The organism is Vibrio phycocola (assembly GCF_053850235.1).
Genome location: NZ_JBSQDJ010000002.1, coordinates 403,701 through 461,371, shown reverse-complemented (window position 1 = coordinate 461,371; position 57,671 = coordinate 403,701). Strand labels below are relative to the sequence as shown.

47 protein-coding genes (2 of these 47 cut by a window edge) are annotated in these 57,671 nt (G+C 42.3%); 8 read left to right on the top strand and 39 right to left on the bottom strand.

Annotated features, from left to right (window positions below):
- The 7 genes from ACWU4D_RS05395 to ACWU4D_RS05365 all read right to left on the bottom strand — a co-directional run.
- Window positions 1-774, bottom strand: partial view of a DMT family transporter gene (locus ACWU4D_RS05395; RefSeq protein WP_456050371.1) — the 5' portion only. 87 nt of this gene lie to the left of the window's left edge; 774 of the gene's 861 nt are visible here — the first part of the coding sequence; it begins with the start codon at window positions 772-774; the stop codon falls past the left edge of the window.
- Between the two features lie 136 nt (window positions 775-910).
- Window positions 911-2,503: a putative bifunctional diguanylate cyclase/phosphodiesterase gene (locus ACWU4D_RS05390; protein ID WP_456050370.1), complete on the bottom strand. Its 1,593-nt coding sequence runs from the start codon at window positions 2,501-2,503 to the stop codon at window positions 911-913.
- A 121-nt stretch (window positions 2,504-2,624) separates the two neighbouring features.
- Window positions 2,625-4,667: a hybrid sensor histidine kinase/response regulator gene (locus ACWU4D_RS05385; RefSeq protein WP_456050369.1), complete on the bottom strand. Its 2,043-nt coding sequence runs from the start codon at window positions 4,665-4,667 to the stop codon at window positions 2,625-2,627.
- 117 nt (window positions 4,668-4,784) lie between these two features.
- Complete coding sequence (locus tag ACWU4D_RS05380) at window positions 4,785-7,829, bottom strand: AAA family ATPase (protein WP_456050368.1); 3,045 nt, start codon at window positions 7,827-7,829, stop codon at window positions 4,785-4,787.
- On the bottom strand, window positions 7,829-8,974 hold the full coding sequence (locus ACWU4D_RS05375; RefSeq protein ID WP_456050367.1) for an exonuclease SbcCD subunit D: 1,146 nt from the start codon (window positions 8,972-8,974) through the stop codon (window positions 7,829-7,831). Before ACWU4D_RS05375 ends, ACWU4D_RS05380 begins: the two co-directional genes overlap by 1 nt.
- An 82-nt stretch (window positions 8,975-9,056) precedes the next feature.
- Entirely contained in the window at window positions 9,057-10,040 is a 984-nt protein-coding gene (cra, locus tag ACWU4D_RS05370; protein WP_456050366.1) for a catabolite repressor/activator, read from the bottom strand.
- Between the two features lie 290 nt (window positions 10,041-10,330).
- Entirely contained in the window at window positions 10,331-10,801 is a 471-nt protein-coding gene (locus tag ACWU4D_RS05365) for a YcxB family protein (protein WP_456050365.1), read from the bottom strand.
- A 225-nt stretch (window positions 10,802-11,026) separates the two neighbouring features.
- Between ACWU4D_RS05365 and ACWU4D_RS05360 the strand changes: the two genes are divergently transcribed.
- Window positions 11,027-12,649 carry a methyl-accepting chemotaxis protein gene (locus ACWU4D_RS05360; RefSeq protein WP_456050364.1) on the top strand — a complete coding sequence of 541 codons (1,623 nt, stop codon included), beginning with the start codon at window positions 11,027-11,029 and terminating at the stop codon, window positions 12,647-12,649.
- Between the two features lie 127 nt (window positions 12,650-12,776).
- Here the strand turns inward: ACWU4D_RS05360 and nrdG are convergent, their stop codons facing one another.
- Both nrdG and nrdD read right to left on the bottom strand, forming a co-directional pair.
- Window positions 12,777-13,253, bottom strand: a complete 477-nt coding sequence (nrdG, locus tag ACWU4D_RS05355) for an anaerobic ribonucleoside-triphosphate reductase-activating protein (RefSeq protein ID WP_456050363.1) — start codon at window positions 13,251-13,253, stop codon at window positions 12,777-12,779.
- A 9-nt stretch (window positions 13,254-13,262) separates the two neighbouring features.
- Window positions 13,263-15,383: an anaerobic ribonucleoside-triphosphate reductase gene (nrdD, locus tag ACWU4D_RS05350; protein ID WP_456050361.1), complete on the bottom strand. Its 2,121-nt coding sequence runs from the start codon at window positions 15,381-15,383 to the stop codon at window positions 13,263-13,265.
- 324 nt (window positions 15,384-15,707) lie between these two features.
- Here nrdD and ACWU4D_RS05345 point away from each other — a divergent pair, with 324 nt between their 5' ends.
- Window positions 15,708-16,577, top strand: coding sequence for an endonuclease/exonuclease/phosphatase family protein (locus ACWU4D_RS05345; RefSeq protein ID WP_456050360.1), 870 nt, complete (start codon window positions 15,708-15,710; stop codon window positions 16,575-16,577).
- 52 nt (window positions 16,578-16,629) lie between these two features.
- Here ACWU4D_RS05345 and ACWU4D_RS05340 read toward each other — a convergent pair whose 3' ends face one another.
- Window positions 16,630-17,136, bottom strand: coding sequence for a paraquat-inducible protein A (locus ACWU4D_RS05340; protein ID WP_456050359.1), 507 nt, complete (start codon window positions 17,134-17,136; stop codon window positions 16,630-16,632).
- Between the two features lie 311 nt (window positions 17,137-17,447).
- On the opposite strand from ACWU4D_RS05340, the gene ACWU4D_RS05335 reads away from it, so the two are divergent.
- A complete protein-coding gene (locus tag ACWU4D_RS05335; RefSeq protein WP_456050358.1) occupies window positions 17,448-18,401 on the top strand; it encodes a P1 family peptidase in 954 nt (317 codons plus the stop codon).
- Here the strand turns inward: ACWU4D_RS05335 and ACWU4D_RS05330 are convergent.
- From ACWU4D_RS05330 to ACWU4D_RS05300, 7 genes are all read right to left on the bottom strand, one after another.
- On the bottom strand, window positions 18,382-19,764 hold the full coding sequence (locus tag ACWU4D_RS05330; protein WP_456050357.1) for an amidase: 1,383 nt from the start codon (window positions 19,762-19,764) through the stop codon (window positions 18,382-18,384). The genes ACWU4D_RS05335 and ACWU4D_RS05330 overlap by 20 nt on opposite strands.
- A gap of 15 nt (window positions 19,765-19,779) precedes the next feature.
- Complete coding sequence (locus ACWU4D_RS05325; RefSeq protein WP_456050356.1) at window positions 19,780-20,583, bottom strand: ATP-binding cassette domain-containing protein; 804 nt, start codon at window positions 20,581-20,583, stop codon at window positions 19,780-19,782.
- Window positions 20,580-21,407, bottom strand: coding sequence for an ATP-binding cassette domain-containing protein (locus ACWU4D_RS05320; protein WP_456050355.1), 828 nt, complete (start codon window positions 21,405-21,407; stop codon window positions 20,580-20,582). The genes ACWU4D_RS05325 and ACWU4D_RS05320 overlap by 4 nt, the downstream gene beginning before the upstream one ends.
- Window positions 21,404-22,222: an ABC transporter permease gene (locus tag ACWU4D_RS05315; protein ID WP_456050354.1), complete on the bottom strand. Its 819-nt coding sequence runs from the start codon at window positions 22,220-22,222 to the stop codon at window positions 21,404-21,406. Before ACWU4D_RS05315 ends, ACWU4D_RS05320 begins: the two co-directional genes overlap by 4 nt.
- Window positions 22,219-23,163 (bottom strand): ABC transporter permease, encoded by a 945-nt coding sequence (locus ACWU4D_RS05310; protein ID WP_456050353.1) that lies wholly within the window; start codon window positions 23,161-23,163, stop codon window positions 22,219-22,221. The genes ACWU4D_RS05315 and ACWU4D_RS05310 overlap by 4 nt, the downstream gene beginning before the upstream one ends.
- 66 nt (window positions 23,164-23,229) lie before the next feature.
- On the bottom strand, window positions 23,230-24,720 hold the full coding sequence (locus ACWU4D_RS05305; RefSeq protein ID WP_456050352.1) for an ABC transporter substrate-binding protein: 1,491 nt from the start codon (window positions 24,718-24,720) through the stop codon (window positions 23,230-23,232).
- A 215-nt stretch (window positions 24,721-24,935) separates the two neighbouring features.
- Window positions 24,936-25,862: a LysR family transcriptional regulator gene (locus ACWU4D_RS05300; RefSeq protein ID WP_456050351.1), complete on the bottom strand. Its 927-nt coding sequence runs from the start codon at window positions 25,860-25,862 to the stop codon at window positions 24,936-24,938.
- Between the two features lie 210 nt (window positions 25,863-26,072).
- Here ACWU4D_RS05300 and ACWU4D_RS05295 point away from each other — a divergent pair, with 210 nt between their 5' ends.
- The gene (locus ACWU4D_RS05295) at window positions 26,073-26,948 is read left to right on the top strand and encodes an aspartoacylase (RefSeq protein WP_456050350.1); all 876 of its coding nucleotides are present in this window, start codon (window positions 26,073-26,075) and stop codon (window positions 26,946-26,948) included.
- A gap of 68 nt (window positions 26,949-27,016) precedes the next feature.
- Here the strand turns inward: ACWU4D_RS05295 and ACWU4D_RS05290 are convergent, their stop codons facing one another.
- The 7 genes from ACWU4D_RS05290 to ACWU4D_RS05260 form a co-directional block, all read right to left on the bottom strand.
- The gene (locus ACWU4D_RS05290) at window positions 27,017-28,108 is read right to left on the bottom strand and encodes a nickel/cobalt transporter (protein ID WP_456050544.1); all 1,092 of its coding nucleotides are present in this window, start codon (window positions 28,106-28,108) and stop codon (window positions 27,017-27,019) included.
- A gap of 19 nt (window positions 28,109-28,127) precedes the next feature.
- The gene (locus ACWU4D_RS05285; protein WP_456050543.1) at window positions 28,128-28,742 is read right to left on the bottom strand and encodes a DUF1007 family protein; all 615 of its coding nucleotides are present in this window, start codon (window positions 28,740-28,742) and stop codon (window positions 28,128-28,130) included.
- A gap of 22 nt (window positions 28,743-28,764) precedes the next feature.
- Entirely contained in the window at window positions 28,765-29,325 is a 561-nt protein-coding gene (locus tag ACWU4D_RS05280; protein ID WP_456050349.1) for a carbonate dehydratase, read from the bottom strand.
- A gap of 35 nt (window positions 29,326-29,360) precedes the next feature.
- Window positions 29,361-30,695: a dihydroorotase gene (locus ACWU4D_RS05275; RefSeq protein ID WP_456050348.1), complete on the bottom strand. Its 1,335-nt coding sequence runs from the start codon at window positions 30,693-30,695 to the stop codon at window positions 29,361-29,363.
- A gap of 59 nt (window positions 30,696-30,754) precedes the next feature.
- On the bottom strand, window positions 30,755-31,420 hold the full coding sequence (locus tag ACWU4D_RS05270; protein WP_456050347.1) for a DUF1826 domain-containing protein: 666 nt from the start codon (window positions 31,418-31,420) through the stop codon (window positions 30,755-30,757).
- Window positions 31,421-31,512: 92 nt separating this feature from the next.
- Complete coding sequence (locus ACWU4D_RS05265) at window positions 31,513-32,322, bottom strand: metal ABC transporter permease (protein WP_456050346.1); 810 nt, start codon at window positions 32,320-32,322, stop codon at window positions 31,513-31,515.
- On the bottom strand, window positions 32,316-33,041 hold the full coding sequence (locus ACWU4D_RS05260) for a metal ABC transporter ATP-binding protein (protein ID WP_456050345.1): 726 nt from the start codon (window positions 33,039-33,041) through the stop codon (window positions 32,316-32,318). The genes ACWU4D_RS05265 and ACWU4D_RS05260 overlap by 7 nt, the downstream gene beginning before the upstream one ends.
- Window positions 33,042-33,205: 164 nt before the next feature.
- On the opposite strand from ACWU4D_RS05260, the gene ACWU4D_RS05255 reads away from it, so the two are divergent.
- Window positions 33,206-34,261 carry a zinc ABC transporter substrate-binding protein gene (locus ACWU4D_RS05255; protein ID WP_456050344.1) on the top strand — a complete coding sequence of 352 codons (1,056 nt, stop codon included), beginning with the start codon at window positions 33,206-33,208 and terminating at the stop codon, window positions 34,259-34,261.
- 79 nt (window positions 34,262-34,340) lie between these two features.
- Here the strand turns inward: ACWU4D_RS05255 and ACWU4D_RS05250 are convergent, their stop codons facing one another.
- Genes ACWU4D_RS05250 through ACWU4D_RS05240 form a run of 3 tightly spaced genes read right to left on the bottom strand, consistent with a single transcriptional unit; the run spans window position 34,341 to window position 38,875 of the window.
- Entirely contained in the window at window positions 34,341-37,505 is a 3,165-nt protein-coding gene (locus ACWU4D_RS05250) for an efflux RND transporter permease subunit (RefSeq protein WP_456050343.1), read from the bottom strand.
- 1 nt (window position 37,506) lies between these two features.
- On the bottom strand, window positions 37,507-38,511 hold the full coding sequence (locus ACWU4D_RS05245) for an efflux RND transporter periplasmic adaptor subunit (RefSeq protein ID WP_456050342.1): 1,005 nt from the start codon (window positions 38,509-38,511) through the stop codon (window positions 37,507-37,509).
- A 55-nt stretch (window positions 38,512-38,566) separates the two neighbouring features.
- Window positions 38,567-38,875: an ArsR/SmtB family transcription factor gene (locus ACWU4D_RS05240; protein ID WP_456050341.1), complete on the bottom strand. Its 309-nt coding sequence runs from the start codon at window positions 38,873-38,875 to the stop codon at window positions 38,567-38,569.
- Window positions 38,876-39,032: 157 nt separating this feature from the next.
- Here ACWU4D_RS05240 and ACWU4D_RS05235 point away from each other — a divergent pair, with 157 nt between their 5' ends.
- Window positions 39,033-39,218, top strand: coding sequence for a YgaP family membrane protein (locus tag ACWU4D_RS05235; RefSeq protein WP_456050340.1), 186 nt, complete (start codon window positions 39,033-39,035; stop codon window positions 39,216-39,218).
- Between the two features lie 112 nt (window positions 39,219-39,330).
- Here ACWU4D_RS05235 and ACWU4D_RS05230 read toward each other — a convergent pair whose 3' ends face one another.
- From ACWU4D_RS05230 to ACWU4D_RS05205, 6 genes are all read right to left on the bottom strand, one after another.
- Entirely contained in the window at window positions 39,331-40,818 is a 1,488-nt protein-coding gene (locus ACWU4D_RS05230) for an aldehyde dehydrogenase (RefSeq protein WP_456050339.1), read from the bottom strand.
- A 175-nt stretch (window positions 40,819-40,993) separates the two neighbouring features.
- Window positions 40,994-42,385: an aminotransferase gene (locus ACWU4D_RS05225; RefSeq protein ID WP_456050338.1), complete on the bottom strand. Its 1,392-nt coding sequence runs from the start codon at window positions 42,383-42,385 to the stop codon at window positions 40,994-40,996.
- A gap of 144 nt (window positions 42,386-42,529) precedes the next feature.
- Window positions 42,530-43,957 carry an APC family permease gene (locus ACWU4D_RS05220; RefSeq protein ID WP_456050337.1) on the bottom strand — a complete coding sequence of 476 codons (1,428 nt, stop codon included), beginning with the start codon at window positions 43,955-43,957 and terminating at the stop codon, window positions 42,530-42,532.
- A gap of 59 nt (window positions 43,958-44,016) precedes the next feature.
- Window positions 44,017-45,198 (bottom strand): acetylornithine deacetylase, encoded by a 1,182-nt coding sequence (gene argE, locus ACWU4D_RS05215; protein WP_456050336.1) that lies wholly within the window; start codon window positions 45,196-45,198, stop codon window positions 44,017-44,019.
- A gap of 464 nt (window positions 45,199-45,662) precedes the next feature.
- Complete coding sequence (ald, locus tag ACWU4D_RS05210; protein WP_456050335.1) at window positions 45,663-46,784, bottom strand: alanine dehydrogenase; 1,122 nt, start codon at window positions 46,782-46,784, stop codon at window positions 45,663-45,665.
- Window positions 46,785-47,097: 313 nt separating this feature from the next.
- Entirely contained in the window at window positions 47,098-48,633 is a 1,536-nt protein-coding gene (locus ACWU4D_RS05205) for a 4-hydroxyphenylacetate 3-hydroxylase family protein (protein ID WP_456050334.1), read from the bottom strand.
- Between the two features lie 405 nt (window positions 48,634-49,038).
- Here ACWU4D_RS05205 and ACWU4D_RS05200 point away from each other — a divergent pair, with 405 nt between their 5' ends.
- On the top strand, window positions 49,039-50,298 hold the full coding sequence (locus tag ACWU4D_RS05200; protein ID WP_456050333.1) for a flavin-containing monooxygenase: 1,260 nt from the start codon (window positions 49,039-49,041) through the stop codon (window positions 50,296-50,298).
- Window positions 50,299-50,433: 135 nt separating this feature from the next.
- Here the strand turns inward: ACWU4D_RS05200 and aspA are convergent, their stop codons facing one another.
- Window positions 50,434-51,876, bottom strand: a complete 1,443-nt coding sequence (gene aspA / locus ACWU4D_RS05195) for an aspartate ammonia-lyase (protein ID WP_456050332.1) — start codon at window positions 51,874-51,876, stop codon at window positions 50,434-50,436.
- 376 nt (window positions 51,877-52,252) lie between these two features.
- On the opposite strand from aspA, the gene ACWU4D_RS05190 reads away from it, so the two are divergent.
- Window positions 52,253-53,164 (top strand): LysR family transcriptional regulator, encoded by a 912-nt coding sequence (locus ACWU4D_RS05190; RefSeq protein ID WP_456050331.1) that lies wholly within the window; start codon window positions 52,253-52,255, stop codon window positions 53,162-53,164.
- 94 nt (window positions 53,165-53,258) lie between these two features.
- Here the strand turns inward: ACWU4D_RS05190 and ACWU4D_RS05185 are convergent, their stop codons facing one another.
- The 5 genes in view from ACWU4D_RS05185 to ACWU4D_RS05165 are tightly spaced (at most 42 nt apart) and all read right to left on the bottom strand, a layout consistent with a single transcriptional unit that may run on beyond the window.
- A complete protein-coding gene (locus tag ACWU4D_RS05185; protein ID WP_456050330.1) occupies window positions 53,259-55,010 on the bottom strand; it encodes a lysophospholipid acyltransferase family protein in 1,752 nt (583 codons plus the stop codon).
- A 23-nt stretch (window positions 55,011-55,033) separates the two neighbouring features.
- Window positions 55,034-55,471 carry a YHS domain-containing (seleno)protein gene (locus ACWU4D_RS05180; RefSeq protein ID WP_456050329.1) on the bottom strand — a complete coding sequence of 146 codons (438 nt, stop codon included), beginning with the start codon at window positions 55,469-55,471 and terminating at the stop codon, window positions 55,034-55,036.
- A gap of 10 nt (window positions 55,472-55,481) precedes the next feature.
- Window positions 55,482-56,237: a hypothetical protein gene (locus ACWU4D_RS05175; RefSeq protein ID WP_456050328.1), complete on the bottom strand. Its 756-nt coding sequence runs from the start codon at window positions 56,235-56,237 to the stop codon at window positions 55,482-55,484.
- A 2-nt stretch (window positions 56,238-56,239) separates the two neighbouring features.
- Complete coding sequence (locus tag ACWU4D_RS05170) at window positions 56,240-56,815, bottom strand: DinB family protein (RefSeq protein WP_456050327.1); 576 nt, start codon at window positions 56,813-56,815, stop codon at window positions 56,240-56,242.
- 42 nt (window positions 56,816-56,857) lie between these two features.
- Window positions 56,858-57,671 carry the 3' portion of a D-alanine--D-alanine ligase gene (locus tag ACWU4D_RS05165; RefSeq protein ID WP_456050326.1) on the bottom strand. The gene runs 320 nt beyond the window's last position, so only the last 814 of its 1,134 coding nucleotides appear in the window; its start codon lies off the right edge, out of view; the stop codon is at window positions 56,858-56,860.

Sequence of the window (57,671 nt, the reverse complement as noted above, 5' to 3'; positions counted from 1 at the left end):
TTCATTACTGAATAAAACGCCCCCAATAGACGCTATGATTGGAACTAATAATTGAACAACCCCCGCACGTAATGTGGTTAGCCCCTTAAGAGCATGGTACCAAATTGCGTATCCAATTCCCGAAGCTAATGCTCCAGACATAATCGCGTAACTGACTCCTTTCACACTATAGTGACGCTCACCAGTATCAATCAGCATCCACAACACGATCAAAATAGAGGCTGCTCCAAAGTTGAGTGCGGTATCATTCAATGGCGCTGTAGACTTACGTCCAATGAGTGTATAACCACCCCATGCGATACCCGATAACGTCATTAAACTTGCACCAAATGCAGATGGCGTACTAAGAGTGGGTAACACAAGATACACAAGCCCAACAAATGAAAGCACGACACCGCCTAACTCTATAGGTGTCAATCGATGACCAGACTTCCAACTGATTCCAATTAACGTTAATTGCACCGCACCAAATAAAATCAGTGCTCCTGCACCAGTGTCGAGCGACAAATAGGCGTACGAAAAACTTAATGCATAGATAAATAATAAAGCTGATGCAACCCAATTCGGGCGCAGATGTTTCGTCCTAGATCTATTTTTTACGAGTACTATCGCTAACAGCACAAATGCTCCCGACAGAATTCGTAACAAGGTGAAACTTCCGGCATCAATATTCCCTTCTGCCAACGCAATCCGGCATAACACCGAATTTCCCGCGAACGCCAATAGCGCAATAATAGTGGTTATCACCGTAGTTCGATCTATCTTATCGTGCATTGTGTTCCCTACATTCAGCTAATCTATTGATGAAACAACAATGGTACGCGTTAACACAATTTGTGAAAGACGATTAAGTTATTACATAAAGATAATTTATCTGATGATGTTAATGAGGCATTAATTTTGAAAAGAATCAGTGGAGTGGTTTTTTATATTGTTTAACTGTTAGATCAATATTTGACAACGGTTGCGGTTTAGAAAACAAATACCCCTGTAAATAGCAGCATCCCAAGTCTTGCAGTTTTTGTCGTATTTCAATGGTTTCGACGCCTTCTGCAACCACACTACAGTTAATATCTTGGGCTAAGTTTAAAATTGAATTAATAATTGAACGATTGGTTTCGTCATCGTGATATCCCAAAATAAATGACTTGTCGATTTTGATTTGTTCAATCGGTAGCTCTCGCAGTAATACCAAAGACGAAAACCCTGTACCGAAATCATCGATGCTAAATGTAAAACCTCGGCGGTTCATTGCTGTCATCACATGCTTGGTTTTATCCAAATCTTCGTTCATTGCACTTTCAGTGATTTCAAATGAGACATCACCAAATTTAAGGCTCCCCTCTTCGATTAAATGATCAAGTTGCAATAATAGATCCGATGACAGTAGATCTTTAGCGGATAAGTTAATGTGCACACTGCCATCAAACCCTCTCTGTCGAAAAGTTAAAATATCCTTCGATACTTGTTCAATTACCCGTTTAGTAATCGAACAAATAAGGGCGCTCTTCTCTGCCAGTGGAATAAATTTATCTGGTGGAATAAACTTACCATCATGTTGAGGCCAGCGAATTAAGGCTTCATAGCTTACTATGATGCCACTAGTCGCATCGACAATCGGCTGATAATAAACCTCAAATTCACTATTGCGAATGGCCTCTGACAATTGAATAAGCAGATTAAGTCGCTCGTATGAGGCCTCGCCCATTTCAGAACGGTAATATTCTAAATAGTTTTGTTTGTGTTTCGACTCGTACATTGCGAGATCGGCTTGTTTGAACAACGTCTCAACGTCATTTCCATCTAATGGGTATCGCGTAGCACCAACACTAATAGAGATTTTCATAGGATAATTGTCGACCATGACGGGGTCTTCAATACTGCGATGCATTTTATCGATGACCCGACTGACGCCAAGAGTTTCACTTTCCTCAATAACTAACGCAAATTCATCGCCGCCAATTCGGTATATTTTACTCATATCTAAAAGGCTGGTCGCTAACCGATTGGACACCACTTTTAAAAACTTGTCGCCAAATTGGTGGCCGAGACCATCATTAATATGTTTAAAGTTGTTTAGGTCGATAAATAGTAATACAAACGATGTTTGCTCTGATATTTTTAGCTCTAATGTATCGAAGAGGTATTTACGGTTCGCTAGGCCCGTTAAATTATCATGGAGTGCATAATGGGATTGATTTTCAGCAAACGTATTCGCTTTTAAAATCGTTTGAAAAGAAAGTTTAGACACCAGAGCGACAAAAACTGAACCTCCAAACATAATCATAGAAATAACCTGACGCGTACTATCTACTGTTTCACTCACGAACAAGTCAAAAAAGAAAAAACCATAACCAAATACGAAGAAAACCAAAAGAAAGGTCAGTATCAACCAACCAGAAAGTTTTTCTAGTTTAGAAATACGATAAATCGGCCGGATACTAGAAACAATCAGGAGTAACCCAACAGCAACAAGAACCAAACAAATTAACTGTGCAATCACAAAGTCTCACTCTAGTAATATAATGGCGATAAGTTTACAAACAAGATACCAGTTATAATAGTAGTCACGATTAAACAATGTGCATAATTGAAAGGTTTAAATATGTCGGGATGAGTGGATATCATTTAGAGCACCACTTCTCTAATTGAGTTAGCAGAACCTGTTTATCTGCGGGTTTGACAAGATAGTCATTCATACCAGCTTCACGCAACTGCTCAATCGTCGCTGGACTGTTATCTCCGGTGTAACCAATAATCACGATATTATTAAAATCTTCATGTGAGGAACGAACCAACGAAGTCAGCTCTAATCCATTAAGCTGAGGCATTTCTATATCAAGTAATACCACGTCATATTGATGCGCCCGGATCAATTCTAACGCTTCTCGGCCATTTTGAGCTTGTTCAACGATATAGCCTTCTCTTTCTAAAAGAATCGACGTAATCATTCGTAAAGAGCGATTATCATCAACTATCAGGACCCTACGATTATAAGGCTTAATAGAGAGTTGGTACTTTTGACGTTCAGGCTGATGATTATTGAATATTAATTCATCCAGTAAGTCATTGCCTTCTTCTTTCCAACGCTGTGATGTCACTAAAAGCGCGCCTAAATTGTTAGGCAGTGTATGTACTGAATTACTGTTCTTATCATGTAAATAACAAATTTTAGACTTTGAAAAATGCAAATTATCTTCAAATGCAAGCAAATCAGTTAGCTGAAAGTACGCTTTTTCAATATCAACGATGACCAAGTCAAAGTAGGTACTTTTAGAGTGGCAGGCTCGATGAAGGTGCATCCGGCTATAATTAAAACCTTGGGAGTTCGCCCATGATGCCAGGTTACCACTTATCTCATCTCTTTCTCCAATATATAAGACATGCTTGGTTTTCAGAACATTCGATTTGGTATCCCTAACCTTACTGGACTCATATAAAGGAAAATTAAGTTCGAATTCGGTCCATTGCTCAACCTCAGATTGGCAGGTGATAGTACCACCAAAAGACTCCATTACTTTACGGCAGAATGGTAAACCTAATCCGAAACCATCGTGTTTCCCAGAAGAATAAAAGTCATCAAAAATATGCTCGAGTATATCATTCTCAACACCAACGCCATTATCACGAACTCGAATAACGTTCTTAGCACCATATTGCATCAGCTCTATTTGAATAAAAAACGTTTCAGAATAGTTATAGTAAAAAGCATTCTTAAGTAAGTTATATATCGAGTACTTGAGTAACGTTTGGCTTCCAAAATATTCAAAATCATCGTGGACAATAATATTAACTCGGTTTCTATCTCGACTCTCTTTATATGGAAAGCTAAAAATTGCATCTCGAATAACCTCTGAAGCCTTGCAACGTTTAAAGCTTGTCGAACTAATGCGATTGCTATCGATAGAAGCCAGTAATAGATCAATCGCATCACTCGCAGAATGAAGAACATTGTCTGCATCGTTTAATACCGCATGAATCTGTACAAGATCTTTCTTACTAATATTTAGCGTTGAATCTGACTCATCTGGAACCGGTGTTAGCGCTTTAAGAACATCGACAGACGTCTTAATCGTGCTCATTGGATTTCGCATTTCGTGAGCAATACCGGCTCCAAAAGATTTAGCTATAGAGACTTGAGTCTCATAGGTGCTTTGATTTCGGTGTACAAATACTTCACCCAAAACGTATGCGAAAATAAAAATACAGGCTTGTGGCCAGTCGACCACGGTGAACGGTGCATACCCAATCTCCCAAAATACTGCGAGATAGGCCGCCAAAACTGCAACCACTACCTGACAAAATACAATTTTTGCCCGCGGAACAATGAGTACATGGAGTAAAATCGCCGACATACATGACATACCCCATACGTTGGACCAATTATTCATCACCAACATATAGAAAAAGAAATAGGGTAAGCACATCGTCGTCATGACGATGAAATAATAGGGTAGATATTTCTGAAACCTTACAGGAACAGAGCGACGCTTCACAATAGCAAGCATCATAAAGCCTAGGAACAGGCGAAAAACTAAATTCTCATAAGGCTGAGGAAAGAGTTCGGCCCAGATAAAATAGAATAAAGGGAAACATATAAATCCCCCCCACCCAATCGGCGAAAGGTTAGGCTCGGAATCATGATAAATTTGCTTAATCGAATCCATAAAATATGTGCGATAACCTTTTTTGTGTTTATCAGAACCAAAATGTATAAAAGAAGCCACTATTATAGCAATGACCTACACAAAATCATTATTTCATATGATTTATGATGTCATTCACTATTGTGAGGAAATGAGCGTAATTTTGCTGCCATGCTCACTTCTTCCTATATCAATCCTGCTTTCCATCTGTTCTTTCAATTCATTGACGTGAGAAATAATTCCTATCGTACGTCCTCCTTTCTGCAGCTCGATAAGCGACTCTATTGCAAGATCGAGTGATTCTGTATCTAAACTGCCAAAACCTTCATCAATAAACAATGTGTCTAAACGAACTCCGCCACTGTGAGCTTGGACAACATCCGAAAGGGCTAATGCCAGTGACAATGCCGCGATAAACGACTCTCCTCCTGACAAGGTCGCGACATCACGTGTTTTACTGGTGTAGGAATCTTCGACTAACAAATCGAGCCCTGAACTTGCATTACCTTTATTGCGTTCATTTTTGCGCACAAGATGATAGCGACCAAAACTCATGGCTTGTAAACGAATGGATGCTTGAATTAGAACGTCATCTAGCAGTACTCCTAGCACAAAGCGATGTAAACTCACTCGAAGATGGTTTTTCCCATTGGCCACATCACTTAACGTCCCTAAAATCTTATACTCTTCTTCTAGCACCTGATTTCTCTTCTTAAGTACTTCTAAGCGCGAATGAGCGCTGTGTAGTGCATCGTAACGGGACTGAGTTTTGCTTAACTGCGCAGAACGATTGACGAGCTCCTCGTTTGCACGCTCTATCTTCAGTTGGCTAAGATCTAGATTAGGGAGGTCTTGATCGACCAGTTCCGTTTTAATCTGTTCAAGCTGTGACGACAATTTGACCTGTAATTCATCAAAGGTTTTAATTTCAATACTTAACCTGTCTATGTCTTCTTTTTCTCTAAACGCGTTCTGATACTCCTGAAGATGACTAAATGGGCTATCCGTGAGCCCGCTTTCCCATGATTCACAATTTATATGGTGTTGGGCCGTCGACTGCTGCAGTTCTTTCTCGCCACTCGTCAGTTTGGTTTCGATAACGGTTAATTGCGTATTTAAATCCGTAACATCTTTCTGCGCTTTCTCAAAATGTTGATCGATTAACAATACCTGAGTGCGTAGTTCGCTAAGTTTAATCTCCAGTTGGTTTCGACTCACCGCTTTTATATCCACCAACATTAACGTATCTAATCGTGCTTGATAACTTGCGACTTCAAGAGTGCATTGTTCTCGTTGCTTATCAAGTGTCACAAGTTCTGCATTACCTTGCTCAACCAGAGCACGCCCTTTTTCTAAACGTTGATTAATAATGTCTAAATCGAGATTGGTGAGCTCATTGAGCTCATTATTTGTGACAGTGTAATGGTTTTCGAGTTCTGTTTCTGAACCAGACCAAAGCGCCATAACATCGACATTAAGTCCTTTTATTTGTTGAGAAATGCGCTCAAGCTCTAGACGTAATGATGAGATAGTATTCTCAATCTCCTTGAGTTTTAGCTCCGACTGAGTTGCGTGTTGGCGGGCCTTATCAACTTGCTCTTTAGTGACCGTGTCACCTGAAAATTGCGCAGGTATTGGATGTTCAAGGGAACCACATACTGGACACGGGCTATTTTCACCTAAGGTCTGGGCAATATTAGCGGCTTGATTCAGCAACCACTGGCCTTCCAGTTTTAATGCTTCGGCTCTTGCACTGCGCTCTTGCAGTTGCTGTTTTTCTAATGTGTTCAACCAACCTGTTAACTGACTATTGAGTTTAGCGTCTTGTTGGGTTAAATCTCTGCGTTGAGAAAGCATCTTTTTAACCGATGACAGCTTTTCAAGTTCTAAACGCAACAGCGCAATTTGCTGCTTACTATCACTGGCGACTTTACTATCGCGTTCAAGTTGATCAAGTTTAGTTTGATAACGGACTAATTCTTCCTGTTTCTTAGTAATACTAAGCCCGGTCGCACTAAGCTTTCCATTTGATTGCTCGATACTTTTTTGTAGCTTTTGAATCTCAGAAAGTCGATCTTGTTGCTGCTCAATCTCGAATATATTTTGTTGCAATTTCGGTTTCGCTTCCAAAGCCTTAGTCGCTTTATCAAGCTCAATGGTTGCGGTTTTTATATGTTGATTTAACGTCTGTTCTTGAGCGCGTAACTTCTCTAACGTCAAACTCAAGGTCGTTACTTTTTTATCACTTTCAACTTGAGCAAGATGTAAGTGAGCAATTTTTTGTGCTTCTAACGCTCGGTCTCGCACCACTCTTTGGCCTTCAATCTCAGTGCGCTTCTGCATATTTAGACTTATCTGTTGAGATAATTGATCTCTCAAAGCAAAACGTGAAACAAGATGTTCTTGTTTCTGATGACTACGTTTTGCATCATCCAGCGCTTTCGCTAACACATCACATTCTTGTTTAACATGTGAAAGCTCAGGAGCAAGCTCATCCATCTTGCTCACCAATTCCGGTTCGTTCTCCACGCTAACTAAATCTAAAATACCTTTCAGTTGCTGATCAAATGCGTCTTTTTCCTTTCTAATTCCACTCGCTTGTTCTGCCAATGCACTCTCTAAACGACTGTAAACATTGGTGCTAAATAATTGCCCGAAGATCTGTTCTCGATCTTTAGAACTGGCCAATAATAAATCACGAAACTTACCTTGAGGAATCACCATGACTTGGCGAAATTGATCGGCGCTCAAGCCAATCAGTTCGTTGATTTTGGTGTTCACAGGATTCGGTTTAACCGCGACAGTTTCCCAATCTTCTGACACCCACTGCTCTAGACATGCTCGGTGCACATGTCGAGTTAACCCCGTCCCACGCTGTTTTGGGAGCCACTGCTCTGGCTTACGTTCAATTCTAAATCGCCGCTCCCCCAATTCAAACTCGAAACACACTTGAGTTTCAGTGCCTTCACTGGCGAGATCGCTGCGCATTTGGTCACCAGTGCGCTCATTACCGGTGGTTGAACCATACAAGGCATAACAGATAGCATCTAAAATGGTACTTTTGCCACTCCCCGTCGGGCCATTAATCAAGAAAAAGGGCGTATGACCAAGCTTACCAAAGTCAATATTTTCCTGATGAGGAAAAGGGCCAAACGCAGATAGAGTTAACGTTAGTGGACGCATTATTCACCTTCACCTTGATTAATCTCACCCAAAGTCTGTTTGATCACTTCCAATTGCGAATCGGTGAGCGCTTCACCTTGAATTTCTTGGAAGAAATCACCAAACATATCGAGCTCACCACGTTTTAGCTGACTTGAACTTGGCATATCTGAACCTTCTCGCATTAAGCCCGGTTTTTCGATATGGAGTACGTTGTGATACACTGTTCGCAGTTTCTCCATAGGATCGAGCATCGCATGTTTGTCTAGCAGGCGTACTAATAGATAATCCTCTGAATGAGCATCTCTGCTCGCACTTTCGATAATAGCGGAAAGCTCACCTTCAATAACCCGAACATCACGCATCGGACTAAATTTCAACGGAGTCGTGGAAAACTCTCCATCTTCATTCAGCTCAACAATCGTCATTGACTTATTCTGCTGATGCTCTGAAAAACTGTATTTCAACAACGAACCCGAATAACGAATCGATTCTTTAATTCTCTTTTGAGGTTGATGTAAATGACCGAGGGCGACGTAATCAAAAGCTTCAAATTGACTCGGACGAACTTTATCTAATCCACCTAACGATAAAGGGCGCTCTGAATCAGATTCATCGGCACCATCCACAAAACAATGGGCAAGAAGCACATTAGGAATATTCGAATTAATGTCACGGGTAATTTCCCCAATCAAAAACTGATACATCTCATCATGGGTTTTTATTTGTACTGAAAAGTCGTTACGAATGAATTCTGGATCCACGTATGGAATACCGTAAAATGCCACCTGTTGACCTTTATTGTCTTCTAAAATTACCGGTGTTGTGATCGATTTGATGTCGGATAAGATATGCAGCCCTGAGCCACTCATATGAGAAGCAGCAAACCCCAGACGCACGGCACTATCATGGTTTCCTGGAATTAGGATAATCGGCACGTTAAGCTTTTGACAGACTTGATCAATAACCTGTTCTAACAATTCAATTGCGACAGTTGGTGGCACTGAGCGGTCATAAATATCGCCGGCAATCAGTAGTGCATCGATATCAGAATGCTCACCGAGATAACGAGTCAATTGACGCAATATATAAGCTTGATCATCGATAAGAGAGCGATTGTGAAAGCTTCGCCCTAGATGCCAATCAGAGGTATGGATAAATTTCATGAATTAGAATGTGTTAGCCACGAATGACTTAATCATACAGCAATCAACAGCCGTTAACACAGGATGAAATGGGAGATAAATCTTATTTCTTACGCACTTTCAAGATACGTGGGATGAGTTCAACACCGGATTGGTAATTATGATCTGCAGCATCTAAAGCAAACGCTAGAGCGCTTTTCGCAAACAAGTCATATTGCTGAGGTACAGAGTTGATCCGAAATGGCAAAAAGTCTAGCAAGTTACTATCTCCAAAAGTTGCCAAACGAACCATACTCAGCAGTTCATCGTGCTGATTTAGCACATCTAATACGCCTTCAAGAAGGCTATGTGATGTACACACAATAGAATCAGGCACACACCCTTGCTCAACCCATTCTGAAAACAAGCGTGCGCCTTCTTCACGACTAAACGATTGGCCATGTGCGACAACAGAGCGGATCCCCTTCTTTTTCACCGCAAATTCAAAGCCTAGTTGTCGCTCGCGTGATACGCTTAATTCAGGCAGTGCTCCAATCAACCCAATTGACGTGATACTTGGAGAAATGATAGAGGCAGACAAATCAAATGCAGCGCCAAAATCTTCACTAATAACACACGAAAAAAATTCATCATCTAACGAACGGTCTATCGCAATAACAGGCGTTCCGGTGTCTTGAATCGCTTTGTAAAAGCCCGTCCCATCACCAAGAGACGTTTCAACAATTAGTGCATCGACCCGACGAGTAACGAGTGCTTGTGCAATCGACTTTTCTATTTCCGGATCATCTTCAGTACTTGAGACCAATACCGTAAATCCTGCTTCACGAGCCAGCTTTTCGAATCGTTTGATAAATCGAGCGTTACTCGTATTTTCAATATCCGTAATAATCAAACCAAAACAACGGCTTTCATCGTCAGATAGTACCGAGTCAGGGCGAGTTGGCTGAGAGTTGTATTGCTTAACAATGGTCATAATTCGTTTTTGCGTCTCTTTACTGATGCGATTTTGGGCTGCTTGGCCATTGATAACACAGCTCACTGTTGTTTTTGAAACACCAGCTAGCTTTGCTACTTCACCTATAGTCATATCAATGGCTCTCATCGTATATATTCTCAGTTCGTTTTACTCGCATACATTTAAGTATAAAAATAAAACGTAGTACTACACGGCTATTTTTAATAAATGGCATCTACATCTACATTTTCCCTTGGTCTAGTAGACAATAATGAGATTTTACTTTTCATTTATGATGACTTAATTGGAGTTTAGTTTAAGATTTCTCAAGGTTCTACTTCTCCCGAAACATAATTAGTCTCAATCCCCTGCTTGATTTCACAGGTGATGAACTGCAACAACATCTAAAAACTCGCTAATGATCAAAATTGGCGTAACCGCAGCAGTAATTCATCAATGTTGAATCCCGTTTCAGCTATTTGCTTCGGCACAATATAGAACTGTTTCGCTGAAAGAAAAATAATCACATTATGTTGATCCTCACGCCAACTGTGAATGGTATTCCACCGAAGGCGTGAACGACCTCGTGTCGATGCAATCACGACAGACTCCGGAAATAACTCAATACTATAAGGCTCTCGTACCGCTTTATGTCGTCGGTAATAGCGCCGAGCAATATATGGCGAACCTAACCTAGCAACAACCAAGATCCCAAACCCCACGACCACGATACTCACAATGACGGGTTTTAAAGCCAATGGAAGCCATACATACGCCGCGATAAACACGCATACAACGAACCCGCGAATAAACCAGCTCGATCTACTCAGGCGTCGAGAAAGCATATAAGCGAATACATAATCTGATTCATTGATCTGGTAAATGGTTTTCATCGTCAATCATTCATTGAAATATAGTTAAATAATAACAGAATCTTAGATGTGACACTGTCGTCCTAAACAAACACAAAAACACGTAGAAAAAATTTGTCACATTTCCGACAAAACTCAAAAGTAGCAACTAGTATATACAGGATGGTGTTAGGTAACTACTTTCACATCATACTAAAATTCTACTCATTTTATTTCTTATTTGCCCATTTTAAAGAGAACATCAGCATGAAAAACATCAAGATCAGTAAGCTATTATTGGGTGGGTTTTGCATCCCAATTATTGCATTAATTGGCTTAGTGCTTTTATCCATTTACGAAATGCAAATTATCAACCACCAATCAACGGTGATTTCAACAAATTGGTTACCTTCCGTTCAACTTGTAGAACGGATTAATACACAAACAGCTGATCTTCGTAACCAAGAAGCCGTGCATATTATTTCTACTGACTCTTCTCAAATACGCAGTGCAACAACCTCGATCAATAGTGTTAAAAACGACGTCAATGATTCAGTTAATACCTACAGCAAACTGGTGTCGAGCAGCGAAGAACGCGAGTTACTGTCGCAATTTAAGCGTCAATATCAAGATTACCTAACTATACAAGGCAACCTCCTGAGGTTATCTGAGCAAAATAAAAATGATGAAGCAAAAACGTTATTTTTGGGCGCGTCATTAACTGCCTACAATAATTATTCCAATACACTTTTAAAACTATCAGACATTAACGAAGCCGGAGCTGAAGAAGCCAGTCAATACGGTGATATCATCTATGACCAATCCGTCATGATGATGGTTGGATTAATGATTGCGGTATCTGTTGGTGTCATTTTCATCGCTCTTGTCATCGCAAGAAACTTAGTGACATCGATTAATACAGTGCAAAATGCAATGACCACGATGTCGGAAGGAAACCTCACGGTAAGAGTTCCCGACCAAGGAAACAATGAATTAGGAATGCTTGCAGAAGGCTATAACAAAACTGCTGAAAAGCTCTCGACAATGGTAGGTCAACTCACGTCGGTTGCCGACAACGTTTCCTCTTCCTCTGAAACGTTAGCGTCGACGATGACACAGGCTGATTCCAATTCACAACAAATGCTTTGTCAGGTTGAACAGGTAGCCGCGGCCGTAAATGAAATGTCTAGTACAGCCCTAGAAATGAGTCAAAATGCCACTCAAGCTCACGAATCAGCGACCGAAGCAATGAAAAACGTTGATGGCGGTAACTGCTCGCTTGGCGATTCAGATACGATTTCACAAAAAATTGGCGATTCGGTGCGTGAATCGGCTGAAATTGTCGACCAACTCAAGTCATACTCGACTGAAATCGGAGCGGTGATCGATGTTATCAACAGCATCTCAGAACAAACAAACTTACTCGCGCTCAATGCCGCTATTGAAGCCGCTCGTGCAGGTGAACATGGACGAGGATTCGCAGTCGTGGCAGATGAAGTCCGTTCGTTAGCCGCGAAAACTCAGCAATCAACCGTCGATATTCAAGAGATCATTACCAAGCTTCAAGACCAAGCGGGTAAAGCCGATGATTATATGAAATCAAACTCAAAATTAATTGATGAATCACAGACTGTCGCCCAACAACTGCAACAAGCTTTTAGTGGGATATCTGAGTCAGTTAACTCTATCTCTGACATCAATACACTTGTCGCAACAGCTTCAAATGAGCAATCGAGTGTAACAGAAGATATTTCAAGCAACATTTCTGCCACCGTTGAGATGGTCAACGAAAATGTAATCGGTATCGGTGAAAGCACTAAGTTCAGCCAAGTGTTGTCTGAAGAGGCAGAGAAACAGAAACGACTCCTCGCTTTCTTCCGTAACCACTAAACCAAATTATCAATACGTATTGTGCAAAATTGACAATCTAAAATAGAAAACGGCTCATATCAAAGTATGAGCCGTTTTTAATTGTTGCTAATAAGTGATTAGTAGCTTAAGAATAAGCTTAATTTCACTACTGAGATGACTGCGTTAGATAGTGAACAACCTGATTACTGCTGCCTCGCCACTCTAATGATGGGTCAGCCAAATCTTGCTCAAACTTCCCATCAATCACAACATCTAGGTAAGGCACAAGTTGACGTTGGTGCTCAGATAATTCGCCGAGTAAGTACCCTGTCCACAGCCAAATATCCTTATCGGGGCATTCTTGCTTTACACGCTTGACCAAATTCAAAACATCTGCAACATTTTCTGGATGCATTGGATCGCCGCCGGATAGCGACAACCCTCGTCGGTAAATACGCTTATCGTTCAAGTCAGCAATGATTCGATCTTCCATTGCTGAATCAAACGAGTGCCCTGAGCGCAATGACCACGTACTCTGGTTATAACACCCACGACATGCATGTTCGCAGCCAGAAACAAAAAGCGTTGCACGAGTTCCAGGCCCGTTCACCACGTCGATAGGATAATAGTTATGGTAGTTCATACCTTGTCCTTACAAATGCTTCACTCGACGCTGCACTTCTTCTTGTTTGCCGAAGTTAAAAGGTCTCGCATCAGGACTGCCCAAATAGCCACACACTCGGCGAGTCACCGATACTTTCGTAGAGTCATGGTTTCCACACTTAGGGCAAACAAAGCCTTTGCTCGAACAGGAAAATTCGCCAGTGAAACCACACTCGTAGCACTCATCTATTGGTGTGTTAGTTCCATAGTAAGGGACACGTGAGTAACTGTAATCCCACACATTCTCTAACGCTTCGACATTGCGTTGCATGTTTGGAAATTCGCCGTAGCAAATAAAGCCACCGGTTGATAAGTTTGGATATGGCATTTCAAAATCAATCTTATCGTACGGGTTTACTTTTTTCTCAACGTCAAGGTGGAAACTGTTGGTGTAGTATCCCTTGTCAGTTACACCTTCAATAACACCAAACTGTTTTGCATCAAGACTACAGAAACGGTTACATAGGTTTTCACTAGGTGTGCCGTAAAGACTAAATGCGTAACCAGTCTCTTCTGCCCATTGCTCGGTTGCTCTTTTTAAGTACTGAATCACTTTGATCGCTTCTTCACGACGCATTTGATCATCAAAAACGTGGCTATCATTATCAAACAAGGCATTAATGGTTTCGTGAACCCCAATATAACCGAGTGAAATAGACGCTCGACCATTTTTAAATAGGTCTGCAATCGAGTCATCCGCTTTCAAACGGATTCCACATGCCCCTTCCATATAGAGAATAGGAGCGACACGCGCTTTGACTTTTTCTAAGCGACTAATACGAGTTTCTAGTGCTCGACGAGCGGTTAGTAAACGCTGATCAAGCAGTTCGTAAAATGCTTTGATATCGCCTTTAGCTTGAATCGCCACGCGAGGTAAATTTAAACTGACAACCCCTAAATTATTACGTCCATCATGAACTAACTCGCCATTTTCTTCATAAGGATTTAGGAAGCTACGGCACCCCATTGGCGTCTTAAACGAGCCAGTTACTTCGACTACTCGGTCGTAGTTCAAGATGTCGGGATACATACGTTTAGAAGCACATTCCAGCGCCAATTGCTTGATATCGTAGTTTTGATCTGACTTCTTGTGATTTAACCCATCTTTGATTGCAAAAACCAATTTCGGGAATACCGGTGTTTTGTGATTCTTGCCAAGACCGGCAATACGATTCTTCAAAATCGACTCTTGAATTAAACGAGACTGCCAACTTGTTCCCAAACCAAAACCAAAGGTAACAAACGGTGTTTGACCATTCGCGGTATGCAATGTATTAACTTCATACTCTAACGACTGAAATGCGTCATAACACTCTTTCTCAGTTCGCTCTGTCGCAAACTTTTCTGGGTTATGAATGTCCCACTCCATCGCGATTTCGAGGTTCTTCTCGTAGCTTGCAGTAACATAAGGCGCGAGAATTTCGTCGATACGGTTAATCGTCGTACCACCGTATATGTGGCTCGCAACTTGAGCAATAATTTGTGCGGTAACCGCTGTCGCGGTAGCAATAGATTTAGGCGTATCAATCTCAGCATTGCCCATTTTGAAACCGTGGGTAAGCATACCTTTTAGGTCAATCAGCATGCAGTTAAACATTGGGAAGAATGGCGCGTAATCTAAATCATGATAATGCAGCTCACCTTCTTCGTGCGCTTGCACAATATCTCGCGGTAAGATGCGAGTTTTCGCGTAATGTTTTGCCACGATACCAGCAAGTAAGTCACGCTGAGTTGGAATCACTTTACCGTCTTTGTTCGCATTTTCATTGAGTAGGTCAGCGTTGCTTTCTTCGATCAACCCCTCAATTTCTCTCGTCAATGCACTTTGCTTCTCACGGGAAACATCTCTATCATGACGATATTCGATGTAAGAACGCGCTAATGTTTTGTACGGTCCTTGCATCAATTCGTTTTCAACCAGAGTTTGGATGTCAGCGATGTGAACCTGCTGTTTGCCTTCGAGTTGTAGTTCGACAGCCAACGCTACATTGAGTGCGTAAATGGCAATCTCTTTGTTTCCGTGGTCTGCAGCCGCTTCGACAGCAGCTTGGATACGATCTCGGTTAAATACAGCGCTTGATCCATCACGCTTAATCACTACTGGTTTCATTATATTCTCCTTCCCTTGATTTTTTTGTTGCATCGGCAGATACACTATATAGGGATTTATATTTACTGTCTGACACTATATGTTGTGGTGTATTAAACTCTAATCACCTAGACATGTATTGATTTAGATCAAGAAAATTTAGCTCTTGGATAAGATAGCTACGATCTTTTATCACAGGTCTCATTTAGTGAAAATTTATAATGAAACTCTATTTTTGTGAGAGATAGCGAAGTATTTTCGTCAGGCTTTCTGCATAAGGCTTTGCACAAGATCAACCGGTTTTAGCAAAATTTAAGTTCTACAATCAACCAAAGGAGTCTGCCATTGTCGATACAAAACCCTCTTGTATTATTCGCTTTACTTAGCACAGCATTTAACGTTAACGCGCAGTCGCTAAATATAATGAGTTGGAATTTTGAATGGCTTAGTTCAACACAGGCAACCCAGGTTAAAGAATCGAAACGTTCTCAAGCCGATTTAAATGCATACCGAACCATTATTGAAAAACGCAAGCCGAATGTTATTGCCTTTCAAGAAGTAAACGATTTAGGAGTATTAAACAAAGTTCTCGGGAAAAACTTTAATATCATCATGTCTGACCGAGCAAAGTCATCAAATCAATCTCTCCAATATCGCGATATCAATCAATATACTGGTGTCGCCATCAACAAATCGCTCACTTACAGTGATCCAAAAGATATTGTTCTCTCTCCCAACAGAAAACTGAGATTCGCAAGCTACGTTGTACTTGAACCCCAAAATTCGTCTCCGATACATCTGCTCTCAGTGCATTTAAAAGCTGGGTGTATTGGAAAATACCTATCAAAAGAAGAAAGTTGTGTGACCCTCAAACAACAAAGCAAGCAGTTACATGAATGGATTGACCAGAGGAATGCGAAAAATCAGTCTTTCTTAATCCTTGGTGATTTTAATCACGATCTCACCTATCGTGGGGATTGGATGTGGAGAGAAATCTCTGCGGATACCAAGCCATCACCTAACCTGTTATCAAGTAAGCTAGAATCCGAATGTGTTCCGAGTGGTAAGACGAAACGTCATCGCTATCTGGTCGATCACATGATTGCCAGCTCAGATATAAGCGCAAAATCGATCTCTCAAATTCTGTATTCACTAGAAGACCAGAGATATCAATTGAGTGATCACTGCCCTCTTGCGGCAACGCTTAATTATTGAAATGAGAATGTCAGCATATGTCGGACTTAGCAGAGTACGATTGCTCTTCCGTTTACACTAACTCGCTTTCAATTTTGGTGAAATGAACAATTTTGTTGGTGATAAGCATAATTAACAACACACTAGCACCAAAGACAAATAAGCCAAAATGAATTTGAATGCTGGCTATCGCTCCCAATTTGACGGAAACAATCAAGACCGCAACCACCATGACATCAAGCATGGCCCATCGACCATACTCATGCATAAGGTTTAAGAATTGTTTTGTCTTTCGTGATGATCTGTTACGGGGTAATAAGAGATTATAAAGTACGTAAATCTTGAGTAGTGGCAGTAGAATACTAAACCCAGCGACAACCAGAAACAAAACGAAATGACCGCCAAGCAGCAACTCAAGCGCGCCGAAAAGCACCGAAAAGGAATTTTCAAAGACAAAAAACTTAGTAACGGTCATCATCGGTGTCACAATACCAATGGCAAAGAAGATGGTAGCCGTAAGTAATAACCAACGTAACTTTTTAGCTTCAACAGCAGGAATTAGAACTGATTCATCTTTCATTGGTTGCGTTTTAATCGGGGATCTCCTCTGCCATAAAATGCTAACAGCCCGTAGTAAATCTACTTAGTTTACATCACTTTTCTGGCGGTTAACTCGCTCTAAAGCTGTTCGATAATAGACTTCCAGCTAACGTTAGGCAACCGGTGTTCAAGACTCAAGCTCAAAAAATAGTGAACAGTGAATTCGAGGCAAAAAATTCATGGGTTTTAGGCTTAAATAACTGGCTTAAATTATTTCTCATTGTTAGGTTAGGAAATCAAATCGTGAATGACCCATTAAGCGATCAACTATAATGCGCAAGGAGTTGGAGTATGTTGGATTCTATCTGTGATGTCCCTGGAATTAAGGTAGGGCATGCTCAAGATGACCAAGGCGGAACTGGATGTACGGTGATATTACCCAATTTAGATGCGGTCTGTGGTGTCGACGTTGCAGGTGGTGGTCCCGGAACTCGTGAAACCGATGCACTCAATCCTGTCAACCTAATCCAAGGAGTCCATGCCGTCTATTTAGGTGGTGGCAGTGCTTATGGACTTGCCGGCGCAGATGGCGTAATGAGTTGGTGTGAAGAGCATGGCAGAGGGTATGACGTCGGTGTGGGGGTTGTTCCAATTGTTCCAAGTGCTGTTCTGTTTGATTTACCTGTTGCTGATTATCATGCTCGTCCCGATAAAGCGATGGGATACCAAGCGTGTGTTAACGCCACCGATGACGAAGCTCGCTGCGGTAACGTCGGTGCAGGCACAGGTGCATCAGTCGGTAAAACTAAAGGAATAGAGTTTGCAATGAAAGGCGGACTCGGTACTGCGAGTCTAAGATGTAACGATATCGTAATTGGGGCAATTGTAGCGGTAAATAGCTTAGGTGACGTTATCGATCCCTCTTCTGGAAAAGTGATTGCTGGAATGTTAACGGAAGATAAAACTCATTTTGCCGGCACGATCAATGTATATAAAGAGATAATATCAACTGGGATTAACCCAAAGATGTCAAATACCACCATTGGCACGATTGCAACCAATGCGAAATTGACAAAAGCGCAAGCCCAAAAAGTATCAATGATGGCGCATGATGGTTTTGCTCGAGTAATTAACCCAATACACACTCTTCATGATGGGGACACCATATTTACGCTTTCCACGGGTGAATATGAAGCAGACGTGTCTGTTATCGGTGCTCTTGCTGCAGAAGTCATGGCTACCGCCGTACTGAAAGCAGTCCAATCAGCCGAAACTCGCTATGGTATTAAAGGGATGGCCAATTAATCGCTCCACGCCACTGTTCATAGGCTTTTGCTAACGCAATCACTTTAAGATCATCAAATCTTGGAGCGACGATCTGCAATCCAATAGGCATTCCTGATTTGGAGAACCCACAATTAATTGATGCCGCTGGCTGCTCTCCCATATTCCAAGGAACAGTGAATGCTATGTGTTCAAAAGGCTTTTGTGGATCATTCGTCGGTGAAGCCCAATCGGCCGGATATGAAACATTAGGATTCACAGGTGAAAGGACGATATCAACTCGATTAAACACCTCAGCGCATGCATCGCGCATCGCCATTGTGCCGTCGAAACCTTTAACTACATCAAGTGGGTTTGCATCTCCGCCCGTTTTTGCCCATTCGTAAATATAAGGCAAAATAGTCGCTCTTTTCTCAGGCGTGAGTTTTAGCATCGTGTCCCAAAAGCGAGCTCGCCAAAACACATCTAAACCATCTAGGTGTTCACGTGTTAATACCGGTGCTAACTCGATAATCTCCGCCCCTTCAGCTTCAAATCGCTTTGCTGCTTCAATCACTGCTGCCTTGACTTCTGGCTCAGCGTCAATGCCGCAACCAGCATCCAACATTAACCCAATTTTCATTCCTCGAATCGATGCCGCAGAAACATCCCAGTCCAACTTCTGGTAATTCACAGAAGTGGTATCACGGCGATCTGGTCGTGAAATCGTTGGCATCACCATTACCGCATCGTCAACAGTACGCGTCATTGGTCCAGCTGCACGCCCGGTATAATAGGGATAAATAGGAATACGCCCAAGTGTTGGCTTAAAACCAAACAGCCCAGTCCACCCTGCGGGAAGGCGTACTGACCCACCAATATCTGTACCGATATGCAATGGCCCTAACCCTGCCGCTGCTGCTGCCGCGGCTCCAGCTGATGAGCCACCAGGATTCTTAGTCAAATCCCACGGATTGCGACTTAAATGATGAAAGGTAGAGAGTCCGGAAGAGAGCATCCCATAATCTGGGCATGTTGTTTTCGCAAAGATAATCGCACCGTCCTCTTTTAAACGTGCAGAGGTTGGAGCATTTTCTTCAGCAGGTGTTTTATCACTGGCAGCGGTCCCCATGGGAATCGGATCACCTTTGGTCGCGATCAACTCTTTCACCGTTACAGGAACTCCGTCAAGCTTGCTCAGAGGTTCTCCTTTTAACCAGCGAGTCGTCGATTGTGTGGCAAGTTTCAATGCTTGTTCAGGTTTAAATGCATAGAGAGAGCAAATTTTAGGTTCTACCCTTTCAACTTTCTCTATTAACCAATTCATATACTCAGTCGGACTGGTATCACCACTCGCATACGCTTGCACGAGGGTTCGAGTATTGAGCTTTGAAAAATCCGTCATTGTTTAATATCCCTATCAAATATCCCTATGGCCTTTACGACCAATATTATCCAACGTCAACTCGGCAGAAAGAAGGCGTTTGGTGTAGGCTTCTTTCGGGTTATCAAGCACTTGCCTAACAGGTCCCGCTTCAACGACTTTCCCCGATTGCATCACCGCGACACTGTCACAAATCGCATCAACCACCCCAATGTTATGAGTGATAAAAAGTACAGAGATACCATGCGTGTCACGCATTTTAAGAATCAATTTTAGAATCTGAGCTTGAACGGTAAGATCGAGTGCAGACGTAGCTTCATCAGCAACGAGCAACTTTGGCTTGGTAATCAGCGCTCGTGCAATCGCAATGCGCTGACGTTGTCCACCGGAAAACTCATGGGGGTATTTATCCATATCAGAAGCCGATAGCCCAACCTCTTCAAGAAGCGTTGTAACTCGCTCACGCAATGCTTTCCCTTTAGGTGGGTTCTCTTCCAAGTGCAGAGGTTCAGCGACGATTCGACTCACTTTATGACGCGGATTTAATGAGCCATATGGGTCCTGAAATACCATCTGAAAGTTAACCCTCATGGTTTGTAATCGAGCCGCTCGTTGCTTGAAAAGATCCCACGTTTCAAACAATATGTTTCCTTCTGTGGGTCTATCGAGTGCCATCACCATACGGGCCAACGTCGATTTCCCAGAACCACTTTCACCGACAACGCCGAGAATTTCACCCTTTTTAAGCGTTAAAGTGACATCATTAACGGCTTTAATCGTGGTATCTGCAAGCTTGAACTCGCGCGAGACACCGATGACTTCCAAAAGTGTTTCACTCATACCACTTCTCCCTGATTCACTTGCGTCAAGGTCGCATTTTCACGAACTCGCCGGGGTTGAGCATCGATCAGTTGTCGAGTGTATTCTGAGCGAGGGTGGCGCAATATCTGTGCGGTTTCCCCCTGCTCCATTTCATTTCCTTGGTACATCACTAACGTACGGTCTGCAATGCGAGCAATCACCCCTAAATCATGTGATATCAATATCAGAGCAATCCCCAATTGACTCACTAAATCGTCAAGAATATCGAGGACTTCTGCTTGCACCGTAACATCCAGAGCAGTAGTCGGTTCATCGGCAATAAGTAAATCAGGCTCTAAAGCCAACGCAATTGCGATACCCACTCGTTGACGTTGTCCACCGGACATTTCATGCGGATATACGTGCATCTTTCTTTTTGCATCGGGAATTTTTACCATATCTAATAGTCGGATCACTTCCGCATTTGCGTCTGAACGACTCATTTTACGGTGTAGCCGTAGCCCTTCGGCAATTTGCGCTCCCACTTTCATCGCGGGATTTAATGCGGTCATCGGCTCTTGAAAAATCATACCGATTTTAGAACCCCGTAATCGGCACATTTGCTGTTCGGATTTAGACAAAATATCTTCATCGTTAAACAGGATTTCGCCTGTAGCCTTGGCTGTTTTAGGCAATAGTCCGATCGTCGCTAACGATAAAACCGATTTCCCAGAACCGCTCTCGCCAACGATACCAAGAGTTTCACCCTTCGCGAGAGACAAGTTAATACCATGAACAACTTCGACTTCTTGGTCGTTTTCATTTTTAAACTTGACTCTTAGGTCTTTAATCTCAAGCATCATGTGGATTGTTTCCGTCTCGGATCCGTTAAGTCTCGCAACCCATCACCTAATAAATTTAGCCCCAAAACCGCAATACAAATCATCAAGCCCGGAACAAAGACTAAGTGGGGAGCAACTGAAAGATAGGTTTGTGAATCGGCTAACATTCTTCCCCAACTCGGTGTCGGTGGCGCGACGCCAAGACCAAGAAAAGAGAGGCCAGCTTCGGTCAAAATTCCGAGTCCTGTTTGAATCGAAATCTGTACAATAATTTGGGCCGCAATATTTGGGATAATGTGTTCAATCGTAATTCTAACGTGACTCTTTCCTGCCATTCGTGCCGCAAGTATGTAATCTCTGGCCCATATTTGTAATGCTGCCCCACGTGTCACTCGGGTAAAAACGGGAATCATAAACAACGCGATCGCGATAACAATCGTAACAGGCCCACCGCCTAGAATTGCAGCCAGCAATATTGCTGAAAGCACCGGTGGAAATGCAAAAAGAACATCATTTACCCGCATCACCAATGACTCAAATACCCCTCTTTTCGAGGCCGCTGTCACTCCAAGGACAGTACCGATAAATCCGCCAATTGCGATAGCGGAAAAGGCAATACCCAGTGAAACCCACGCTCCACTCATTATCATTGAGAGCTCATCACGCCCAAAATGATCCGAGCCCAATAGCCCCCCGACTCCCGGTGGCTTTAATCGATTAACAATATTAATTGCGGTTGGATCCGACGGTGTCCAAAATTGGCTCAATATCGCTGCAATAACAAACACAAGGGTGATGCTTCCACCAACCATGAGCGACCAAGGGTAGCGTTTCATTGGCGGCTCCTGATACGTGGATCTAAAACCGTATAAAGGGCATCGACAACAAAGTTCACAATCATCACAATAGCGGCAAAAAACAACACAACGTTCTGAATTACAATAAGATCACGTTGTGCTAAAGCTTGATACGCCAACGTCCCCATACCGGGTAAGTTAAAAACATTTTCGACCAAAACGGCACCCGCGATTAAGACAGAGATCTGCATCCCCAACATTGTCACCACTGGGATTAAAGCATTCGGCATTACATGACGCCACAACACGTAGTTCGGAGTTGCGCCTTTCGCTCTCGCCGTACGCACAAAGTCCTCATTGATAACTTCAATAACCGCTACCCGAGTCACTCGAGTTAATACCGCCGCTTGTGGAATGGCGAGTGCGATAGAAGGCAAAACCAACGCTTGTATAGCAAGCCAAAAATTCCCTTCCCACCCAGGAAAGCCACCTGAAGGAAACCAGCCAAACGTTAATGAAATCCCCAAGATAAGCAGTAAACCTATCCAAAAATTCGGGACTGCAATGCCTATTTGAGAAAAGAACGTCGCAAACATATCAATAGGGCTATTTGGTTTTGCCGCTGCCATCACCCCTAATGGCAAAGAGATGAGAACAGAAAGCACGACGGCAATTAAGGTAAGAGGCAATGTAACCGCGAGACGTTCTCCAATAAGCTCCGACACAGCGGTAGAATAGGTATAAGAATTGCCCAAATCTCCCTGCAATAGTCCAGTTAGCCATATGAAATAGCGCGCCAAAAGCGGCTGGTCCAATCCAAGTTGCGCTCTTAGTGCTGCCAACGTATCGGGTTCGGCGGACATACCCAAAATAATTTCCGCAGGATCGCCGGGGACAGCTTCCATAACCAAAAAAATGACAAAAGACACAATCAATAACGTTATGACTAGCCTAGAAAAAGAGTGGAGAATATGCCGCATATATTTTCTATCCTAAACCTTCAATCAGACTGGGTGCTCGCACAATATCGCAAGCACCCTAGTTCATCAGTTTTTCCAATACACGTCAGTTAAATCGTTAGAAGGAACAGGCTCATTGGTCCACATCCCGACGAGATCTTTTTTCCAAATACCAATTTTAGGAAAGGCATATAAAAAGAGAGAAGGGACATCATTCGCGAGAATTTTCTGAGCATTTTGATAGCCAGTAATTCGATCCGTTTCCGAAGTTGCATCGGCGATATCAGCCATAGCTTGATTAAATTCAGGGTTCTGATAATTGAAGTAGTAAGGATCTCGAGCATAAATTCCGATATCAAGCGGCTCTGCGTGACCAATGATCGTCATATCATAGTTCGTATCCTTAAATACATCTTGCACCCATTTAGCAGGAAACTCTGACGACTCTATGTTCATCGTGACACCAATCATAGAAAAGTATGCTTGCATTATTTCTGCTGCACGCTCGGTATAAGGTCGAGTGGGAACTTTGATTGTGAAAGCGAAACCATTTGGATACCCAGCCTCAGCCAGAAGTGCTTTCGCTTTAGTTGGATCGTACGAGAAAATCTTGGTCAAATCTTCGTAACCAGCATCTGAGGGAGAATAATGACTTCCAATCTGCTTACCTAACCCTTCACTTGTTGCATCGATAATTGCCTGACGATCAATAGCCATCATTAGAGCCTGACGAACACGAACATCATTAAACGGCTTTTTGCTATTATTCATTCCAGCAATCACTTCCATGCTCGTCGTTCCAATCACGGTGTCAAATGCGCTGTTGGATTTAAACTGACTAACAAGTTCCGGTGCACTAAATTCTGGCATCGCATCTATGCCACCAGAGTTAAGCGCCGCTGCTTGAGCTTGAGGATCACCAATGAAACGAAACGTCACTTTATTCAGTTGTGCTGGTTTTCCCCAATACTCTGGGTTTTTCACCAACGAGACTTGATTACCCTTCTTCCATTCATCGAACTTAAATGGCCCAGTTCCTATTGGTAAAGTTGAATTCGATGCTTCACTTGAAGGCTCTATCATTACCGCAGCTGGGAAACCCAACCAATAAAGTAAATCAGAAGATGGCTTAGATAACGTTAACACCAAGGTATCAAGATTCGGTGCCGCAACGCTTTCAATCGATTTAAACAAGGATTTTTGTGGGTTGATTGAATCATCGGCAAGCAATCGGTCGATGGTATATTTCGCGGTCTTTGCGTCAAACGCAACCCCATTTTGAAAGCTAACATCGTCTTGCAGATCGAACGTATAAGTCAGCCCATCTTCCGAAATTGACCAGCTTTCCGCCAGTTCAGGCTCAATGTCCCCGTCCTTTCCTATAGTGACTAATCCTTCGAATAGGTTTTGCCAAACCACTTGGCCAATAGCAACAGGAGCTGCAGACGTAGGATCAAGTCCTGATGGTTCAATACTCATACCTAAAACAAGATCGGTGCGTGCCGCCGCCTGCACCGAACTTGCAGTGAGCATAGCGATAACAGTTGCAGCAACAAAAGAACGAATCTTACAAGTCATACATGGATTCCCTTCCGGTTGTTTTAAAAGGTTTTATTTAATATCCCTACCATGCCTGAGATTTCAGTGTAATTGCAATCAGTTTTATTAGCACACAGTAACACTAAAACCGTAACACTGATTTTGCGGCGTATCAGAGGGAGCGATGTCTTATTATAAATGAAAGTTGGAATAGCTTATCATATTGATTTTTAGAGAAACCTATCGCGACCAACTTATTGTTTAACTTCGCGATAGATATTCTGAGCATGAGCAGGCAAAAACTCTTCGAGAAAGTCAGTCAAACGTGCCGCAGCAAAACTGGGTTCGGTATTTTTGGCACGACCAATTTGAAGTTCTGATCGAATAGCCGATTGAGCCTGAAAAGGTCTGACGACAAGTTCTTGCGACTGAATTTCACGAATCACTGACATGGCTGGAAGAATCAATACTGCCGCTTGGCGTAATGCCAACTCTTTTTGCAGTTCCAGAGAAGAAGTAGTGAATGAAGGCTCTAATGGCACTAGCCCTATTGCTCGTTGTCGCTGGTCAAATCGGCGTCGAATTCCAAATGACTTATCAGGCATAGCCACAGGGTATTTCCGGATATCTTCTAGGGTAATGTCTTTTAAAGTCGCTAACGGATGATTAACCGCCATGACTACGTCATGATATACCGGAAACTTAAATCGGATATCCAATAGTGGATCGGAAGACGAAAACATGGTCGCAGCGATATCCGTATGACCATTAGTAACAGCGTTAATCGCATCTTCCGCAGATGAAACCGTCACCTCAATTGACACCGCAGGATAGAGCTTATAAAACTCAGCCAATGCAGGAGCGAGTATCGTATTGATTGCCGCGCCATTAATATGAATTGCTACCTTACCTCTCTTTAACCCACGCAAGTCATCAATTGCTTGTCTCGCATTATCAAGGTCACGCATCATATCTTTTGAACGAACGGCTAATAACTCTCCCGCAGCGGTAAGCGTAATCCCTCTCGCCCCCCGAATAAGGAGTGCAGCTCCCACATAGTGCTCAAGGTTTTCTAACTGACGAATCACTGACGTCGGCGAAACCCCTAAATTTTCCGCCGCTTGCCGGATAGAACGGGAACTCACCAATTCATTAAAATAGGTAATAGCTTGAAGCTTCATTAATTCACTCCTTGAATTGTAGGCATAAGATGACAGCACGAGAGCTTGAACAGCGATAACGAGATATGATTCTACAGTACATCATATCTAAACACCGTACCCGTTCTAAAGAGGTAAATGCAAACGCGGTAAACCTTGTGACACGAGATTCCACTACGTTGAAAATTGTTATAACATAACAGTAATTATTATTCGAAGAACGTGATGTAAATGAAAGTTGATAATCTAAATAGCGTACTAATCGTATCAGGAACTCATGGAAATGAGTTGTCCGGCATTTACCTAAACAAACTCATCAACGATGGACTTTATGATGCAAAACGTCCTAGCTTTGACACAGTATTGATCATCGCGAATAAAGAAGCGATGAAACGCAACGTTAGATTCATTGAAACCGATTTAAACCGCGAGTTCTCAAACCTCAACGAAGGCGATTCAACCCGCGAACGACACCCCATTGCTCGTCAAATAATAGAAGAGTATTCACAGACCGATAATCAATTGATCGTCGATCTTCACAATACCACCAGCAACATGGGAGCAACGTTAATCTTGCTTTCCTCAGATGCGTTCTACCTCAAGATGGGCGCATACATAAAACAATACATGCCCGAAGCCAATATCCTATTCGAAGATACCATTACTTGGTCAGAACAAGCGTATCTATGTACGGCTGGACAACACGGTGTGATGATCGAAGTCGGTGCTCAAGCTCACGGAGCCTTGAAACATGAAACGTTAGATCTGATGAAGCGTATGCTCACTTTAGTTCTCGATTACGTCGAAAAGCACAACACACAACAAATACCAAAACTAAACGATTTTAATGCGTTTTACTTTACTGAAGAAGTCCATATTCCCCTAGATACAAACGGCATGCGTCAAGCAATCGTTCATCCAAGTATCTGTGGAAAAGACTTCGAACCCGTTAAGTCTGGTGAGCCTCTTTTGGTTACTTTTACTGGTAAAGAGATATGCTGGAAAGGAAAGGGAGAGATCTACCCTCATTTTATCAACGAAGCCGCATACAGTCTGGCAAATATTGCTATGGCGTTGGCTGAAAAACGCACCGTCTCAGTGGACTAATCTCACCTAACATGAAATAAAAACCATATTTTAAAGCCCTGATAGACGATTCTATTAGGGCCTTTTTTTCACAGCGAAAACACAGGTGACATTCCGTATTCGGTGCCGCTTAGCAAGATTAAGCCAATGATGATAAGAAATACTCCTCCGAACAATTGAAGCGAGTAGCCAGCAAGCTTCCATCCACTCTTCCGATTTCGATCACTTGTTACCAGGTAACGTCGAACTAACTGTTTCCCGGTTAAGGTTAGAATCGCGATAACTGACGTCGTAAATGCCGTTCCAACCGCCATCACGATCGCACTCACCACGCCCATCCAGTAAAGCCCAACGACATTGGCAAAAAGCAAGACCATTATCGCGCCCGTGCATGGACGAATCCCGATGGTGGCAATAATACCGATGTATTCTTTCAGTGTAGAAGCTCGGTTAATCGCATCGGCATCCGCTACATGTTGATGCCCACAGCCACACGTTTCGCCATGATGATGGCTATTATCCTGTGCGACATGTGTTTGGGATCTTGTCATGTCATTGTTTAGGAGCATCGATGACTTAACCACCGAATTCGAAATTATCGGTTTTTGTCCAGCTAATGAAGGGTTATTTAATGGCATCGCAGCATGTATTTGAAAGGTTCCTGGGCTCAGAGAACGATATATTTTTCTCGTCGCTTTCCAACATATCAACACACCTAATATCGTAACCAAGGCAAAGCTCACTGATACAAAAAGCATTGCGGTTTCGTTTACCGCACGCATCGACATACTAAAGCCCCAGACAAGAATACTCACCAATACAATCGCGACGAGCGCCTGACATAACGCCGAAACAACGGTTAAGATAAGGCTGGTTTTCGCCTTGGTTGGGTGTGTCGCGAGGTAGGTGGTCACGATCACTTTTCCGTGCCCTGGTCCCAATGAATGAAACATGCCATACAAAAAACTCAGTCCGGCTAAATACCCACCAGCAACGAGCGGATTGGTTTGCGCTTCATAGAGTAAATCAGCAATTTCAGCGTTAATCTCACGCTGCCATTGTGTACTAGAGACTATGATCGTTGGCCAGATTAACCAGAGTTGATAAACACCGAATACGATCAACAATACAACCGAAATAAGCGTGATAGTTCGTGTGTTCCATATTGAATTTGTCATTATATAGCTCTCTGAGGAATGCTCAATTAGCACAGTGGATTTGCACACTTTGAGTAAATAACTGCCCTAGTGCTTCATCTGGATCGACATCCGCAGGTAGAGATAACGCATAGCTTACTTGTTCAGGTGTCGGGTTTGGCTCATGGATTTCTAACCCACAATCGTTAGCCAACTCTGGTGACAACACAACGTCATTGTCTGCTTTCCACGCCATATCGACATAATAGCTTGGATCAAAGATCAACAGACTCAAACCCTCGCGAGTCACAGGTTTGGGTTCAGATAAAGGTAGCGTGAAACTGAGAACAAGTTTCGAACGATCACGAACCAACCTATCACTGTGTGCAACCTGGTACTTGATTGGCGTTTCACCATCGTAAAAATAGGTGAAATAATGCTCATACTTCATATTTTCCATCACCGACGCAGACAACCTTCGAAATGTTTCTTGCTCGTTTTGAGGCGTAATACCCTCTCCATCAAGCATGTAGGCCGACGTCATCGCATCAAAGGACCACTCCATCTTAAAGCCAGTAATAAGCCCATTTTTACCTTCAACAGTGGTTTTTAAGTCGACCCAAGAGTGTGGATGAGCATGAATACTCGGTGCAACCATAATCATCGCCATCCACAACATCACAACCCGAAAACCAATACCATCAAAGCTCATTAGCAATTCTTCGGTAACCTTGGACAAGGGTATGGTTTGCCGATACAACCGACTCGGAAAATGCAGAGTACTCAGGTGGTACTTTAGAAATACTGTTTAAGTCAAACTCTGCTCCAATATTGGTCATAGGTGGTACGTGAAAATGCTCAGGTAAATCCAAACCGTCAACGACACAGTTATGACGGATAACGCAGCCTTTACCGATCACAGCATTAAACACTACGGAATTAAAGCCGATGAAAACATCATCACTGACTTCACACGGTCCATGGATAATAGAACGATGCGCAATCGAAGATCGCTCTCCAATTGTCACGGCAGCACCAGCTTTAGAGTGAATCACAACGCCATCTTGAATGTTGGTGTCACGTTTAATCACAATCGCTTCCATATCACCTTGTTCATTCACTTCATCGGCGCGAATCACAGCATAGGGCCCAATAAACACGTTATCTTCAATCACAACCTTGCCACAAATAATGGCTGTCGGATCAACGAATGCAGTCTCTGACACCTGAGGCAAATGACCGTTAGGGTTTCTTCTTAACATACTAAATTCTCTTTATTTCCAGACTAAACCTGAGGCTAGCGATTAAACGATAGACGCATGGCTGCAGTGGCTTTTTCATTTACAGTTTGATTTGCGTAGACCAACGATCCATTAACCCAAGTATGAGAAATCTGAGCTGAGAATTCGTGTCCCGCAAAAGGCGTCCAACCACAATGATACAAGCTGTTCTCATGGCTTACCTGTGTTGGTACCTCGAGATCCACTAGCACTAAGTCCGCAAAGTAGCCTTCTCGTATATAACCTCGGTCTTCAATCGAGTAACGAATTGCTGGGTTATGAGCGGTTTTTTCCACCACTTGAGCAAGAGTCATCTTTCCGTTCTTCACGTGGTCGAATAAACTCAGTAAGGCATGCTGAACAAGAGGAAGACCGGCTGGAGCCACCTCGTAATCGGTCTGTTTTTCTTCCCAGGTATGAGGAGCGTGATCCGTCGCGATGATATCGATTTGCCCCGTCTTCAAGGCATTCAATAATGCTTCGCGATCACTGGCGTATTTAACTGCAGGATTACATTTAATTTGATTCCCAAGTAAAGCATAGTCTTCATTGCTGAACCAAAGGTGATGCACACACGCTTCTGCTGTGATGTGTTTACCCTCAATCGGCCCTTGCTGAAATAACGCTAATTCTTTTTCTGTTGTGATGTGCAGAACATGAAGCTGACTGCCGTGCTTCTTCGCCAGATCGACCGCGTATGAGGATGATGCATAACAGGCTTCTTTATCTCGAAGAATAGGATGATCATCAATCGTTAAAGGAGCTCCGCTTTTCATGAGCTGTGTTCGGTTCTGGTTAATGACTGCGCCACTTTCACAGTGCGTGACAATAAGGACAGGAGAGTCACGAAATATTGCATCCAACGCTTGAGGGTCTTCTACGAGTAAGTCACCAGTCGATGCTCCCATAAACACTTTTACGCCACAGTGCCATTTAGGATCAAGTGCTTTTATTTGGTCGAGGTTGTCCTCTGTTGCACCCAAGTAGAAAGAGTAGTTAGCAAACGAACGCTCTGCGGCAATCGCAAACTTGCGCTCTAATGCTTCGATGGTTGTGGTCGCAGGGTTTACATTTGGCATTTCCATATAACTGGTAATACCGCCCGCCACCGCTGCGCGTGATTCTTTGGCAATGGAACCTTTATGAACCAAACCGGGCTCGCGAAAATGGACTTGATCGTCGATCATTCCTGGAAGAAGGTAACGCCCCTTGGCATCGACAATAATGTCTTCCGGTTTAGCGGTGAGGTGGGTCGCAATGGTTTCTATTCGTTGTCCGACGAGACGAACATCCGTTTCCTTTACAATGCCTTCGTTCACAACGAGCGCATTTTTAATCAGCGTTGCCTGCATAATGGTTCAAATTCTCCTTCTTATTTATAAAACCGATGTGTTGATACTTGTAAACGCAACTAGATAAAATCCAATGTGAGTAATAACCGTCGTTCATTAGGGGACAGCTCGGGTGAACGATGCACCAACGCAGTACTTTCATTACCCTCCCAGCCGCCACCTTTGAGCAAAGCGACATCACCAGACTCCATTTGATTAATCGCCATATTATTTTTAAAGAGCCCTGAGAGATGGTCAGGTATTCCCGCACTAGCCGCCCCAAGTTTTGAACGATCGATATCATTGTCTCCCAGCCACTGAGTCGCGGTACCCGCATAAGTTGTCACGAGGCGACAAGGAATCTGATCAACATGAAATTTGGGGCACATTGGTCTGTCGAGTGTTGTTAGCCGTACGCCAGCTTCCTTTAGATCAAACAAGCAACAGAACATATCAACGATAAGCGCAATATCTTCACTTAGTGCTTTTGCACAAGCGTACCCTTCAAGCTTATTCCGGAGCCATAGACCCGCATCTTTAGGTGTAACACTGCGAACTAACGCCAGTTGCCCATCTTGTAACAGCGCATCAATATCCTCTGTCATTTGCGTCGACAACGTACGCTGCCAAATCGCGATGTTATGATCTGGCTTGTAAATATCTGCGAAGACTTTCGGCTCAGAGCCGAATACCGGTGTTGTTATCGGACGAATTGACATTGGTTCCGCCGTCAGCTGTAGACTCATCGCTCAACCTCCAACATGTCACTCGATTCCTTACCTCTCGCTACAGTCGCACTAACAATGCGAGCCTTATTTTCCATTTCTGTCATGGCTATTCACTCCTTGATTGAGCGAGTGTTATTTGTCATTTTCCAAACCACACTCGACACTAAAAAGAATCCAGCAGCCACACACACTATGGTGGGGCCGGTAGGGGTATCAAATACAAACGAAGAATGCAGACCAACGACACTGGATCCGCTACCAAATAGTGCTGCTAGCACCACCATAATTTCAGGAGTTCGACTAAACGGGCGTGCGGTCGCAGCAGGAATGATCAACATTGCGACAATGAGTAATACGCCAACCACTTTTATGGCGACGGCGACCACCAAGGCAAGTGCAATGGTAAGAATCAATTGTTCGCGTTTTGGCGAAAAACCACTGGCAAGAGCTAAATCTTTATTTAACGTTGACAACAGTAAGCGAGACCAGCGGTGACTAATCAGGCCTATGACCAATATTGTGCCTCCCCAAATCACCAACAAGTCTGTTTTGCTAACAGCAAGAATATCCCCAAACAGATACGCCATAAGATCGAGCCGGACACCAGACAAAAACGAAACCGCCACCAGTCCAACCGCCAATGCAGAATGCGCCATCACACCCAGCAAGGTATCCATCGCATATCCTCGCCCACTGAATGAAGATACGGTGATCGCCATAAGAAGCGATATAAATAATACGCCGGGAAGAATTGGTAGTGAGAAAGAAAGTGACAGTGCAACGCCTAACATTGACGCGTGAGCAGTGGCATCACCAAAATACGCCATACGGCGCCAAACAATAAAACAGCCTAATGGCGCAGCGGCCAATGTCACTCCAATTCCGGCTAACGCAGCACGCCAAAGAAAGTCATCTAACATGTCGATGCTCCTTGGCCCTGATGCGAATGCGGGTGATGACGGTAAACACCAAGCACCTCATCATCATCCAGACCAAATAACGCTTTATATTCTGGAGATTCCGTCACCTTATCTGGTACACCTTGGCAGCATATGCGACCGTCGAGACAAATCACGCGGTCAGTTCGGCGCATCACAACATGAAGATCATGGCTTACCATAATCACGGCACAATTGGTTTCTTTGCGAATTGCATCTATCTGTTGATAAAAATCGATCATTCCACGTTGATCGAGCCCTTGAGTTGCTTCATCCAATATCAAAAGGGAAGGTTCTTCTAACAACGCTCGCGCTAATAAAACTCGTTGAAGTTGCCCTCCTGACAATGACATTATTTGCTGCTTTTCAAAACCAGCGACTCCTGCTCGCGTTAAAGCATCACCAATTGCTTCTTTTGAATGACGTACTGGCAGTGTCAGAAATCGAACGACCGTCATCGGTAAGGTTTCATCAATATGCAGGCGTTGAGGAACATAGCCAATTTTCAAATCGTCAGCACGATCAATATGTCCACCAGCAAGAGGAACCGCCCCTATTAAGGTTTTTAATAAGGTCGACTTTCCAGATCCATTAGGGCCGACAATCGTGACGATTTCACCTCGATTTACTGACAAATTTACGCGATCCAATATCACGTGTTTACCGAACTTCACAGACAATGCGTGTGAGGAAATTAACATCTACGTTCTCTTAATAGCGGGATTTCGTCAGGCAAATGGGCTAAAGCAAAAATCAGTTGCCAGACATTGCTCAATGTTGTTATGTTATAACATAACAACATTAGATAGAAAAGGTTACCACTCTTCATATTGGTGACTGATTTGGACATTACTAGGAGAAAAGCATGTTTAAGAAAGCCGTATTGGGTGTCTGCCTTAGCGTGGCAAGCGCCTCTCAGGCTTACGCCCAAGTGCCTCGCGTTGCCGTAGACATTGCGCCGCTACACTCATTGGTGGCACAAGTTATGAATGGTGTTGGCGAACCGAACTTATTAATTCGCCCAGAAGCATCACCACATGAATACAATTTGCGTCCATCGGAGGCAAAAGCACTGTCTGATGCCAATATTGTATTTTGGATCGGCGAAGGATTAACACCTTGGCTTGAAAAACCGTTAGAGACTCTGGCAAGTGGCGCAACAAAAATTGAAATGATGGAAACTGAAGGCGTTACTCTTTATGATTTTCGTGAAGGCGCAACCTTTGAAGCTCATGCTCACCATGACGAAGAAGGTCACGACGACGACCATCATGAAGACGAGCACCACGATGAAAAAGGCCACGACGACGACCATCATGAAGACGAGCACCACGATGAAAAAGGCCACGACGACCATCATGAAGACGAGCACCATGATGAAAAAGGTCATGACGACCATCATCACGAAGGGCATGATCCTCACGTATGGTTAGATCCTCAAAACGCAGAAGCGTGGGTGAACACAATTGCCAAAACACTCTCTGAGGCAGACAGTGATAATGCTCAGGCATATCAGAACAATGCAAGCGCGGCTATTGAACGCTTACATCAACTGACGGCTGATATAAAACGACAAGCACAGGAATTACAAGGCGCTAAATTCATCGTATTCCATGATGCATACCAATATTTTGAACAACGCTTTGGATTATTGGCAAGCGGTGCGATTTCAATTTCAGATGCGTCAGATCCAAGTCCGGCTCGTATTGCGGAAATTCGCCAAACCGTTAGCGATCTGGGTGTTACCTGTGTCTTCACCGAGCCACAATATAATCCGGATATGGTACAAACGGTGTTTGAAGATTCAACAGTAAACACGATTGGTGTTATGGACCCACTAGGTGCCAATATTGCGATAGGAAAAGAGCAATACAGTTCACTTCTTGTTGCGCTAATAAGCAGCTTGGAACAGTGTAAATAGTCACGATTAAAAATGACAAACCCTCTCTGCGGACATCGAGTTCACAGAGAGGGTTTTATATTAGTGCCCGAATCAGTTTCTAACTTACCTCAAGCGTAAACCGCTTCTTCATTGCTACGTAATACAGCACCGGAATCACCACCAAGGTCAATACGGTCGAAACAAAAATACCGAAGATCAGACTGATTGCTAGACCATTGAATATTGGGTCATCCAGGATAAACACCGCGCCAATCATCGCTGCTAATGCGGTTAACATAATTGGTTTGGCTCGAACTGAAGCAGAGTTAATCACGGCATCAGCAAATGCCATCCCTTCATCAACTTGTTGGTTAATGAAGTCCACCAGCAAAATTGAATTACGAACAATAATTCCAGCTAAAGCGATCATGCCAATCATAGAGGTCGCCGTAAACTGCGCTCCTAATATCGCATGACCCGGCATAACCCCAATGATCGTGAGCGGAATAGGTGCCATGATAATCAACGGAACCAAATACGAACGGAACTGTGCGACCACCAACAAGTAGATCAGAATCATTCCAACACCATATGCGATGCCCATATCTCGAAACGTTTCATAAGTAATGGTCCATTCACCGTCCCAAAGAACCGCAACTTTATCGATACCAGAGGGTTGTTCGATCAAGTTCTGCTCAATGCTAAATGGAAGGTTATTGAGTTCTGAATAGACATCAAACATTCCGTACAGTGGGCTATCGGTACTACCCGACATATCCGCAACGACCATCACCGTCGGCACCAAGTTTTTGTGAACAATATAATCATCCATATCGGTTTGGCGCACAGTCACTAAGTCAGACAGAGGATATCGACTGCCATTCGAACTACCCACCATCATGTTCATCACTTGTTCTAAACGAACCTTGGCTAACTCACTGGCCTGCACCTGTACTGGAATCGGGTATTTATTGTAGTCATTGTGTAAGTACGTCACGGCTTGTCCACCCACTGCCGTAGAGATGGCGTTAACAATGCTGTTATACGGAACTAGTAATAGTGAGGCTTTGTTGCGATCAATCACTACCTGCCACTTTTTATACGGCTCGGGTAGATAGATATCAACATCGACAATATCATCGGTTGCTTTGAACACTTCACGAATTTCGCGAGCCGCTTGCTTACGAATTTCATGCGTTGGCCCATAGACTTCCGCTAAAATTGGCGACCACACTGGTGGCCCCGGCGGCACTTCAACGACTTTGAGTTTTCCACCGAATTTCTCTGCTATTGCATGTAAGGCAGGACGAACTTCACTGGCAATTTGGTGACTCGATTTATCACGATGGTTTTTATCAACAAGGTTAACTTGAATATCCCCTTGATTTGCATCGCTTCGAGTAAAGTAGTGACGCACTAAACCGTTAAAGTTAATCGGGGCTGCGGTACCCACATAAATTTGGTAATCCGTGACTTCTGGCACTTTACTAAGTTCTCGGCCAACGTCGAACAACACACGCTGTGTTTTTTCTAATGACGCATTGTCTGGCATATCGAGAACAACTTGAAACTCTGACTTGTTATCGAATGGCAGCATTTTCATTACGACAGTCTTAGTCAACGGCAAGATCAATGATCCCGCAATTAATGCAAAAATACCGAGTAATAAGAACCATCGATTGCGCCCCTGACGTTTGGATAAAACAAACGGAGCCATAACCTTATAAAACACCCCTTTAGAGGCTGGTTTCTCTTCGTGGTGTGCATCTTTAAGCAAATGACTCGCTAACCAAGGAGAAAGCACAAACGCCACCGCTAGTGATATCAACATTCCCATCGAGGCATTGATTGGAATTGGACTCATGTATGGTCCCATCAACCCCGACACAAATGCCATTGGTAAAAGTGCAGCAATGACTGTCAGTGTGGCTAAGATCGTTGGCCCACCCACTTCATCGACTGCTATTGGGATCAGATCTTTGAGTTTTCGTTTTCCTAGTGCCATATGTCTGTGAATGTTCTCCACTACCACAATGGCGTCATCCACCAATATTCCTATCGAGAAGATTAACGCAAATAACGATACTCGGTTGAGGGTAAATCCCCACGCCCACGATGCAAACAAGGTAATCATTAAGGTAATCACAATCGCGATACCCACCACAATCGCTTCGCGCCAACCCATGGCTAAAATCACCAACAACACAACTGCAGCGGTCGCAAAGGCTAATTTCCCAATTAACTTACTGCTTTTTTCGGCGGCAGTTTGGCCATAATCTCGCGTAATATCGACACTAATGTTCTCTGGAATCAGTTGATTTTTAAGCTCTTCTAAACGAGTTTCAACCTGATTCGCGACATCAACTGCATTCTCCCCTGCCTTTTTTGCAACGGCTATCGTCACCGCTGGGTGAATACTCTCTTTGTTACTGGTCCACACATTCTGACTTGGTGTATCGGCACCTATTTTTATTTCTGCGACATCAGAAAGATAAACTGGGAGGTTTTCGTTCATTCCAATAACCAGCTGTTTTACATCTTCAACTCGAGTTAAAAATTGCCCAACTTGAACAGGAAATTGCTGGTTGTCATGAGTAATTTTGAGGGTTGAGGACGATGCGTTAGCCGCAACCAAAGTTTGATTAAGTTGATCAAGTGTAATACCAAATCCGTTCATTTTTATTGGGTCAAGACGCACGTCAACAATGGTCGAATGTTTGCCTATGGTATATATATCACGCGTACCTTGAATACGTTTTAACTCAGTCTCTAAACCAGAAGCGACTTGGGTTAATTGCTTGTTGTCCAAACGACCGGTTTTATCACTTAAAGTAATACTCACGATCGGGACATCTTCAATACCTTTCGGTTTGATTACCGGTTGGCCAACGCCGACACCTTGCGGCATCCAGTCGTTATTGGAATAGAGTTTATTGTAGGTTCTCACCACGGCATCATTACGTGATACCCCGACTTCAAAGATCGCAATAATCAACGCACCATCTGGACGAGAGAACGAATAGATCTTATCAATCCCCTGCATTTCAGAAATGATCTGTTCTGCAGGGTTAGTCACCAAACTTTCGACTTCTTGCGGTGAAGCTCCGGGAAAAGGTATGTAAATGTCAGCAAAAGTCACATCAATTTGTGGCTCTTCTTCTTTGGGTGTCACCATTACGGCGAACAATCCCATTAACATTCCAACAATGGCAAGTAGTGGTGTAATTGCTGAATGTTGGAACATCGCCGCGATACGGCCAGAAACTCCTAATGGCTTATCCATACTATTTACCTTCCAGCGTAACAGCCTTACTAACAACCTGATCACCTACTTCTAGCCCAGAAAGTATTTCAATATAACCTTCATACACTTGTCCAAGGCGCACTGGATTGAGTACCGAATGCTCATCCACCCAACGATACACCGAACTCAATTCACCACGACGAATCACCGCTTCTTTTGGCACAACTAAAGCGGAATGAACACCATAATTAAAATCGGTTTTAACCCACATGCCCGGCAGTAGATCATTGGCTTCTTGAGAAAGTTCCAAGCGAATGGTAAAGGTATGGGTCTGAGGATCTGCGTAACTGAATAAGTTGTACGACGTGGGTGTCAAAGAAGCACCAGACGGTGAATGCACTTGGAACTGACTGACGTCGTTAACTTGAGATTGATAGTATTGCGGAACATGAGTTTTCACTCGAAGCTGCGATACCCCATAACCACTAAACAGCGGAGAGCCAGGCGCGACTGTTTCTCCCAGCTCGACGAAGCGCTCTGTCACAACTCCGTCATAAGGTGCCTTAATACGGGTATAACCTAATGCATCCTTTGCCTTAGTCACATTTGCTTGTGCCGACTTTACCTCGGCTTCAGAGCTATTCGCTCGAGCTTCTGCACTGTCCATCTGCTCTCGAGAAATCGCGCCTTTCGGGAATAACAAACGATAGCGTTTCACTTGAGACTGAGCATCTCGATTCTGAGCGTTCGCGCTACTTAGCTGTGCTTGTGCCGCATCGAGCGATGCACTTTGCTGGGCTGCACTTATTTCTAACAACACATCACCTTTTTTCACTCGATCATTAACGTCAACATTTATCCCCACAATCCGTCCGTTGGTTTGTGCTGCTACCGTTCCTTGGTTGACTGCTTCAACAACACCATCAAATTGAATAAGGTTTGGAATCGAATCACGACTCACGGTAAAGAGTTGCTCTGCGGAACTCGTCAAACTCACTCCCATCATCGACAATGTAACAGCAGTAGCTAAGTAAGCGTTTCTCATCTTATTCTCCCTTATATGGGTCATGAACTTTAATTCGTTGACTTGCAAAACAATATTATTCACAGAAGATCTGTTCTAGGCTTTCTATGATTCTTGATGAACGTTGGTCCGCAAGCGAGTAGTAAACTTGTTGTGATTCCTTTCTAATCACAACCAAACCATGCTTACGTAATAAACCGAGGTGTTGAGAAAAAGCAGACTGACTCAAACTCGATCCTTGTTGCAGTTGACCGGCCCCGACCTCTCCCTGAGTCAATTGACACAATACAATCAGGCGTTCAGGATGAGCCATTATTTTCAACAATTCAGACACTTCTTTGGCATTCTTCTGCATGCTTTCAATATCGATATCTGATCGTTTCATACTTGCCTCACCCACTTATATTCGTACAAGAATGATACGTCAGTTTTTATATTAGTCAATTCTTATTTAGGTATTGTGAATTTAGCTTAACTTTAATTAGACTTATCTAATGTAATTATTTATAGTTTGAACTATCGACTACTTGAGGAACGTTTTTATGACTATTGATAAAGGTATTCAGATCTTTGCGGGTGTGATGGTGTTAGTGTCTTTGGTTCTCACCTATTTCGTTCATGCGAATTTTGTTTGGTTTACTGCCTTTATCGGTGTGAATCTAATTCAAAGTGCATTTACTGGATTCTGCCCGGCAGTGTTTTTTCTTAAAAAGCTTGGGTTGAAGTAACCAAAACGCGAATAGTTATTGTATGTATACCTTACCTAACGCCACTTTATCGTGATAAAAAAACCTTCTGAGGCATAGTCTCAGAAGGTTTCGTTTTACAAGCATTTAATCACTAGACTAGTTTGATCCAAGTGGTTTTTAGCTGGGTGAATTTATCCAACGCGTGTAATGATAAATCACGTCCGAAACCAGATTGCTTGTAACCACCAAAAGGTGTTGAGAAGTCTAAGGCATCAACCGTATTCACTGATACTGTTCCGGCGCGTAATTTTCGTGATACACGGTGAACAAGAGATAGGTTATTACTCCATATAGAAGCCGCTAGCCCATAAATTGAGTCATTCGCAATTTGAACAGCTTCTTCTTCGGTATCAAAACCGATGACCGCAGCAACAGGGCCAAAAATCTCTTCGGTTGCGACTTCCATCGACGGTGTGACTTCATCAAAAATCGTCGGGAATAAAAACCGCTTGGTTTCATCGGCGTTACCGCCTAGAACAAGTTTGGCACCCTGCTCTTTGGCTTTCTCAATCGTTGCTAACATACGTGTTACTTGAGCTTGGTCGATAATTGCACCAACTTGAGTTGCAGGATCTAGAGGGTCACCAAGTACGAGTTTTTCGGCCGCCTTAATAAACGCATCCATAAACTCAGCTTTTATTTTGTTATCAACTAAGATTCTTGAGTTAGCTGAACACACTTCGCCTTGGTTAAAGAAAATACCGTTTATCGCACCAGTAACGGCTTTTTCTAAATCACAATCGGCAAATATTAAATTTGGACTTTTTCCGCCCGTTTCGGGCCAAACCGGCTTCATGTTCGATTCTGCAGAATATTTTAAGAAGCGCTTACCCGTCGCTGTTGAGCCAGTAAACACAAGACAATCAACATCATTGTGTAGACCTAAAGCTTGGCCAGTTACCGCACCAACACCAGTAACAATATTTAAAACGCCATCAGGGAGACCTGCTTCTTTAGCTAACTCTGCGAGTTTTAAAACAGTATGTGGTGACTCTTCCGCTGGCTTTAAGACAATGGAGTTCCCTGTTATTAGTGCCGGAGCTATCTTCCAAACAGCAATATCTAAAGGAAAGTTCCAAGGAACAACAGCACCGATCACACCAATAGGCTCTCGCGTAATAGTGGCAAAATTATCTGCATCTGTAGGGGCAACTTCGCCGTAAACTTTATCAATGGCTTCTGCGTACCATTCGATGCAAGCAGCTGAACCGGGGATATCTATACTAACTGCGTCTGCAACGGGCTTACCCATATTCAACGACTCAAGAAGGGCGAGCTCATTGGTATTTTCTGAAATTAATTGAGCTAATTTTTTTAACACAGCTTTACGGTGAGCAGGTGAAGTCGAGCTCCAAACGCCAGCATCAAAGGTACGTTTTGCTGCCGCAACAGCTACATCAACATCCTCTTGCTGACAGGCTGCCATATCCACGATGACTTCACCCGTTGCAGGGTTAGTTACTGCATAGGTTTCACCATTTGTGGGAGTGTGCCATTGACCATCTATCCATGCTTGATTTTGGTAGACCAATTCATTTTTTAGCTTTAGCCAACTTTCTTGAGTATTAGTTGTAGACATATTTAATCCTTTGTTGTCTATGGTTAATTAATTTTTATACAAACCTACATTTAACATTTGAATAGATAAAATGATAAGTTATGATTTTGAAAAATTTAAGCACAAGAAGTAAACCTACAATAAAGAATACGTTATAAGGTTTGCGGAAACCTTATAACGTTAATTCTAATGGTTATTAAATAAACCCTTCCTGTTTTAAATCGGAAATAGTGTTTTCAATCGCACCTCTTAATGTACTGACAAGAAAGTCGATGTTTTCTTTTGTCAAAATAAGTGGCGGTGACAAGATATTCATGTGAGCAAGAGGACGAACTAATAGTCCTTGTTCTTCACAATAATCTGCGATTCTATTGCCTACTTTAGCTTTACCATCGATTAGCTCTTTTGTTTCTTTGTTCGCGACATTCTCAATACAAATCATAAATTTCTTACCGCGAATATCCCCAACGATAGAAAGATCACTAAGTGTGCGTAGCTGCTCTTCAAAGTAACTACCCATTTCTTTTACATTGTCACAAATATTTTCTCTTTCAAGTATTTCAATGTTTTTAAGTGCAACTGCACAACTCACAGGGTGACCTGAATAGGTGTAACCGTGAGTAAATAATGCACCTTCAGCTTGTGGCTTACTGATTACATCATAAATTTTATCTGAAATAATCGTGGCACCAAGAGGAATGTAACCAGAAGTTAAACCTTTTGCACAAGTAATGATATCTGGAACAATACCAAACTCATCTTCGGAGGCAAACATATGGCCTAATCGTCCAAAAGCCGTTACCACTTCATCAGAAATATAAAGAATGTCGTATTTGTGGCAAACATCCAAAGTTCTTTTGTGGTACCCAGGAGGCGGAACAATTACGCCACCAGCACCCATGATTGGCTCAGCAAAAAACATCGCGACATTATCAGGACCAAGTTCCAGAATCTTATCTTCAAGCTCTTGCACTTTTTCATCACAGAAGTCTTCTAAGCTTTGATCTGCTGGTCGACGGTAAGAGTTAGGACATGAAATGTGGTGAACAAGTTCTTCTTCGATGTCAAAGCCGATATGATCGAATTTAACGCCAGTAACCGACATCGCCATGTAAGTACTGCCATGGTATCCATCAATACGCGAAATGATTTTTTTCTTCGAAGTTTTGCCTAATTGATTGAAATAAAAATGAACCATACGAACAGCGGTGTCATTTGCAACAGAGCCCCCACAACCATAGAAGACGTGATTGAGATCGCCAGGTGCGAGTTCTGCAAGTTTTGCCGACAATTCAGCAGCTGGCTGAGTAGTGTGGTGACCAAATGCAGAATAATAAGGTATTTTCATTACCTGCTCGGCCATTGCTTGCGCTATCTCTTGACGACCATAGCCAATATTGACACACCATAATCCGCCGATACCGTCTAAATACCGTTTACCAGCGCCATCAGTAACATGTGCATTATCGCCACCAGATAAAATCATGGCTCCCGTTTCGTTAAATGATGAAAAATCAGTCCAAGGATGAATGTGGTGATCTTTATCTTTTTGCCAAACGTTTTGCATTTCTTTATCTAAATAGTTCATTGTAGGGGAACTCCTCAATCGTAGTGCAAGAGTTTTTAGCTACACGTTTCAACACAGTGGTCAATAACATGTAGCTAAAAACAGATTTTTGTTTACAACGTTAAAATGTAATTTTGCTTTTATATTTCTATTAACTTATGCAGTTTATTTGTCCGAATCCAATACTGATTCAATTGGCTCTGGAGTAAATAGACCTTTTTTCATAACAAATTTCACCCAGATAACACCTATTACTGAGACAACACCTAATACAACGCCTGCAGAACTGAAGATTTGAAAACTAAGCTCTGGTGCTGGTGATGCATAGTAGATTGAGTAAATCATCCCAACGATCCCGATGATCTGTGGTAATGGGTAAAAAGGTGTTTTGTATGGTCTTTTTAGATTTGGGTAACGACGACGTAACACAATCACATTGATATGCGTGATGATGTAAGAAATCAACCAAGCGATTGCTGCCGAAACAAGAAGTAAACCAATAGATTCAGGCTGGTCTACAAGCAATACCATTGGAATACCGGTAATTACCGCGACAAACAGTACTGCTACCCAAGGTGTTTTATTTTTCTTAGAAAGAACTTTTAATTGTGGGAACACTTGTCCATTTAAAGCCATGCCGTAAAGCATTCTAGGTATAGCAGCAAGACAGGTATTAACGGTACTACATGTTGCAGTGACTGAAATTACCGCAATAAGAATAAGCCCGATATCACCAAAAGCAGCAAGTGCAAAGTCATAGTGAGGTAATGTCGATCCTGCTAACTGATCAGCGGGTACATACAGTAGAGCGGCAAAACAATACAAAGAGATGGTGACAAAAATAATAGTCATCCCAATAATCATTGAGCGAGGGATGTTTTTATTAGGTTCTTTCGCGTTTTCAACTAATGGGCAAACGAACTCTGCGCCAACAAAACCCCATATCGCTAATGCAGCAAGCGTGATTACACCGAGACCTAATGGGTTCCAGTCAGCCGTCAGAGCATCAAGACTTATCGGTTTCGCATCCATAGGGCCAGCAAGAGCACTTAGCGCGATAATAAGCAGTAACGTAATCATGACGAAAGCTAGAACAGATTGTAATTTAGCAAATACATCAATACCTTTTAAATTCAAAAGAGTAAAGATTGTAAGTAACCCAAAGCCAACGGCATATGTAGGAAACACATCTGGGAAGATTTTATTAATGACAAAATCCACTAATAAGAGTTCGGCTGAGACGGCGAACATGGTTACCACAACGTATCCAGAAAAGACCGCGAGTATGGCTGAGAAATGCCCAATTGCGACCTCAGTGTAACTTGCAAGACCACCTGCTTTAGGGATCATTAGTGATAATTCAGAAAAAGAATAAATATAAGTGATTGCCAAGAAGTAAGCGATGATGAGCGGTATGATAAACCCTAATCCAGAAATGCCAGCACCTTGAAGCATCAATACCATTACACCTTGTGACACAACTAAACCCACGGAAACAGCTAATAGCGATCCAAGGCCGAGTGTCCTCTTAAAGGTTGATGTCGATGCTGACGGTTCAGCTGAACTTTGTGGATGATTCTGACTAATTTCCATAATTGAACTTTCCTTTTTAGTTTAACGTTTATTTTAGAACCTATACCAATCCACCATATCTAAAGGTCTAGATGAATGTCACGATTAGTACTTAGCTCTAGGATCAGACGATCTATAAATTCTTCACACTTAACTAGCTGCTCTCCATGAATATATTCGTCTGGTTTATGCCCTTGATTCATGCTACCAGGTCCACAAACAACGGTAGGAATACCTAAATGGTGATTAAATAATCCTCCTTCAGTGCCAAAATTAATACTGGCGTGGTTTGTTGATTGAGCAAGCTTGCGGACAAAGGCAACCGCTTGGTCGCTTTCAGGTGTATTTAACCCTGGGTATTCGGTGGTAATTTCGATATCAATCTTGCAATTGGCATCGGTTTTTTGCATTTCACTCGTTAGTTCTGAGCAGTATGCTTTAAATTCGGCGAGTATCTCTTTTGGATCTTCTGCGGCTATATTGCGAATTTCGAATAGAAAGCTGCAGTGCTTGGGAACAATATTTAAGGCGTTCCCACCATTAATAACTCCAGTATGTACTGTGCTATAAGGTATTTCGTAGCCCTCTTCAAATGGGCCATTAGTCTGTTTTTCTATCGCAACGTTTTCTAACCAAGAAACCAAACGTGCAGCGTAATTAACCGCATTTACGCCTTGGGGAGCCATACCTGAGTGGCACTCTTTTCCTGTAACAGTTACTTTAGCGGCCAGCTTTCCTTTATGAGAAGTCACCACATTCATTGATGTCGGCTCACCAATGATACATACAGCAGGTTTGGTAGGAGAATTCTTCAACATATCAATCAAGCTACGCACGCCGATACAACCAATTTCTTCGTCATAAGAAAAAGCGAGATGTATAGGTATCTGCAACTCTTGAGCAACCATCTTTGGCACCGCACCAAGAACAGTTGCAACGAAGCCTTTCATGTCACTGGTACCACGGCCATAAAAACGACCATTTTCTTCACTCAGAGTAAAAGGCTCTTTGGTCCAATTCTGTCCTGTGACGGGCACAGTATCAGTATGTCCCGACAACATAACGCCTGAAATACCTGCTGGGCCAATAGTGGCAAAAAGGTTGGCTTTCTTCCCATCTTCATCGTAGATCAATGTACTCTCAACACCGTACGAATTTAGGTATTCTGTTACGTAATTCATCAACTCCAAATTTGAGTTAATGCTCGTCGTATCAAAATGAATGAGTTGTTTTAACATATCTATAGTGGGTGACTTTTTCATCTTCAGCTCTTTCTACTTGCCCGCCCTGATAACATGCGTATTCATTATCTATTCGTCATGTCCACATCCGATACGAAAGCGTTGCGGGTATTGCTTTGCGGTATCGCTTTGATTACTCACTCTAGATTAAGGAGCGTTAATGAATTGTTAAAATATTATTAACCTTACAATCGAATAAAAAAAATCTATTCAACAAAGTTAACGTTCAAAAAGATACTGAATTCTAGAGAAATTGAATAAAACGACCTGTAATTCCTTGCTTTAAAAGGCAAGAAGCTTAGTGAAAGCAAAATAAAAAACTGTGAAGCAACCGGATAATTTCACTTGAATTCATAAAAGAAACGGCTTTAAGGGACCAGTAAGGTTTACAGCCTGCTTAAAAGCCTTATCGAATCGTATAAAAAAGAGTACAAACGTTAAATTTGTACTCTTTCAGACACAGTTAGCTGTCATCTAGTTAAATATTACAAACTGGCTAGAGCAACTTCTGGGGATACGTATTCATATCCTAAAACATCGGCAACAGGTTTATAAGTCACTTTTCCGCCAAGAACATTTAGTCCCGCGAGTAGATGCTTATCATCAAGTAACGCTTGTTTAGCACCTTTATTGGCAAGTGTTACGGCAAACGGCATCGTTGCATTGGTAAGTGCCATTGTTGAAGTACGAGCCACGCCACCAGGCATGTTGGCAACACAGTAATGAACAACATCATCAACAATATAGGTCGGATCTTGGTGTGTCGTTGCTTTTGATGTTTCAAAACAGCCACCTTGATCAATGGCAACATCGACGACAACAGCGCCTTTCTTCATCATTTTGATGTGCTCTTTTGTCACCAATTTCGGCGCAGCAGCACCTGGGATTAATACCGCACCAATCACTAAATCAGCTTCGACGATAAGTTGGTCCATTGCATCAGCCGTAGAATAAACGGTTTTCAAACGACCCTTAAACTCTGCGTCTAATTGACGTAAACGTGGTAAAGAGCGGTCTAAAATAGTGACATCAGCGCCCATACCTACTGCCATATTTGCAGCTTGAGTTCCTACAACACCACCACCAACAATTAATACTTTAGCTGGAGCAACACCCGGAACGCCGCCAAGTAACGCACCAAGTCCACCCTGTGCTTTTTCTAACGCGTGAGCTCCTGCTTGAATCGACATACGACCGGCTACTTCAGACATTGGTGCTAATAAAGGCAAACCACCTTCTTCAGCAGTCACGGTTTCATAGGCAACACACGTTGCGCCTGATGCAACCAATAATTCAGTTTGCTGTGGATCAGGTGCTAGATGTAAATATGTAAACAGTATTTGCCCTGGACGAAGCATTTTACATTCTACAGGTTGTGGCTCTTTTACCTTGATAATCATATCGGCAGTAGCAAATATCTCCGCAGCGCTATCAATAATTTTTGCACCCGCTGTAACATACTGTTCATTATCGAAACCAATCGAGGCACCGCCATTATTTTCAACGATCACATTATGACCATTTAAAACTAACTCTTTAACCCCAGCAGGCGTTAAGCCAATACGGTATTCATGATTTTTAATTTCTTTAGGTACACCAATAATCATAGTATTATCTCTTTTCACGTTTGTTTTAGTCACTCATAAGTAAGCGACTTATTAGTTATCTTTAGTCATTGGATTAATGTTTCACGTTATTCAATTTCAGACATTATGATTCCACGAAACATTAGTAAAATATTAATTTTTAAGTTCTTGGATAATTAAAATTTATTCATAATTGTGGATGCTCATCCAATGCTTTTTATCAAATTATGTCTTGGGTTTTAGTTAAAAATAGAGAGCCGAACAAGCCACTTCTAGAAGAATAGCTCATAGAAAGTGACTCGTATAAACATGATTAAATTGGAGTTTTCGTTGTTTATAGGCGAGTTTTATTATTTAAAATATCTGCCGTAGTGCTCAAGAAAGAGCCATGTTCCCCCGCCACACCTGTATTTTCGAGCTGTGTTGACTGTATTGTTTGACTTAAACCTGCCGCTTGGCGAACCAATTCAGCAGGCCCATCGAAATCAAAATGGTGATAAACCGACGCTAGATGAGCAAAACGCGGTGATTGAGCAAATTCTTGGAATGTTAACCTGTGACCAGCGTAGTCTGAATTACATAGATCACGAGAGTACGCCAGCAACTTTCTTCTTTCCTCAGCTGGCCACTGAGCATTTACGTTGTAAAATTTATCCAACCATGGCTTAGTTTCATCATGGTTAAACGTATCGTAATTAGGTGTTAAACATACTTGCCCACCACCTAATTCACGCGCAACGTTGACCATTTCATAAAGCTGAGAACAAGCAAAAACGCGGCCCGCATAAAGCAATGACTGATTAGGCATAACCAAACCACTCGGGCTTTTTTCAGCCATCGCAATAGATGAAATTAAATGAGCGTCGATACCTTCTCGATAGCATGCCAATTTAGATAAGCGTTCCTGCACACCAACTTGATTATCTACGCCAGTTTGCTGGACATTCAGTATTGATGCACCAATTAATAACTCAGCAACTTTTAAATTACGCTGTATAAATGCAAAGGCAGAATATCGATGTAGCGAAGTGTGAATAAACTTCGCGGCTTGGGTGTTTCGATAGAACAGCACATCTTCCCATGGAATTTCAACATCATCGAAAATGACCAATGCTTCAATTTCATCAAACTTTGTCGCAATGGGATAATCCAAAGGATTTTTATCAGCAAAACCATCGCGACAAATAATTTTGAGACCGGGAGAGCTAAAATTACAAATAAAGCCTAATGCATAATCTGAAAATTTTGTATCCGCCTCCCAATTTGCAATCGTGGGCTTGGTATAGGCTTGGTTAGCGTAAGCTGCGGCTGTTTCAAATTTTGCTCCGCGAACCACAATGCCGCGATCCGTTTCTCGCACGACATGTAAGCGCATGTCCGGATCTTGTAATTGAGGCGCTTTAGAACGATCGCCTTTTGGATCTGTGTTCGCCGTTAAGTGGAATGTATCGTTAATAATAACGTTATTAATGTGATTTTTTATATTGTCTGAAAATTCAGAATTGATGCCATTTAACGCTTTTTGTGAATCATACAGTGACCACATTTCGCCAACCGTCTCATCCCCGACTCGGGTAACAACACCGCCAACTTCATTCATCATCAAATTAGTGGCTGTTTTCTTATCCCACCAATCTTGCTTACTCTGCGGCAGCTTTAAGGCGATAGCACACACTTCATTATTATCGGCTTGATAGGTCATGACATCTTTTGTAGAAGCGCTATGCTGCATGTCATAAATTTTCGCTTTTACATCAACGATCGGCTTAAAAGCAGGATGGCTAGTAACATCTTTTACCTTTTCTCCTGCTATATAAACTTCACGGCTATCTTTTATTGACTCACGGTACTCTTCACCTGTTCTTATCATGTATCTGGTCCCGTCTAATCTTGCTATTACTTTTTATTCTATAATCACTTTCTAGAAATGAAAATTTTTTAAATATATCAGCAAAATAACTTATTTCTATTCACAGAAAAACGAGAAATCATTTGCTTGATCTCTTTAGTAACACATTCAAACAATTAGCCATTTATATCCCCCACAAACTACCACTAGCCAAATTGTTTAAATAATTTTTTTTGATTTAATTGTTAAATTAATAATATTTTACCAATGCACATTTCCTAATTATGCTTTTTTCAATCTTAAAAGAGTAAAGAATACGGTTGTATAGGTTCACTTCCAATTGACAGCTGGCTAAATCGTCTACGTGATATGGAAACCCTCTTGGCTTATTCATTGGCCTTGATAAAAAATAATAAGGAAACAACAATGGCAATTGAAAAAATAGATACGCTTGTAATAGGTGCTGGTCAGGCCGGTGTTGCAATGAGTGAGCATTTAAGCAAGCATGATATTCCACACCTTGTTTTAGAGCGTAATCGTATCGGCGAGCAATGGAGAACCAGACGATGGGATTCATTGGTAGCGAATGGTCCAGCTTGGCATGACCGCTTTCCTGGATTAGAATTTGAAGGCCATGATCCTGACTCTTTTATCCCTAAAGAAAAAGTCGCTGATTACCTAGTGGATTACGCGAAAAAGTTTGAAGCCCCTATCCGCACTGGTGTAGAAGTTAAAAGCGTTGTGCGAAATGTGAATGCTCAAGGCTTTATCATCGAAACATCACAAGGGACAATAGAAGCAAAACGTGTTGTCTCGGCAACCGGACCTTTCCAAACTCCGGTTATTCCTCCTATTGCTAAAAACGAATCCGTTACACAGATACACTCTGCAGATTACAAAAACCCTCAGCAATTAGAAGAAGGCGCTGTGTTGGTAGTAGGTGCTGGTTCATCTGGTGTGCAAATCGCTGACGAACTTCAGCGTTCAGGCCGAAAAGTCTTCTTATCAGCTGGCCCACATGATCGCCCGCCTCGTTCATACCGTAATCGCGATTTCTGTTGGTGGTTGGGCGTATTAGGTGAGTGGGATCGTGAGTCTCTAGAGCCAGGAACAGAACATGTAACTATTGCTGTAACAGGTGCACATGGTAAGGACGGTACTGTTGATTTTCGCGCACTCGCTCATCAAGGGATTACCCTACTTGGTATGACCAAGGAATTTAATAACGGTAAGGTTACTTTCCAAAATGACCTTAATGACAATGTAGAGCGCGGGAATAAGAATTACATGGATTTCTTGGATTCTGCCGATGCATATATTGAACGCAATGGTCTAGATCTTCCTGAGGAACCATCCGCTCGTAATGTTCTCGCTGATCCTGAGTGTATGACAAATCCGATTCTTGAGCTTGATTTAGCGAAAGAAGGCATCACAACCATCGTTTGGGCAACGGGCTTCGCGCTCGATTACAGCTGGTTAAAAGTCGATGCGTTTGATGAAAAAGGCAAACCTGCTCATCAACGAGGTGTCTCGACCGAGCCAGGTGTATATTTTGTTGGTCAAGCGTGGTTATCACGACGTGGTTCAGCCTTTATCTGGGGAGTATGGCATGATGCTAAGCATATCGCCGGGCATATTGCTACGCAGCGCACATACTCTGCCTATAAGGATGCTTCGCAGCGCTAAAATCTCACTTTTCGCTAAGGTATAAACTAAAAAAGATAGACCAAATGGTCTATCTTTTTTTATTGAACCCCTCGCTTAAAATTTAAGAAACAATCAAGGGGTTTATACATATCAGATTATCAATCTTCTCTTAGATTAAAGTTGTCGTCTAGGTTGAGTCATGTTTTCAGGATTAAGGATGTCTGATAACTGCTGATCTGTTAATAAACCGTCTCGTTTAATCAAATTAATAATATTTTCCCCTGTACCTAATGCCTCTTTTGCAATCCGAGTCGACTCTTCATAACCCAAATAAGGGTTAATCGCTGTTACAATGCCAATGCTATTATAAACCATTGATTTACAATGCTCTTCATTCGCAGTAATACCTGAAATACAGCGTGTTGCAAGTGTATTAAATGCATTAGTCATGAATTGTATCGACCGTAGTAAATTAAATGCAATAACAGGCTCCATAACGTTTAATTGAAGTTGCCCTGCTTCAGACGCCATTGTTATTGCGAGATCATTACCAATAACCTCATAAGCCACTTGATTGACAACTTCAGGAATAACAGGGTTTACCTTACCAGGCATTATCGAAGATCCTGGCTGCATAGGAGGGAGGTTTATTTCATTCAAGCCCGCTCTTGGCCCACTACTCATCAAACGCAAGTCATTACATATTTTTGAGACTTTTATAGCGGTTCTTTTTAGCATACTTGAAAGAGTAACAAACGCGCCCATATCACTTGTTGCTTCAATCAAGTTGGTGGCTTTGACGAAGTGTATGTCTGAAATCCAACACAGTTCTTCAATGACTAAACTCGAATATTCGGGGTCGGTGTTAATTCCTGTGCCAATTGCAGTTGCACCCAAATTAATTTCTTTAAAATTATTCGAAACAACCTTTAACATATCGAGATCTTCTTTCAGCGTCGCATAGTACGCTTCAAACTCTTGGCCTAACGTCATCGGGACCGCGTCTTGTAACTGGGTTCGCCCCATTTTTATCACACGACTAAACTCGACAGCCTTCTGTTTACATTGGTAACCCAGTAACGCTATTGACTCGTAAAGTTCCGGTATTGACATGATTAACGCTAAACGTATGGCGGTTGGGTACACGTCATTAGTAGATTGTGACAAATTGACGTGGTTGTTTGGACTAAGGATGTCATAGCGGCCTTTTTCAAAGCCAAGAATTTCTAATGCCCTATTCGCAATCACTTCATTTGCATTCATGTTAGTTGAAGTGCCCGCTCCGCCTTGAATCATATCGACTACAAATTGGTTATTGAACTTACCACCAATCACTTCGTCACAGGCTTTCGTTATTGCCTCCGCTTTTTCTGTATCAAGTATATTGAGCTTAGCATTTGCGACTGCACAGGCTTTCTTCACCATCCCTAAGGCTTTCACCAAATTAGGAAAATCACCAACACAAATGGAAGTAATATGAAAGTTTTCCATTGCTCGTAAAGTTTGTACGCCATAATAAACGTCCATCGGCAAACTTCTTTCGCCCAAAAGATCTTTCTCTATTCGTTCTTTGGGTATATCTATAGTTTGAGCTTTAGCTACTGTTCTCTTTGACATCAATCGAGCCCTTACAATGTTAACAACATAATGACGTTTCAAAGTAATAGTTACGAGCTAATACCAATAGCCTATTTAAGCTAAGGAGAGCGAAATAGAAAATAACTATCACACCTTTAAGCTTTCGATCCTCGTAGACCTTTTGTACTAAACAAGGCATTGTTTTATAACGTTTGGTAACGATCGATTATCGAAAGTGCTCTGTATTTATGATTCATCTCGTTACATACGTAAAATATAATTTTGTCAAAAGGTAAATAATTAAAATTTATACTGATTTATTTGGATAGTTAAGAATTCAACCCATTATTTTGTATAAAAGTAAGTTATGCTATGTCTAACACAGATAGATTTTATTTGATGGTAGGTCTTAGAGATGATTAATTACACTTTAAAACAACTCAAATATTTTGTTGTTGTTGCCGAATCTGGCAACGTAACAGAAGCGAGTGAAAAGCTTTACATCTCCCAACCCGCAATTTCAAACGCGATTTCTCAGCTCGAAGAAACGTTAAATACTCAATTGCTGATAAGACACCACGCTAAAGGAGTTTCACTAACGCCGGCAGGGAAAGAGATGCTTTCTTATAGCCGTACTTTATTGTCTCATGCTGAAGAAATTAACGGCTATATGACGCAGCATAGCACCTTAATTTCTGGGGTAATTAATGTTGGATGCTACGCAAGTTTAGGGCCGATTTATGCACCTAAATTAATCCAAGGATTCACCAAGCTCTACCCAGAAGTAAGCTTCAAGTTATTCGAAGGAGATATCGAAGAGATAAACGAAGCACTTCTTACCGGGAAAATAGAGATGGCTTTGATGTATGACTTAAATAACAACGCTCAAATTGAATCAACAGAGCTTGCGAAGATCAGTCCACATGTACTGTTATCGGTGAAACATCCATTGGCGAATAGAAAACAAATCAATTTGATGACCTTAAAAGATGAGCCTTTAATCTTATTAGACTTACCTCATTCGAATAAATATTTTCAGTCGTTATTTGAGCAATATGATAAGGATCCAATCATTAAGCACCGTACTAAAAGTATCGAGATGCTGCGCAGTTTGGTTGCAAATGGCGAAGGCTACGCGTTAATGAATTCCCATATAAAATCAAATACTTGCTTCGATGGATCAGAACTTATTAGCATTCCATTATCTGATTACGCAACTCCCATTTCACTGGTCATTTCTAAAGCTTCTGGAATAAAGCTTCCAAAACGGTGCGAAACATTTCTCGATTTTTGCATCACCAATTTTGATATCGATAATAAAAATTAAACAATGAAATACAAAAGAGCCGATGCAATTTACATCGGCTCATTGATTTAGGACTATTTAAACTCTCGAAGCTATAGGGTCACGTTATGACTTGCTAAACTTTGTGGCTTTCTAAATACAGCGCAGCTTGTTCACGCCCCATATATCGACCTAATGTCTTTAACGGCACTTCTCTTAAGTCAACAACGATTAACCCGTCTAACGTGTCATGAAACGCAGGGTCAACATTAAAGCAAACCAGCTTACCATTCATCTTTATGTATTGACGCAGCAATACTGGCAAGCCCTTACCTTGCTCCATGCGAGATAGCACCTTAGACAATAAGGAGACGCTTGCAAGTGCAGACAGCAAATTAGGTTGCCAAAACACAGAATTACTCGCGCGCAATGGTGTGAGTGGTTTGACCAATTCTGCCTTTTCGTCATCGTAATAATGAACCGACAATGTCGCTGCCATTAACTGTCGTGCACTGTCACTGTAATCATTACTAATGCTCACTGGACCAAACAGGTGTGTGTATTTAGGGTTACGAGAAGCAAAACTCGCCAAGCCTTTCCACAGCATTAACAATGAATTTAGATTCTTTTGGTAACGTTCGGCGACAACAGAACGCCCAACTTCAATACTATGATCAAGAGAATCAATAAACGTTTGGTCATAGTTAAATAGACTACGAGAATAAAGCCCTTCTATTCCTTTTTCTTTCACCAGTTCGTCGACCATACAAAGACGATAGGAACCCACAATCTGTTTGTCTTGCTTGTGCCACACGAACAACTGTAAGTAGTAGCTATCAAACTCGTCAATGTCACACTCAAGGCCAGAGCCTTCGCCAACCGCACGGAAACTATTTTCTCGAATTCGCCCTATTTCCCGCATGATATTAGGGATCTGGCTGGTCGACGCATAGTACACAATAAAGTCGGTTTGCTCGTGTAACACCGCATCAGACGGTAATGTGACTAATTCCTGTTCAAGTAAACTCGTCTCTACGGAGTCAATGACTTCAGTTCCATAACTAGGAGCACCTTGCATTGAAAAATGATCACTTTCTGGTCGCATCAAATAGGTGTTTAAACGCAGATAATTAACGATATCTTTGTCTCTATCAAAGGTTGAAAGCTCACTAAACGGAATCGTATCGCCTATCGAAATTTTAATCTCAGTTGATCGCTTATTAAGCAGCTCTCGCCCAAGCATCGCTGTACGAAGTAACGGGTGAACATGGCCAGCTCGATAAAACAGATCGCTATTCTTTCCATTGATAAAGATAGGTACCGTTGTCGCTTCACTGTGCTTGATAAACTTCGCAACAGAGTTACGCCACTCTATATCAGATAGAGACGAGCCACCTTTCGGATAGGTCGATACCTCCCCAGCAGGGAAGATAACCAGAACACCACCATCGGCAAGATGTTGATTAGCTTCACGAATAGCATTGCTATTGGTTCGCTTTGCTCCTTCCCCACCAAAAACATCAACACCAATAAACAGATCGCTAATTTCAGGAAGGCGTTTTAGCATTTGGTTCGCGAGAACTTTAACGTCTTTCCTCACCTGACCAACCAAGTCCGCTAAAATAACCCCTTCAATCGCACCAAGTGGATGGTTTGCTACGATAACAACCGCACCTTCTACTGGAATTGAGTCGGTAGAGCCTCGGTTCACCGCATAGTCAACGTTTAGCGCATCTAAGGTGTAGCGCATAAAATCAAACGAGGTATTGGTTTCAGGTCGTTGCTGATACAAATGATCCAACTTGGACAATCCTGTCGCCCATTCAACAACAGACTCTCCCAACCCAAAAGGGGTTACTCTAGGTAAACGAAATGGGCTTGCGATCATAGCGTATCTCCTTCTATCACTTCTTACTTAATTAGAGCAGGCCAATTAGTATCAGCTTGGGTAATGTGCAATGCGCGGTCAGCATCCCATTTCTCTTTAACCGATGCGTTATAGTTCAGGTATAACTTATCATCGACAATTGCCCACTTAGTAGGGTCTGATGGAGCAAAATCATTCTGAGCTGAAACGGCCCACGCACAGTACCCACCATATTGAGGTGCATACTTCTCTGGTTCCGCTAGAAACAGATCAAGATGCTCTTGTGAAGCAAATAGCCAATCGGCACCCATATATTCTGTTTTAAATGTCGAACTTCCTTTCACTGGCTTACCCTCTGTAAAATAAGCGACCGTGTCATAACCGCTGACAGCCTTATTACTCAAGAAGCTGGTAGAAATTGCATCGGCTGCAAAACTAAGATGAGTAAAAAAGAACAACATTGTTGCCATAATATATTTCATAATTATTTCCTTAATTGGTTAATGCCAAAGAATTACGATTCGGCAGCGCCGTCGTGTTATTAGTTAATGCTTGTAAAGTAAGCTGTGTGCTCGGTGACCCCGCAACGTATCTCATTTGTTGCGAATCATTGGATACCTCAATGTGAGTAAAACTCACGGTCTTAGCATCGTCTCGATGCATAGAGACCGACATATGTGAATGTTCGGCATGCTGATGGCGATGAAACTTCAATAAGTTCTCCTGAGTTCGCTCTTCCCCAACAATGCTCTGAAAGGCCGTTTTGCGATAATGAATAACATTGTGTAAATCAACGCCAGATGAAAACAATGGTGAGTCTGTTGGATGCACATTGGACTCCAGACCATTCCACTCAAACGCCATAACAGGGCTTCCATCTTGGCTAACACTGCGATCAAATGCTAATAGACTAAATGGAGCAAACTGAGGCAAAGCAAGCTTAGAAAAAGCATCGCGGACGCTCTCAATACTGTTCTCACTCGACAAGCTCTTCAGCAATAACCCACGGCTTAATATCACATCATTTGGGTTACTCGCTTGATAGTTGTTCAACAAACACAAACTCAAACCCATTTCATTGGTGCTGATCCAACTTCCTTGACCAACAGGATCGATCGGCATCACAACATCAACCCCATCGATGTGCAGTATCTGAGGTGGCAATGCATCTGCTCGTGTTTTTTGTTCATCGCGGTTAAAAAATATCTGATAGCCGTCTTTATCGACTAACCAAGAAACAGAACACATAGTTACTGACCTCTTAAATACGACAACGTTGCTGGAGCGAAGCCAAAGTCATCACTCACATTGAGGTCTAATAAACTGGTTGTTACTTTTGTCATCGCATAATGATGCGTGGCATGTAGCGCCGCGAACGTAATTTCTCGCTCTAGTGTTGACGTCATAAGATTCATGTCGGTGTGAATAATAGAGACTTCTGTCAGGACATCTACCGACGTTTTGAGTTCTTGTTCACTAAGTGTTTCCAACCACTGGATTAACTGAGATAACTCCAATAGCGCCTGCTCTCGTGACGTTTCAACAATGTGTCCACGTCGTCTCAAATTATAATCAATAACCAGTGGTTCATTATTCTTTGCTGACTCCGACATACCAACATTTACCGCATGAAAGAGGTCAAGAAGATGACGAAAATGCTCTCCAATACTACTGTTAACATGTGGTTTAGCTGACCATAAATATTGTTCATCAGTTAAAAACTCTAAACACTCATAACCTTGTTCTAACGTTTCAATACAACCTTGAATTACAGGCAATTCACGCCCAACCAACTGGCCTTGACTGTTTGCAATTATCGATAACATAAGCTTCCTTATAATTTTGTTGCCTTAGACAATGACGTAAATTTAATCGGTACTTGGATATTGTTTGGTTAAGTTTTTTTCTTCTCGCCAAGCACCCAAAAGCTCTCTAAAAGAAGGAGGTGTATAGCCCCGTTTTTTCTGCTTTGCTCCGATTGAGTACAACAAACGATATTGCTTCAGTAACATCCCAAAAATGGACATTAATGGCGTATTTCTATCCCAAATATGTGCGGCCTCGCTGCTCGCACCATTGAGTTCTAGAATGGTAAAGTGTTCACCTTTCATAAAGTCGTCGAGATTATCGAACTTAATATCAAGTCGACCGTAGTGATATCCCTCAACATCTTTAAGAATCAGATCCAGCTTCTCGGTTAGTTCTTTGGTAATGTACTGATTACCGTCGCGGAAAATACTGCCGCGGCTATGACTCCCAGCAAAAGCGAGTTGAAATTCTTCATTCTCTGCCGGAACCCAATTTAATTTGTCGAGATGCCTTGGAAAATAGAGATGAGTCAACTGACCCGCACGAGGACAACGCTCTATCAACTGCTGCAACGTACTTTGACCATCTCCAACAACAGACGGTGAATATTTCAAAGTAATTGAAATTATCTTCCCTTTAGATTCATTTGGATGGCGCACATAAAACACCCCTGCCTCAGCCTGGTACGGAGCTTTTTGCTGAAGTAAAAAGCGCGCATCGCTTGGAAAATTAGCAATGTAATCTTTTAACTGCCCAGAATCACGAAGGAGCTTCACCCCAACCCCACGACAACCGAGGTCTGGCTTACCAACAATTGGAAAATCAAGGTTTTCACTGCGCAACGTAGCTAATGCATCTTCAACCTGCTCGTCT

Coding starts and splice junctions, on each gene's coding strand:
- ACWU4D_RS05385 (WP_456050369.1), bottom strand. CDS start 4,667: ATGGATTCGATTAAGCAAATTTATCATGATTCCGAGCCTAACCTTTCG.
- ACWU4D_RS05380 (WP_456050368.1), bottom strand. CDS start 7,829: ATGCGTCCACTAACGTTAACTCTATCTGCGTTTGGCCCTTTTCCTCAT.
- ACWU4D_RS05375 (WP_456050367.1), bottom strand. CDS start 8,974: ATGAAATTTATCCATACCTCTGATTGGCATCTAGGGCGAAGCTTTCAC.
- cra (WP_456050366.1), bottom strand. CDS start 10,040: ATGACTATAGGTGAAGTAGCAAAGCTAGCTGGTGTTTCAAAAACAACA.
- ACWU4D_RS05365 (WP_456050365.1), bottom strand. CDS start 10,801: ATGAAAACCATTTACCAGATCAATGAATCAGATTATGTATTCGCTTAT.
- ACWU4D_RS05360 (WP_456050364.1), top strand. CDS start 11,027: ATGAAAAACATCAAGATCAGTAAGCTATTATTGGGTGGGTTTTGCATC.
- nrdG (WP_456050363.1), bottom strand. CDS start 13,253: ATGAACTACCATAACTATTATCCTATCGACGTGGTGAACGGGCCTGGA.
- nrdD (WP_456050361.1), bottom strand. CDS start 15,383: ATGAAACCAGTAGTGATTAAGCGTGATGGATCAAGCGCTGTATTTAAC.
- ACWU4D_RS05340 (WP_456050359.1), bottom strand. CDS start 17,136: ATGAAAGATGAATCAGTTCTAATTCCTGCTGTTGAAGCTAAAAAGTTA.
- ACWU4D_RS05335 (WP_456050358.1), top strand. CDS start 17,448: ATGTTGGATTCTATCTGTGATGTCCCTGGAATTAAGGTAGGGCATGCT.
- ACWU4D_RS05330 (WP_456050357.1), bottom strand. CDS start 19,764: ATGACGGATTTTTCAAAGCTCAATACTCGAACCCTCGTGCAAGCGTAT.
- ACWU4D_RS05325 (WP_456050356.1), bottom strand. CDS start 20,583: ATGAGTGAAACACTTTTGGAAGTCATCGGTGTCTCGCGCGAGTTCAAG.
- ACWU4D_RS05320 (WP_456050355.1), bottom strand. CDS start 21,407: ATGATGCTTGAGATTAAAGACCTAAGAGTCAAGTTTAAAAATGAAAAC.
- ACWU4D_RS05315 (WP_456050354.1), bottom strand. CDS start 22,222: ATGAAACGCTACCCTTGGTCGCTCATGGTTGGTGGAAGCATCACCCTT.
- ACWU4D_RS05310 (WP_456050353.1), bottom strand. CDS start 23,163: ATGCGGCATATTCTCCACTCTTTTTCTAGGCTAGTCATAACGTTATTG.
- ACWU4D_RS05305 (WP_456050352.1), bottom strand. CDS start 24,720: ATGACTTGTAAGATTCGTTCTTTTGTTGCTGCAACTGTTATCGCTATG.
- ACWU4D_RS05300 (WP_456050351.1), bottom strand. CDS start 25,862: ATGAAGCTTCAAGCTATTACCTATTTTAATGAATTGGTGAGTTCCCGT.
- ACWU4D_RS05295 (WP_456050350.1), top strand. CDS start 26,073: ATGAAAGTTGATAATCTAAATAGCGTACTAATCGTATCAGGAACTCAT.
- ACWU4D_RS05285 (WP_456050543.1), bottom strand. CDS start 28,742: ATGTTGTGGATGGCGATGATTATGGTTGCACCGAGTATTCATGCTCAT.
- ACWU4D_RS05280 (WP_456050349.1), bottom strand. CDS start 29,325: ATGTTAAGAAGAAACCCTAACGGTCATTTGCCTCAGGTGTCAGAGACT.
- ACWU4D_RS05275 (WP_456050348.1), bottom strand. CDS start 30,695: ATGCAGGCAACGCTGATTAAAAATGCGCTCGTTGTGAACGAAGGCATT.
- ACWU4D_RS05270 (WP_456050347.1), bottom strand. CDS start 31,420: ATGAGTCTACAGCTGACGGCGGAACCAATGTCAATTCGTCCGATAACA.
- ACWU4D_RS05265 (WP_456050346.1), bottom strand. CDS start 32,322: ATGTTAGATGACTTTCTTTGGCGTGCTGCGTTAGCCGGAATTGGAGTG.
- ACWU4D_RS05260 (WP_456050345.1), bottom strand. CDS start 33,041: ATGTTAATTTCCTCACACGCATTGTCTGTGAAGTTCGGTAAACACGTG.
- ACWU4D_RS05255 (WP_456050344.1), top strand. CDS start 33,206: ATGTTTAAGAAAGCCGTATTGGGTGTCTGCCTTAGCGTGGCAAGCGCC.
- ACWU4D_RS05250 (WP_456050343.1), bottom strand. CDS start 37,505: ATGGATAAGCCATTAGGAGTTTCTGGCCGTATCGCGGCGATGTTCCAA.
- ACWU4D_RS05245 (WP_456050342.1), bottom strand. CDS start 38,511: ATGAGAAACGCTTACTTAGCTACTGCTGTTACATTGTCGATGATGGGA.
- ACWU4D_RS05240 (WP_456050341.1), bottom strand. CDS start 38,875: ATGAAACGATCAGATATCGATATTGAAAGCATGCAGAAGAATGCCAAA.
- ACWU4D_RS05235 (WP_456050340.1), top strand. CDS start 39,033: ATGACTATTGATAAAGGTATTCAGATCTTTGCGGGTGTGATGGTGTTA.
- ACWU4D_RS05230 (WP_456050339.1), bottom strand. CDS start 40,818: ATGTCTACAACTAATACTCAAGAAAGTTGGCTAAAGCTAAAAAATGAA.
- ACWU4D_RS05225 (WP_456050338.1), bottom strand. CDS start 42,385: ATGAACTATTTAGATAAAGAAATGCAAAACGTTTGGCAAAAAGATAAA.
- ACWU4D_RS05220 (WP_456050337.1), bottom strand. CDS start 43,957: ATGGAAATTAGTCAGAATCATCCACAAAGTTCAGCTGAACCGTCAGCA.
- argE (WP_456050336.1), bottom strand. CDS start 45,198: ATGAAAAAGTCACCCACTATAGATATGTTAAAACAACTCATTCATTTT.
- ald (WP_456050335.1), bottom strand. CDS start 46,784: ATGATTATTGGTGTACCTAAAGAAATTAAAAATCATGAATACCGTATT.
- ACWU4D_RS05205 (WP_456050334.1), bottom strand. CDS start 48,633: ATGATAAGAACAGGTGAAGAGTACCGTGAGTCAATAAAAGATAGCCGT.
- ACWU4D_RS05200 (WP_456050333.1), top strand. CDS start 49,039: ATGGCAATTGAAAAAATAGATACGCTTGTAATAGGTGCTGGTCAGGCC.
- aspA (WP_456050332.1), bottom strand. CDS start 51,876: ATGTCAAAGAGAACAGTAGCTAAAGCTCAAACTATAGATATACCCAAA.
- ACWU4D_RS05190 (WP_456050331.1), top strand. CDS start 52,253: ATGATTAATTACACTTTAAAACAACTCAAATATTTTGTTGTTGTTGCC.
- ACWU4D_RS05185 (WP_456050330.1), bottom strand. CDS start 55,010: ATGATCGCAAGCCCATTTCGTTTACCTAGAGTAACCCCTTTTGGGTTG.
- ACWU4D_RS05180 (WP_456050329.1), bottom strand. CDS start 55,471: ATGAAATATATTATGGCAACAATGTTGTTCTTTTTTACTCATCTTAGT.
- ACWU4D_RS05175 (WP_456050328.1), bottom strand. CDS start 56,237: ATGTGTTCTGTTTCTTGGTTAGTCGATAAAGACGGCTATCAGATATTT.
- ACWU4D_RS05170 (WP_456050327.1), bottom strand. CDS start 56,815: ATGTTATCGATAATTGCAAACAGTCAAGGCCAGTTGGTTGGGCGTGAA.